Genomic DNA, 52,985 nt, shown 5'->3' with positions numbered 1-52,985 from the left:
CGGGTGGTTCGGCGTCTCGTAGAACTTGGTGTTGGAGCCGAGTGCCATTATTCGTCATCCTCCGCGGCGGCTTCCTCAGCCTGCTCTTCCTTGATCGCCTCGACGTTGACGCCGATGGTCCCCTCGGTACGACCGGTGGACTTCGTTCGCTGACCGCGGACCTTCTGGCCGCGCTTGTGGCGGACGCCGCGGTAGGAGTCGATCATCTTCATTCGGTTGATGTCCTGCCGACGGGTGAGCTGGAGGTCGTTCCCGGTCTCGTGGGTGGTCTCACCGGTGAAGTAGTCCTTCTGGTGGTTGGTCATCCACTCGGGGACCTCGTCGGCGTAGTTCTCGACGGCCTCGACGACGGAGTCGATGACGTCGTCGTCGAGCTTCCCGAACACCGCGCGACGGTCTACATCAGCCTGCTGGGCGATGATGCGGGCGGCGCGGTGGCCGATGCCGTTCAGTTCTGTCAGTGCTCGCTCGACGGACTTGGTACCGTCGAGGTCGGTCTGTCCGATACGGACGAAATAGCGGATGTCCTCCTCTTCTTCGGCATCCGCGTCCTCGCCCGCGTTGGGGTCTTCTGCACTCATATATGGGTAATCGGTTGGGTGAGCGTCGTGGCTGGGATTCGAACCCAGGAGGCTGTACGCCACAGAGTTAGCAACCCTGCGCCTTGGGCCAGGCTTGGCTACCACGACACGTGCTTCTGATACTCGCGCCCGCGGCACGCGGACTCGGGGGCGCGTCCCCCTACACGAGTCTGTCCCAAGCTATTCCGGGGTTGTATTTAAACGCAACGGAAGGCGCTCCCCCCGTGAGAACGGCGCATACGTGAGTATTCCCCACGGACGAGCGGCACAACTGCTTCGGCGCTGGCGGCCGTACGACCCGACGTGAAAACTATCGCGCGTGCCGACGGCGGCACCACAGTCGACCCGACCGACAGCGAAGCCGTTCGGAGCCACCTCGAACGGTTCGCGGGCCCGAACCGCGTCACCGAGCGCGACGACGGCACGCTCACCGCGGAGTTCGGCGCCTCGACGTACGTCTCGGTCAGCCCCGAGGGCCGCGTGGCGACGGGGATGCCGCTGCACGCCTTCGACGCACCGGCCGACCGCCTCGTCTTCGACCACGACGCGGGGGAACTGCACGTCGAGGGCAGGTCGGACGGGGGGCAAGTCACGTACACGTTCCGTCGGCCCTGACCGACGGCGGACGCCCGGTCCTGTCACAATCCTTATCGCACCTCCGGGGCCTACCCGGAGACATGAACGAAGACGACGTCCGTGAGCGTCTCCGGACCGTCCAGGACCCGGACCTCGGCGACGACATCGTGTCGCTGGGTCTCATCAACAGCATCGAGGTCACAGACGACGAGGTTCGTATCGACCTCGCGCTCGGCGCGCCCTACTCGCCGACGGAGACGAGCATGGCCAACGAGGTCCGGGAGGCGCTCTCGGACCTCGACCGCGAGGTGGACCTCTCGGCCAGCGTCGACCGCGGCGTGCCCGAGGCCGAGGACCCGCTCCCCGAGGTCAAGAACGTCATCGCTGTCGCCTCGGGCAAGGGCGGCGTCGGGAAGTCGACCGTCGCCGTCAATCTCGCGGCCGGCCTCTCGCGGCTCGGCGCCCGGGTCGGCCTGTTCGACGCTGACGTGTACGGGCCGAACGTCCCCCGGATGCTCAACGCCGACGAGTCGCCCCGCGCCACCGAGGACGAGGAGATAATCCCCGTCGAGAAGTACGGGATGAAACTGATGAGCATGGACTTCCTCGTCGGGAAGGACGACCCGGTCATCTTCCGTGGGCCGATGGTCGACAACGTCCTCACCCAACTGTGGGACGACGTGCTGTGGGGGAGCCTCGACTACATGGTCGTGGACCTGCCGCCGGGGACCGGCGACACGCAACTGACGATGCTCCAGCGCGTCCCCGTCTCCGGGGCCGTCATCGTCACCACGCCGCAGGAAGTCGCGCTCGACGACGCCCGCAAGGGCCTGCGGATGTTCGGCCGCCACGAGACGCCCGTGCTGGGTATCGTCGAGAACATGTCCACGTTCGTCTGCCCGGACTGTGGCGGCGACCACGACATCTTCGGCAGCGGCGGCGGCCGGAGGTTCGCCGACGAGAACGATATGCCGTTCCTCGGCGAGATCCCGCTGGACCCGGACGTCCGCGAGGGCGGCGACAGCGGTCAGCCGCTGGTCCTCGACGAGGACGACGAGACGGGCGAGGCGTTCCGCGACATCGCCGCCCGCACCGCGAACATGCAGGGTATCATCCACCGCAAGCGCCAGTCCGACTCGCGGGCCGCCGAGGCCGAGCAGTAGGGCGGTGCCGCCGCTGTCCGAGACGAGGCGGTAGAGAGAAAGACCGAGTTACGCTTCGACCGGGTTGTTGTACTTACGGGTGACGTAGCCGGCGATGCGGTTGCGCACGCCCTTGGACTCGATGTTCGTGACTTCCTCGACGACGTCCTTGTTGTGCTCGAAGTCGGCACCGAACGCGTCGGGGTATCGCTCCATCAGCAGTGTCCCGGTCTTCTTGACGTAGGCGGGTTTGATTGCCATGCGTGCATCTTGCTAGGTGGCGTTCAAAAAGGGTTCGACTTCCACGCCGGGACGCGAACCGTTATCACCCGATGCGGCGCCAGCGGTCCCGTTATAGCGGCTTCGATCGCGGTGTCGAGCGATTCGTGCCGGGCGGTGTCTCACCACTCGGCGTCGACGAGGTCCCGGACGCGCTCGAACGCCTCCCGTTCGCGCTCGCTGCCGGCCGTCTCGACCACCGACTCGAAGTACGCGAGCCGATCCAGTAGCGTCTCGCGGTCGTAGGTCGGTACGTCCAGCCGTGAGGCCGCGACGGTCGCTTCGACCACTGCGGCGTGGCCCCGGTTCGTCGTCGGGACGACGCGTCGTTCGACGCCGCTCTCGACTGGCCGGAGCGCCCACTCGACCCACTGTGTCCCGCCTTCCTCACCGTCGGCCAGTCGCTCGACGCCGACCCGGACCCACGCGTCGGCGCGCTCTAAAACCGGGTCGGCCTCCTCGCGGACGGAGAGCGCCGCCTCCGCGAAGTCGACCGGGTCGCGGGTGAACTGGACGTACCCCTCGCCGCGCTCCCGGAAGTTCCGCCACGTGCGGGTCCGGCCCCACGTCGTCGCCGTCACGGGACCGTCGCCGTCGGGTGCCGTGAGGCCCAACGCCGCGACGTTCCAGCGGTCGTTGGGTCCCAGCGTCGTCACGACGGACTCGGTGACGCCGGCGAGTTCGGCCGGCCAGTCCGTCTCGCCCATCAGACGACCAGCCCCCGTTCCAGCGCGACGAACAGCGCCCCGGCGACGAGGTCGGCTGTCGTCCCAGGGTTCACGTCGCGGGCGACGAACTCCGCGGCCAGTTCCGTCGCGTCCTCCTCGCCGTCCAGCACCGCCTGCGCTCGTCGCTGAACCTCCGCGGCCGTCTCGCGGTCGTTCCGCGTGACGACGAAGGTGTCGACCTCCGCGGCCAGTAAGCGGAGGAACGCACGCGAGGCGCGGTCGGCGACCGGCCCCTCGTCGTCCAGTATCCCCTCGGCGGCCTCGAAGACGCGTTCGAACCCGCTCGACCACTCGGCGGCGACGCCGTCGACGTCCGCGCTCTGGGCCATCACGTCCGACAGCGTCAGCCCCCGCTTCTCCAACGTCGGTATCGCCTCGCGTCCGCGGCGCACGTCCAGCGGTTCGAGTCCCTCTGGCGGGTCGTCGACGGCCACGTCGACGTGCTCGAACGCGCGGTAGAAGTCGGCGGCGTCGGCCACGGTGGTCTGAGCGACCACTCGCTCGACGCCGGCTGTCGTCAGGTCGTCCGCGCTCGCGGCCGCGACCAGCGGCGTCAACACCAAGAGCGCGCCGAACTGGGTGTTGCCGCCCGACTGGCCGGACATCCCTTCGACTGCTCGTTCGAAGGCGTGGCCCACACGTTCGCCGTCAGCCGCGAGTTCGAGGCCGGGGCGAGCGCCGACGGCGCCGGCCAGGAAGTGCTCGAACCGGAGGTCGTCGTACTCCCGTTCTCTGTCGACGTTGCCGGGTTTTGGCGTCCCGCTGACCTCCAGCAACAGCGCCAGTTCGGCGTTCTGGTCCGTCGAGCGGTCGCTCACCGTACCACCTCGCGACCGGTCAAGTCGTCGGCGGCGGCCCGGACTTCCCGCAGGACCGCAGGGTCGTCGCTCGCCCGCCCGACGCTGACCGCGTCGGCCCCGTACTCGAAGTACTCGGTCGCGCTCTCCCGGTCACGGACGCCGTTGTTCGCGATGACGAAGCAGTCCGTCGCTTCGACCACGTCGCCGACGACGGCCTCGGAGTCCATGGCGTCGACGTGGACGGCGTCCGCACCTGCCGCCGCTGCAGTTCGTGTGACCTCGGGCAGGTCGACGCCCGCCACCTCGGTCCGGACCTTGACCGAGACGGTCGCCCCCGCCTCGCTCGCGGCGGCGACCTGTTCGGCGAGGCGGTCGGCGTCTCGAAGGAGTGACTCACCGGCACCGGCGGCGCACATTTCCTCCTGTCGGCAGTGCGCGTTCACTTCGAGGAGAGCGCCGTGGTCCCGACAGACCCGGGCCGCGCGCGCTATCGGGTCGATCGACGCACTCCGGACGTTGAACGCGGGTCGAATCGGCGCGCCAGCCAGTGCGGCCAGTTGCGCGTCGACGAAAGCGACCGGGTCCTCCGGCAGGAACTCCGAGCGGTCGCGGTCCACCATCTCGCGGGCGGCCGCACGCGTGGGGCTGTCCAGCGCGACACCCCCGAGGAAGGCACACCCGACGTGGTCCTCGACGGCGCGGGCCCACGCGGCGTCCGCCTCGCCGCTGAGACTCGCCAGCGCGACCCGTGGCTCGAACATCAGGCCACCTCCGAGAGGGCGTCGGTCACCGCGCGGGCCACTCGGTCGGCGTCTCCGGGGCCGTCGAGCGTCGTGTCCGTGCGGACCACCGGCCTGTCGAGGTCGGTGCCGTCCTCGGTGTCGAGGACGAACGCGTCCGCGAAGGGGTAGCTCTCGGCGACGCCGGCGGTACTAGCCTCGCGGCCGACGCCCTCCATCAGGTCCGCTGCGGGCCCCGAGAACACCTCGTCCTCGACGAACGGCGAGACGGCGACGACCGGCGTCTCGGCGAGCGCGTCCCGAATGCCTTCGACGGCGAGCATCGGCCCGAGCGACGTGACGGGGTTCGAGGGACCGACGACCACCGGGTCCGAGAGGGCGGTCAGGACGGCGTCGGTGGCCGTGGCCGTCTCGCTGCCGCGAAACGCCACGTCGTCGACCGCTGGGTCGCCGTTCCGCCCGACCCACCACTCCTGAAAGTGCATCGGGCCCTGCGGCGTGTGGACGATGGTCGCCACCGGGTCGTCGCTCATCGGCAGGAGCGTCCGGTCGAGGCCGAACGCGTCGGCGAGCGTCCGCGTGACGTCCGTCAGCGAGTGCCCCGCGTCCAGCAGCGAAGTCCGCGTGACGTGGACCGCCCGGTCCCGGTCGCCGATGTGCATGAACTCGGCGACGCCGGAGAATCGCCGCCAGTGGGCGATATCGCGGCCCGCCGTCTGTGCGTCGTCGGAGAGGTACTGGGGACCGGTCGACAGGCCGGCGGCCTCGGCGAGGCGGTGGAGTTCGGCGTGTGTCTCGGCCGTGTCGTCGGCGATACCCCACCACGTCTCCCGGTCGAGTTCGCCCCCGTCGAGAAAGAGGACCGTATCGAGGTCGGGACAGACGAGGTGGCCCCCGAGTTCCACGTCGTCGCCGGTGTTGGCGACGACTGTCGTGGCCCCGGGGTCGAACACGTCGTCGGCGCCGGCGAGGAGTTTCGGCGTCCCCGTCCCGCCGGCAAGGAACGTCACCATACGCCGACGTAGGGGTGAGTGAACCTATAAACGTGGCCCTGCCCGGACAGCGGGCAGTTCGCCCCACACAGTCCCGTCAGTCGGCTGATAATCAGTCGTGAGAACCGAGGGGGGAGACTGAAGTTAGTGGCCTGAGAGGCAGTGGACAACAGCAGTCATGCGTAGGATTCACGCCCACAGGTTCGCCCCCGCAGCCCCCGACGAAAAGTACGTCTTCGGCGCGTGCGCACCCGGCTGGCACAGTGCTGCCAGCCACGACGCGGCCCTCTCGGACTGGATACAGTCTGTTCGCGACTGTCAAGTAGAGCGCGTCTGCTGTCTCCTCGCGGGGACACAGTTAGACGAATCCGGGTCGAACGTAGAGCGGTACGCCGACGCGTTCGGCGAGTCGAACGTCCTCCACGTCCCGGTCCCCGACCAGCAACTCATCGGGAAGGAAGCCCTCCACGAGGAGGTGTTGCCGTTTTTGGCGACGTCGGTAGATACCGAGGTTCGCACCGTCGTCCACTGTCTGGCCGGCATCGGACGGACGGGACAGGTACTGGCCGCGTGGCTCGTATACAACCGCGACTACGGCCCGAGGCGGGCCATCGAGACGGTCCAGCAGATGGGGCGTGACCCGATGGACGCCGTCGAGTACGGCGACGCCGACGAGGACGCCCTCCTCGAGTTACTGGGGTCGGTCGCACGACTCTGACCACCGTTCGGGCCGGTACAGTCACGAGATGTGGCAGTACCGTTTTGCCGACGGCTCACGAACCGACACGCGATGACCACCATCAAGGACAGCGTCCACGACCACATCGCGGTCGAGGGCGTCGCCGCCGACCTGCTGGAGACCCCGCCCGTCCAGCGCCTCCGCCGGGTCAAGCAGCTCGGGACCGTGACGCTGGTCTATCCGTCGGCCAACCACACCCGGTTCGAACACTCGCTCGGCGTCTATTACCTCGCCGACCGGGCGCTCTCGCATCTGGGTATCGAGGGCCAGCAGGCCGAGCGGGTCCGTGCCGCCGCCCTCCTGCACGACGTGGGTCACTCCCCGTTCAGCCACAACGTCGAGGCGGTCATCCACCGCAAGACGGGAAAGTACCACGACGACGTCCACGACCTGCTGGACCGCGGCGAGGTCGCTCGCGTGCTCACCGACCACGGCCTGAATACCGACCGGGTGGCCGATCTCGTCGCCGGTGACGGCGAACTCGGCCAACTGGTCTCGGGCGAACTCGACGTCGACCGGATGGACTACCTCGTCCGCGACGCCCACCACACCGGCGTCCCCTACGGCACTATCGACCACGAACGGCTGGTCCGGGAGTTGCGCTTCGTCGACGGCGAACTCGTCTTAGACGAGGGGAACGTCCAGACCGCTGAGTCGCTGTTGCTCGCTCGTGCGTTGATGAACCCGACCGTCTACGCCCACCACGTCGCCCGCATCGCCAAATCGATGCTCCGCCGCGGGGCCGAACGGCTACTGACCGCGACGAACGTGACGGCCTCGGACCTGCGCCGGTGGGACGACGCCGACTTGCTCGTCCGCCTGCGGCAGTGCGACGAGACGGCCGAATACGCCCGTCGGCTGAGCGAGCGAGATCTGTATAAGCGCTCCGTCTGGGCCGAACGGACCGCCGTCCCCGACGAATTAGTCGCGGCCGACCACCGTGATATCCGGACGTGGGAACACGCCATCGCCGACAGCGCGAACGTCGACCCCGACTCGGTGGTCCTCGACGTCCCCTCGGAACCGTCGATGACCGAGTCCACGAGTCGCGTCCTCGTCAACGGCGAGGTGCGCCGCCTCGGCGAGCAGTCGACGCTCGTCAACGCCATCCGCGCCGCCCAGCGTGACCAGTGGCGTCTGGGCGTCTACGCCCCCGAGGACGACAGCGACCGTGTGGGCGACGTCGCCATCCGCGAACTCGGCCTCGACTTAGACGGCGCGCGGGTCCGGGACGTCCGACCGGGTATCCACGCGACCCTCGACGAATTTAACTGAGCATCGAGTGGAGAGGAGTACATGAGTATCGAAGGGACGATTCTCCGCGGCCGGACGTTCGAACCTATCGAGGGGCGAGTCGTCGTCGAAGACGGCGAGATCGCCGCTATCGAGGCGGACAGCGTCGACAGCGACGCCATCGTCTGCCCGGCGTTCGTCAACGCCCACACCCACATCGGCGACTCCATCGCGAAGGAGGCCGGCGAGGGCCTCTCGCTTGAGGAACTCGTCGCGCCGCCCGACGGCCTGAAACACCGTCTCCTCCGGCAGGCCGACCGGTCCGAACTGGTCGAGGGGATGGTCCGGTCGCTGTCGTACATGCACCAGTCCGGGACCGGCGCGTTCGTCGAGTTCCGCGAGGGCGGCGTCGAGGGCGTGCGTGCCATCCGCGCGGCACTTGCCGATTCGCCGCTCCGGAGCGTCGTCCTCGGTCGCGAGACGGTCGAGGCGATGGAGATGGCCGACGGCTTCGGCGCCAGCGGCGCCAACGACGCCGAGTTCGGGCCGGAACGCCGGGCGACCCGCGAGGCCGGCAAACTGTTCGGCATCCACGCCGGCGAGGTGGACAGTTCGGACATCAACCCGGCGCTGGACTTAGACCCCGATTTCCTCGTCCACATGGTCCACGCGAAGCGTCTCCACCTCGAACGCGTCGCCGACAGTGAGATTCCGGTCGCCGTCTGTCCGCGGTCGAACCTCGTCACGGGTGTCGGGAAGCCACCGGTCGAGGAACTGGCCGAGCGGACGACGGTGGCGCTGGGGACGGACAACGTCTTTCTCAACAGTCCGTCGATGTTCCGCGAGATGGAGTTCACCGCGAAACTGTACGACCTCTCTGCGCGGGACGTCCTGCGGATGGCGACGGTCAACGGGGCCGAACTGGCCGGTCTCGATTGCGGCCTCATCGAGGAGGGGCGGCCGGCCAGCCTGCTCGTTCTGGACGGCGACTCGGACAACCTCACAGGGGCGCACAACCCCATCCGAGCGGTCGTCCGCCGCGCCGGAGCGTCCGACGTGGAACGGGTCGTTCTCCCCGAGTCGTAGCCACGTTTATCGGCCACGGACTGCAAGGGGAGCGTGATGTCCTCCACCACTGACCGCGCCCTCGGCACACTTTGGCGAGTGTTGCTCGCCGGTGTGGCCCTGCTCGTCGCTCTCAGCGTCGCCGCCGCGGTGCTCGCCGTCCTCCAGAATCTACTCGCGGCGCTCCTGTCCCTGCTGATGACCGCCCTCCTCGTCGTCGGCGTCGGCTACGCGGTCTACTGGGCCGGGTCGTCTCTCCTCGGCAGCGACGAATCGCCGGCGGAGGCGCCCGCCGAATACGGCCCCGCGGCCGACGCGGACGCCGTCGACCGACTGACCGAGAAGTACAGGGACGGCGCACTCACCGAGCGCGAGTTAGAGCGCGAACTCGAACAGGTGATGGACGAGGCGGCCGGCGACGGTGACGACGAGCGCGAGTCAGAACTGAACTGAGGCACGGTGTGTGGTACCAATTGGCGAATAACTAAACGCGCCGCCGTCGTACTGTGGGGTATGTACGACCGGATACTGGTGCCGACAGACGGGTCCGAGGGGATGTCCCGAGTCGTGGACCACGCCGTCGAACTCGCGCGGTTCCACGACGCCGAGGTACACGGACTGTACGTCGTCGACACGGGTAGCTACGCGACGTTGCCCGTCGAGACGACGTGGGACGGCGTCACCGAGATGCTCCGAGAGGAGGGCGAACTCGCGCTCGAATCCCTCGAAACGATGACCGGCGACCTCGAAGTCGTGACGGCCACCGAGGAGGGGGCACCGAGCAAGCAGATCGTCGAGTACGCCCGCGAGAACGGTTGTGACACCATCGTGATGGGAACCCACGGCCGAGGAGGGCTCGACCGGATCTTGCTCGGCAGCGTCGCCGAACGCGTCGTCAGGTCGTCGCCGGTCCCGGTGGTGACGGTTCCGGTCGGCGACACGGACGTCGGCCCGGGAGACGACGAACCGGAAGCGAGCGTCACGCAGTGAACTACCCCGCCCGCAGACTGCGGCCGCTACACCGGCCGGAGGTGTTCGCAGTCGCCGGCGGAGACGGTCTGGCGTCCGTCGTCGGTCTCGACCACCAGTCGTCCCGGGAACTCGACGTCGACGGCGTCGCCCTCCACGACGCCCGTCGGCGTCTCGACGCGGACACGTTTCCCGAGCGTCGTCGCGTATTCGCGCCACTCGTCCAGCACGGACTCGGGCGTCTGCCGGAGCGCGTCGAACGTCTCGACGAGGCGCTGGGTGAACAGGCGCCTGTCGACTGCCTCGCCGCGGACCGCCTGCAGACTCGTCGGGTTCGCCTCACTCGGTAGCGAGTCCGGGTCGACGTTGGCGTTGACGCCGATGCCGACGACCACCCACGAGATCCGGTCGGCCTCGCCCTCCATTTCGGTGAGGATACCGACCAGTTTCCGCTCCTCGCCGTCGACCAGCACGTCGTCATCGTCCGCTGACGACGTGCCCGCACTCGTGACACTCACGAGGACGTCGTTCGGCCACTTGATGGTCGCCTCGACGCCCGCCTCGCGTGCCGCGCGGGTCGCCGCGACGGCGGCGGCGAGCGTGTACACCGGCGCGTGGGCCATCGGCACGTCGGGCCGGAAGAGGATGGAAAGCCAGATACCGCCGCTCGGTGACACCCAGTCCCGGTCGAGGCGTCCCCGGCCGCCAGTCTGTTCGTCCGCGAGAACGACGACGTCCTCCGCGCCTCCGGCCGCGAGGTCACGGGCCCGGGCGTTCGTACTCGGAATGCTGTCGTGGTACTCGACGTCGAAGGGCGCGTCGAGGCCGTATTCGACGGCCTCACCACCGAATTCGGGCACCTCGGCAAGCGAGTAGCCCGCGTCGTCGCTCTCGATTTGGAATCCCGCCGCCCGAAGCGCCTCGACGTGTTTCCAGACCGCGGACCGCGAGATACCGAGGTCCTCGGCCAGCGCCGGTCCCGAGACCGGGCCGTCAGAGAGCGCGTCGAGAACCCGATGGCGTGTCTCGTTCATGCCAGTCGCTTCGACGGCGACCGGGAAAAAGGGCGCCACTCGACCGAGACGCCGTCGCTTCGGCGCTTATTCGGACCCGATGACGAACAGGAGGTCGCCCATGTCGACTGAGTCGCCCTCGCCGATGGCGACGTCGTTGATGACGCCGCCGCGTTCGGCGACGATGTCGTTTTCCATCTTCATCGCCTCCAACACACAGAGGACGTCGCCGGATTCGACCTCGTCGCCCTCGTCGACGGACACTTCGAGGATGGTCCCCTGCATCTCCGCGGTGACTTCTTGGCCCTCGGCGCTGGACCCGCCGCCCCCGCCGCCGTCGGACCCGCCGCTCTCGCCCGGTCGCTGTGGCCGGTCACCGCCGCCGACGTCGACGTCGCCGACGTTGATGGGCGGCGCGCCGCGCTCTTCTAAGTCCACCTCGAAGCGCTTGCCGTTGACCTCGACAGTGAACTCGCGTTCGACGACCTCCTCGTCCTCGTCGGCGCTCGTCTCCGTCTCCGTGCCCCAGCGCTCTTGGGCCTCCTCGATTCGGGACTTTTCGAGCGTCTCGTCGAGGTACTTCGTCGTGTGGGTGCCGCCGACGAACTCCTCGTCGGTGAGCATCAGCCGGTGGAACGGGATGACCGTCGGGAACCCTTCGATGTCGTACTCCGCGAGCGCGCGCTTGCCGCGTTCGATGACCTCGTCGCGGTCGGACGCGTAGACGATGAGCTTTGCGACCATCGAGTCGTAGTCGGTCACGAGGTCGTCGCCCTGGCGGAGCGCGTCGTCGAGTCGGACGCCGATCCCGCCGGGCGGGTCGTAGGTCTCCAGCGAGCCCTGATTCGCCGGTGCGAAGTCCTTGGCGGCGTTTTCGGCGTTGATCCGGAACTCCATCGCGTGGCCGTCGATCTCCACGTCGTCCTGTTCGAATCTCAGTTCCTCGTCTTGGGCGACCCGGATCTGCCATTTGACGATGTCGATACCGGTAATCTCCTCGGTGACACAGTGTTCGACCTGAATACGCGTGTTGACTTCGAGGAAGTAGAAGTTCGTCTCCGGCCCCAGCACTTCCCCGGGTTCGCGGTCGGTATCTTCCTCGACGAGGAACTCGACGGTCCCGGCGTTGTAGTAGTCCGCTGCGCGGACGCCCCGGCGCGCGGCCTCGCCGATCTTCTCGCGGAGTTCATCAGAGAGCGCGGGCGACGGGCCTTCCTCGATGACCTTCTGGTGGCGACGCTGGAGCGAGCAGTCACGCTCGCCGAGGTGGCGGACGTTGCCCTCGTGGTCTGCGATGATCTGGATCTCGATGTGACGGGGGTTCTCGAGGAACCGTTCGAGATAGACGGAGTCGTTCGAGAAGTACGCCTCACCCTCGCGTTTGGCGGATTCGAGTTGCTCCGCTATCTCGTCGGGATCGCGGACGATCTTCATCCCGCGGCCACCGCCGCCACCTTCGGCCTTGATGGCCACGGGGAAACCGTGCTCCTCACCGAACTCGACGACTTCCTCGGGGTCGTCGACGGGGTCCGTCGTCCCGGGGACGATGGGAACGTCCGCCGATTGCATGATCTTCCGGGCCTTCGTCTTCTCGCCCAGTTTCTCCATCGCGTCGCCGGCCGGTCCGATCCATTTGACGCCGTCCGTGTCCTCTACCTTCCGGGCGAAGTCGGCGTTCTCGGCGAGGAAGCCGTAGCCGGGGTGGATGGCGTCGGCGCCGGACTGCTTTGCGGCGTCGATAATCGCCTCTTGGTCCAGATACGAGTCGGCCGCTCGTGCCGGCCCCACGTTGTACGCCTCGTCGGCGTAGCGGACGTGCCCCGAGTGTTTGTCGGCCTCAGAGTAGACAGCAACCGTCCCAATGCCCAACTCCTCGCACGCGCGCATGACCCGGACCGCGATTTCACCGCGGTTGGCGACGAGTACTTTGTCGAACATATCCCACCATACCGAGAGTTGGCCCATAAAACTATGCGGAGCGGCGAATCGACCGACCGCTCTTTTTTTCCACGGTACACGAGCGGTCGGACATGGACGAACGGACCGCTCGCGGAGGTGTCCACATCCTCGCCGCCGGTTCGCTGCGAGCGGCCATCGTCTCGGCGGCGACGCCGATACCATCGGCGCGGTGACCGTCGCCGGCGCACGCTTCGGCATCGACGGGGTACCGGCGGCGTGGCTGGAGACGCTCGAAGGCCGGGAGAGCCTGCCGCTGCTGGCCACCGAACTGGCGGAGCTGGGCGGCCGAACCGTTACATCCGGTCTGTCCGCCCGGCCGCACTCCACGGGTCCGTCGGCGCCTCCTCGCGGACCCTGACGTGGCGCTTCTGTGTCCCTTCGACGCGCTCGGAGAACGACCACTCCTTGCCGTCCCACGATTCGCCGCCGGCCGCCGCAGCCGCCGCAGCCGCGGCGGCGGCCCGCTTACGGTCCGTGAGATGCGCGCCGACGGCGACGGCGATGGCCGCCGCCTCGTCCGTCGACGCGTCCGGGAGTTGGGCCGCTATCTCCGCCACCAGCGCGCCGTCGACGGTGTCTGCGGTATCGGTAGCCATGGTCACAGTGGGATGTTCCCGTGTTTGCGGTCCGGTTGGTCGCTTCGCTTGCCCCGCAGGAGGTCGAGGTCCTCGACGAGTCGCGGTCGGGTGTCTTTCGGTTCCAGCACGTCGTCGACGAAGCCGCGTTCGGCGGCGGTATAGGGGTTGGCGAAGGCGTCGCGGTACTCGTCGATGAGTTCCTGCCGGCGGGCCTCGACGTCCTCGGCGTCGGCGAGTTCGTCGTCGTAGAGGACGTTTACGGCGCCCTGCGGCCCCATCACCGCTATCTCGGCGGTGGGCCACGCGTAGTTGGCGTCTGCGCCGATGTGCTTCGAGGCCATCACGTCGTAGGCACCGCCGTAGGCCTTGCGCGTGATGACAGTCAGCAACGGCACCGTCGCCTCGCTGTAGGCGTACAGCAGTTTCGCGCCGTGGTTGATGATGGCGTTGCGCTCCTGGTCCTTGCCGGGCATGAACCCCGGCACGTCGACGAACGTCAGAATGGGGATGTTGAAGGCGTCACAGAAGCGGACGAACCGCGCACCCTTCCGCGAGGCGTCGATGTCCAGCGTCCCGGCGTTCACGCGCGGTTGGTTGCCCACGACGCCGACGCTGTGGCCGTCGAGTCGGGCGAACCCGGTGACGATGTTACGCGCGAACCCCTCGGCCACCTCGAAGAAGGAGTCCTCGTCCAACACGCCGTCTATCACGTCCACCATGTCGTACGGCTTCTGTGGCTCGTCGGGCACCGTCTCGACGAGACTCTCGTCCCGGCGCTCCGGGTCGTCCCACGGGTCGACGCGCGGCGGGTCCGCGACGTTGTTCTGCGGGAGATACGAGAGGAGATAGCGGATGTCGTCCATCGCCGCCTTCTCGTCCGCGGCCGTGAAGTGGGCGACACCGGACTCCGTGGCGTGGGTTTGTGCCCCACCCAGTTCGTCGAAGCCGACTTCCTCGCCGGTGACCGTCTCGATGACGTCCGGGCCGGTGATGAACATGTGGCTGGTCTCCTCGACCATGTAGACGAAGTCCGTGATGGCCGGCGAGTAGACGGCACCGCCGGCACAGGGGCCCATGATGGCCGAAATCTGCGGGACGACGCCGCTGGCTTTCTGGTTGCGGTGGAAGATGTCGGCATAGCCAGCCAGCGAGTCGATGCCCTCCTGAATGCGTGCCCCCGCCGAGTCGTTCAGCCCGATGATGGGCGCGCCGTTCTCGATGGCCTTGTCCATCACCTTACAGACCTTCTGGGCGAAGGCCTCGCCGAGCGATCCGCCGAAGACGGTGAAGTCGTGGGCGAAGACGTACACCCGTTCGCCGTTGACTTCGCCGTAGCCGACGACGACGCCGTCGCCCGGAACGTGCTTCTCGTCCATGTCGAAGTTCGTCGAGCGGTGTTCCCGCAGGGCGTCGATCTCCACGAAGGTGTCGTCGTCGAGGAAGTAGTCGATGCGCTCACGCGCGGTGAGTTTCCCCTTCTCGTGTTGGGCCTCGATGCGCTCTTCGCCACCGCCACGTTCGGCCTCCGCCTTCCGTTCGCGGAGGTCCTCGACGCGGTCGTCGTGGTTCACGCGACATCACGGCTCCCGGACCTGAGCATACCCGTCTCGTCGGGGGCATCCGAAAAAAGCGTTGCCCGCCCGAGACCGTCGGAGTTTTCCCGACCTGCTTCCAGACTCCCCTCGTGAAGAACATCACGGCAACCCAGCACAACCCGTTTGGCTTCCAGCCGCCGTGTGAGCCGTTCGTTCCGGGCTACGGTGATGCGAACGCGGACTTCCACGTCATCGGTGACCACCCCGGCGTCCACGGCGGCAGCGAATCGGGCATCCCCTTCACCGGGACCCCTGCCGCCGAGCGACTCCAGCGCGCGCTCGTTGCGGGCGGCCTCCTGCAGGAGGCCGGGACGCCGCCGACCGTCGACAAGACGTACCTCTCGTATCTGTTCCTCTGTGGCGACCGCGTCCCGACCGAAGCGGACTACGCGGACCACGAACCGATGTTCGATACCGAGGTCCGGGCCATTACCTCACACGTCCTCCTCCCGGTCGGCGAACGCGCGACGAAGCACGTCTTCGCGAACATGACCGCCGAACCGGCCGACGCCGTCGACATGGAGGAACTCCACGCGACGGAAGTTCGCGGCAGCGGGTGGCTCGTCTACCCAGTCAAAGACCCCGTCGAGTGGACCGACGAGGACGAGGACGAACTCGTCGCCGCACTCACGGCGCTACTGGCGACCGACTACAGACAGGAAGCGGAACTGGGTCGGTTCCTCCCGGGCGACGAGGTCTGGCGCGTCCGCTGATACCGTCGGTTGCCAGCCAGTGGCGACCGTCGCCCGGGGTGGCGACCGTCTTCACGAAGGTGCAGTCGACAACAGGACTCAGGGTCGGAGGTCGGCCGCGGTGAGCGGCGCCGATTGCTCGCGGTAGTCTTCGAATCGGGCCTCGGCCCACGAGTGGACGGTTGGATGGTCGGTGTCGACGGCCGCCTGCAACACCCCGCGCTCGTCCCGGACGAGGAGGTTCACCACGTCGTCGACGATAGTCACCGCGAGCGGTATCTCCCCGTCGTAGACGCCGATTGACGCCGTCTCCGTCTCGACGAGCGAGCGGAGGCGGGCCCGCAGCGTCTCGTCTCCGGTGAGCGCGTCCACGGCACTCTGTGACAGAATCGCCCGGAACTGCTGACTCCCTGCCCGGTCGGCCGCGACCGAGAGGCTCTGGTCGTTGAACGCGTGGGAGAACGCCGTCACATCGTCGGCGTCGCGCATCAGCGAGAGGAGGCGCTGTAACGGCGCGTTCGGCCGCGTCTGGGACGGCGTCGTAATCGTGGCGTCCGCGAGGTGTCGCAAGTCGAAGTCCATCGCGTCAGTCGGCAGATAGTCGACGATATCCCGCAGGTCGCGTTCCGTCTCCAGAATGTCCAGTAAGTCTCTGAACCCCTCGGCGACGAGGCGTCCGGTCGCCGTCGCGACGTAGCCGCCCTCGGTCCGTCGGACCCACTTCCGGTCCTCGAAGTCCCCGAGGATGCGCCCCAGCGTCGCCTGCGACGCACCGGTCTCGGCGGCGAGTTCCGAGCGTGTGTGCCAGTCGGCCGCGAGGAGCTCTAACACCGCGACCCGATTCGGTGAGAGCGCGAGAAACTCTATCTCCGAAAGCGTGGCGTCCATACCGGCGCTTGCTGGCCCGTACGGATACGGTTTTCGTGTCGTGCAATAATTTCACTCCGTGAAATACCGCCGCGGGTCGTCGGTCCCGACCCGTCGTGTAAGAGTTTCTAAACGAGACTATAACCCTACTACGTCTACTCGAAAGTACGATGATACAGCCGTCATATGCGATTCTCTTGCGTGTCTCGGTACCCGGTCAGTCCGTCGGCGAGGTGTTGCTATAACGATGGTGTCACGACGTGTCCTCGCGCTCGGTGTGGCCGCCAGCGTCCTCTTTGGGGGGACGTTCGTCGCGGCGAAGGCCGGCCTCGACCACTTCCCGCCGCTCCTGTTCGTCGCGCTCCGGTTCGACGTCGCCGCCGTGGCGTTGCTCGGCTACGTGGCGCTCACCCGGTCTCGGAGCGACCTGCTCCCCCAGAGCCGTGGTGACGCGCTGGGCATCCTCTCGACCGGACTGCTGGCGCTGGGCCTGACCAACGCGCTCCTGTTCGTCGGCCAGCAGGACGCCACCAGCGCCGTGGGCGCCATCGTCTTCAGCCTCAACCCCATCCTGACCCCCGTGTTCGCGGCCCTGTTGCTGGCCGACGAGCGCCTCTCGAAGCGCGGTGCGGTCGGCCTGCTCGTCGGCTTGCTCGGCGTCGCACTGGTCGTCAACCCCGACCCCGAGATGCTGTTCAGTGGCGGCGGCGGCAAACTCCTCCTGTTCGGCGGCGCGGTCAGCGGGGCGCTCGGGAGCGTCCTCGTCCGCTGGAGCGACAGCGACCTCTCTAGCACCGTCCGGACGGCGTGGGCCCTGCCCGTCGCCGCCGCCCTGTGTCACGGACTTAGCTGGCAGGCCGGCGAGTCCGTCGCCGCCGTTAGCTGGGTCCCCGCGGCGTTCGTCGCGCTCCTCTACGTCGGCGTCTTCGCCGGCGCCGTCGCCTACGTGGCCTACTTCGGCCTGCTCGACCGGTCGGGTGCGACCCACGCGAACCTCGTGTTCTACGTCGTTCCGGTCGTCTCGACGCTCGGTGGGTGGGCGCTATTGGGCGAGTCTATCTCGGAGCTAGCCGTCGTCGGCTTCCTCACCATCTTCGTCGGGTTCGCCGTACTGGGCAGCGAGTCCATCGCCATCCCGTCCATCGGTTCCCGACTGCCTACCGACGCCGTCGTCTCCACCGACGCCCTCGACGTCGGCGAGGACGCGACCGGGTTCGAATCCGACTGAACGCCCGGGCCAACCTTCATTATATAGGCCAGCAAACATGCTCGTATGGACTGCAGAGTTGTCGTCGAGGCAGCCGTCCCCGTCTACGACGTAGCCACAGCCGACGAAGCGGTCCGAATCGCTATCTCGAAGACCGGCGATATGCTCAATCCGGACCTCAACTACGTCGAGATCAACATGGGCGAACGGAGCTGTCCACACTGCGGGGAGGAGTTAGAGCCCGCGTTCCTCGCGGCCGACGAGAGCCTCGTCGCGCTCGAACTGGAGATGACCGTCTTCAACGTCGAGCGTGACGAACACGCCGCCCGCATCGCGCGAAAGGAGATCGGCCAGCGACTGGAGAACATCCCGCTCGACATCGTCGAGATAGAGGAGATACCGGACGAGGACGAACCGGCGGAAGCGGAGACAGACGACACGGAGGCGGACGACACCGCGACCGACGAAGAGATACTACCCGAGTTCGAGGAACTCATCGACGAATAGCCGTCGGCGACGTCTCGCAGTCCGTTTTCGGCCGTGGCAGCCGCTGAGTAGCGGCGCTTCTGAAGGAACGATGCGGGAGAGTTAGTCAGCGGCGGCAGAAACAGGCTCTTTCTCCTCGGCGGTCATCTCCGAGGTAATTCCGTCGGCGATAGCGAAGACAGCGGCCTTGTGGTCTGTCTTCGACTTGTGAATCGATGTCGGCTTGACGCCGAGTTCGGCGTACTCGTCGTGTTCGACCGTAGAACCGGTGTCTTGTTCGTAGTGGTTCTGTACTTGTGCAAGCAGGCCGTGAAGGTGAATGAGTTCCTGCTTCTTCATGGTCAACCCTTGCTAGAGGACGGAGGGTTATAGTACTACTCTGACGGTGGTTAACACACCGACCCGATGATAAAACGTTAGAATAGGCGGTCTTAGACGGCCGAATTCGCGTAGCGGGTCACGTCCGACCGGGGCCGGTGTCGGTGGGTTTGAAAGATTTTTGACGCCGGGCCGTCCACTGTGTCGTATGGACTACGACGATATGCTCGACCGGGCGATGTCGGAGACGCCCGACATAGAGGGGTCGTCAGAGCGGTTCGAGGTACCGGACCCCGAGGTCAGACAGGAGGGGAACGCCACCGTCGTGGAGAACTTCCAGTCGCTGTGTGACCGATTGGGTCGGGAGCCAGACCACGTCCTGCAGTTCCTCCAGACGGAGGTGGGGACAAGCGCGCACATCGACGAGAGTGGGCGGGCACGGCTCACCGGGTCGTTCGGCGCCGACCGTCTGGGGACGGCTATCGACGAGTACGTCGACGAGTTCGTCCGCTGTTCTGAGTGTGGGCTCCCCGATACGCGACTCGAACGTGAGGGAGACGCACTGCTCTTGCGCTGTGAGGCGTGTGGTGCGCGCTCGGCGACCAGCGGCTAGTTACTGAAGTCCTTTCAGCGTCTGTAAGTCGCGGTCGGTGCGTGTAAATTCTGCGAGGCGTCTGCTCGCGTGACAGTTCGGGCAGTGATACAGCGTGTCGTGTGTCGGTAACTCGCTCGGCGTCGACTCCCAGTCTTTCGTACACTCGGGACAGAGCAACCGGACGTACGCTTCCTCCATGTGTGATATTGACACACGCCGGAAGTGGAAAAAGGTTGGCGTCACCCCACTGGTCTGCCTCAGACAGTGTCGGCGTCAGGGGTCCAACGAAACCGTCTACGCCGGGACGTTCTCGGCTTCGAGGAGTTCCTTGTAGCGGTTGCGGATGGTGACCTCCGAGATGTTGGCCACGTCACCGACTTCGCTCTGGGTGACCTTCTCGTTGGTCAGGAGCGCAGCGGCGTAGACGGCGGCAGCCGCGAGGCCCACTGGCGACTTCCCGGAAAGGATGCCCGCCTTGCGAGCGCGTTCGATGAGTTCGCGGGCCTGCCGCTCCGTCTCGTCGCTCAGGCCGAGGTCCGAGACGAACCGGGGGAGGTACTGCTCGGGGTCCGCCGGCTTGACTTCGAGGTTCAGTTCGCGGACGATGTAGCGGTAGGTCCGGGTCAGTTCCATCTTATCGACCCGGGAGACGACCGCCATCTCGTCGAGCGAGCGGGGACTCCCAGCCATGCGCGCCGAGGCGTACAGCGCCGACGTCGCGACACCCTCGATGGAACGGCCGGGGAGCAGGTCCTCGTCCAGCGCTCGGCGGTAGATGACACTCGCCGTCTCGCGGACGTTCTGTGGGAGGCCAAGCGCCGAGGCCATTCGGTCGATCTCGCCCAGCGCCTGCTTGAGGTTGCGCTCTTTGGAGTCGCGGGTGCGGAACCGCTCGTTCCACGTGCGCAGACGTTGCATCTTCTGGCGCTGGCTGGACGAGAGCGACCGCCCGTAGGCGTCCTTGTTCTGCCAGCCGATGTTGGTCGACAGGCCCTTATCGTGCATCATGTTCGTCGTCGGCGCGCCGACGCGGGACTTCGAGTCACGCTCCGAGGAGTCGAACGCACGCCACTCGGGTCCCCGGTCGATACTGTCTTCTTCGACGACGAGCCCACAGTCCTGACAGACCGTCTCGCCGTGTTCGGTGTCTGTCGTGACGTTGCCGCCACACTCGGGACAGACGTCCTGCTGTTCTGTCGTCTCCTCGCCGATGTCTCGCTCCTGTACTTGTTCTTCTGTCGTGTTGCGTACTGTGGATTCACTCATGGTGGATGTTCCCCGACTGCCGGGTGCGTAATGCTAAAGAACCCTTGCCGGGTTTCTCTTACCAATAGTTAGTTCGACAAGTATAAAAACCTTTCGCCGAGTGTGCGCCCTAATCGCATGCAAGCGCCGTGGTAGAAGATATCACGGAAGACCACACCCTCATTTAAACCTGCCGCCTCCCCGGCGCTGTGGCGACGGTGACGCCGGGACCGGAGGTCGACCAGTCGTTCATTTCAGGCCCGGTCAGCGGATCATCGACGCCTGTTCGACCGATAGCTCCGCCACGACGTCGGGGAAACCGGACGTCAGGACGGTGAGCGGTATCAGGGCCGTGCGGATGCGTTGCCGAAGACGCAGTCAGACCGGTGATGTATAAAAGGGGTTTCCGAACTACGACCGGGTAGTCATCGAGGTTGCACTCCACATCCGTCTACGTGCGTCGTTTTGGTCACTCTGGGACCGCCAGTATCTCCTCGACGGTGTTCCGGTAGTTCCGCACGTGGTCCGTACGAGAGACACCGAATGCCGGGGGGTAATTCGGCGGCGCAGACGGCCTCAGACCGTGAAAAGATGGCCCTCGGTCGGCACGTCGAACAGGCCGATGCGGGCGCCCGCGTCCAGCCACGCGTGCCCGTAGGAGAACGACGCCAGCGCGTTGACGAGGTCGTCCTCCGTGCGGAAATGGCGCCCGTCTTCGAGGTACGACGACGCCATCTCTTCGCAGTCGAGCGCGGCGTCGTGCATCGGCGTCCCCTCGGGCGGCGCGATCTCGGCGGCGTCCAGTGCCTCGGCGAGCAGTCCCTCGTACCGGTCTGTCTTCTCGGTCAGGTCGGCGGCCATAGCCGGAGCGAGCGACGGCGAGCGTGTAAGCCTGTCGGCGTGGCTGTGTGCCGTCGACACGACAGCGCAAGGTAAATACGCCGCTGTGGAGTACCACGGGTAATGACAGACACCGAGGACCACCGCCGACTTATCGTCGCCGGGACCGGCATCGCCGGCCTGACAGCGGCTATCTACGCCGCCCGCAGCAACAACGACCCCCTCGTCCTCGAAGGGGACGAACCGGGCGGCCAGTTGACGCTCACGAGCGAAGTCGAGAACTATCCGGGCTTCCCCGAGGGCATCTCCGGCCCGGACCTCATCAACGAGATGAAAGCGCAGGCCGAGCAGTTCGGCTCCGACCTGAAACACGGCGTCGTCGAGTCGGTCGACGATTCAGAGCGCCCGTTCCGCGTCGAACTCACCAACGGCGACGTCTACACCTGTGACGCCTTCATCGCCGCCTCGGGTGCCAGCGCCCGCACGCTGGGTATCCCCGGCGAGGACGACCTGATGGGCTACGGCGTCTCGACGTGTGCGACCTGTGACGGCGCGTTCTTCCGCGGCGAGGACATGCTTGTCGTCGGCGGCGGCGACGCCGCCATGGAGGAAGCTCACTTCCTCACGAAGTTCGCCAACAAGGTGTACATCGCCCACCGCCGCGAGGAGTTCCGTGCGGAGGACTACTGGATAGACAAGGTCCAGAAGAAGGTCGAGTCGGGCGAGATCGAGATCATGCGCAACACCGAGGTGCTGGAGATGCACGGCTCACCCGAAGAGGGCGTCGACCACGTCACCCTCGCCCGGAACGAGTCGGGCCACCCCTCCGAGAAACTCGACGACGACGAGACGGAGGTGTCCGACTTCGACGTGGGCGCCGTGTTCATCGCCATCGGCCACACGCCGAACACCGACTACCTCGAAGACACGGGGGTCGAACTCGACGAGACGGGCTACATCCAGACGCAGGGCGGTAAGGGCGGCAACCAGACCGCCACCGACGTCTCCGGCCTGTTCGGGGCCGGCGACGTCGTCGACTACCACTACCAGCAGGCCGTCACCGCCGCCGGAATGGGGTGTAAGGCCGCCATCGACGCCGACGATTACCTCGAAGACCTGCCGGAAAACGAGGAAACCGAGGCCGCCGCCGAAGCAGCGGACGACTGATCGCACCGCTCACGTGCGGGTGTTTTTCGGCGAATCGCGTGTACACACGGCTCAGTCTGTCTGTATCGTATCAGCGAACGTCTACGGAAACATGAGGACCATCGAGACGACCATCGACGTCGACGCGACCCCCGCAGACGTCTGGGCGACGCTGACCGACTTCGAATCGTACCCCGAGTGGAACCCGTTCGTCACGGCTATCGAGGGGACGCCGACAGCGGGCGACCGTCTCGATATTCGCATCGAACCACCCGAGGGGCGCGGCAGGGGATTCAAACCTCGAGTCACGGCCGCCGACCCCGGCGAGCGACTGGCCTGGCTGGGCCGACTCGGCGTGCCCGGCCTCTTCGACGGCCGCCACGAGTTCCGACTCGAAGAACTCGACGACGGTCGTACTCGACTGCACCACAGTGAGTCCTTTTCGGGACTGCTGGTCGGTCTCCTCCTCGACGAGGCGAACATCCGCGCTGGCTTCGAGGCGATGAACGAAGCCCTCCGTGCGCGCGTCGAGGGGACTGCTCAGACCACGGCGACCGAAACACGGGACGGCGGCGTCGCGGCCTGATTCGGTCAGTGACGGCGTGGTAGTCGGCGGACACGAACCCGACAGACCCTTCCGTCGGGTGGGCGAACGGGTCCGTATGGATAGTGACACTGTCACGCTGACTATCGAAGGCGACGACGCGACCGACGAACTGACCGTTCCCAGCGGCCTGCTGGACATCCTCCGCGAGGAGGCCGACGAGACGGACCCGCAGGTCGTCGGTGACATCGCGATGTTCGGTCTCGCTCAGCGAATCCACGGCGCCGTCCACCACAGTCAGGGCGAACCGGACGAAGAGATTGCGGCGCTCGAAGAACTCACGCTCGACCTCTTCGAGGAGCGCTTCGGCGCGACGTTCGGCGAACTGACCGGCCACGACCACTGACTCGTTCTACTCGGTTCGACCGTCTACCGACCACGTCAACAGGACGCCGTCGTCGAGTCGTTCGACGCCGGTGAGGTCCAGTGCCGGGAAGTCCTCGACGAACCCGTCGCCGTCGGCGAGCGTCGGGGCGTCCCGTCCACCCAAGATTTTCGGCCCGACGAACACGGAGAGCTCGTCGACAAGCCCCTCCTCGAACAGGCCGAAGATGAGTTCGCCGCCGCCCTCGACCATCAGTTGGTCGACGCCCTCACCCTCTAGTTTGGCGAGTACCGTCGTGAGGTCGACCCGGTCCTCGCCGGCAGCGATGACGTAGGCGCCCGCGGCCTCCATCTCCTCGATGAAGTCCGTCGGCGCGGCCTCGCTGACGAGCAGATACGTCTCCGCCGAGCCGTCGAGGACCCTCGCGTCCGGCGGCGTCCGGATGCGCGAGTCGGCGACGACGCGGGCGGGGTTTGCCGGGTCGCCTCGCTCGGTCCGCGCCTCACGACGGTCCGGATCGTCGACCGTCAGCGAGGGGTCATCGGCCAACACCGTCCCGACGCCGACCATGACGGCGTCGCTGTCGGCCCGTAACTGGTCGACTCTATCGAAGTCGTCGGGCCCGGAGATAGGTATCTGCTCACGGCGCCGCGTAGAGAGCTTTCCGTCGGCACTCATCGCGGCGTTGACGACTACGTGCATACGACACGGCAGGCGAGTAGAGAGGAAACGGGTTTCGGTTCTGGTGAATCAGGTGGTGTTCGCGTCGGGTTTGCTGGCCAGTTTCTCGACGTCGAGTGACTTCTGGCCGCCGTCTGCGGTCCGCAGACGGAGGGTCGTCCCGTCGAGGACGAGTTCGTCGACGTCGATGGTGGTCTCGCTCGTCCATCCCTTCAGCCGAACCACCCCCGCCTCGTCGATCTCTATGAACGTCCGCGGGCGTTCGGAGGCCCCCATCGTCCACGTCTCGCCGCCCAGCGAGACCTCCTGACCCCCGGATTTGGCCCAATGAAACACGCAGACGTGCTGTTTCCGGGGGTCCTCGCCGCGGTCGTGGTCCACTCGTTCCCACTCCTCGTAGTCGACGCCGAAGTGTGCCGCCCACAGTTCCAGATACTCGAAGTCGAACCGCTTTTTCCCGCCATCGTCGCGACCGCTCCGCCAGATAACGTGTGCGTCTGATGGTTTCGACCCGAAGAGACTGCCCACGTTACGCTCCCCCCGCGCAATCGGTATCATGGCTGGGAATTAGAGCCATCAACCGAGCCGATAATGGCGTAATATAGCTCCCTAGACCATACAAACGCCACATACGAGACATACAAACTGCGATAGACATTATCAACAATAAAAATATCGGCCGAATTGGTCGCTCGGTGACAGGACCCCCTTCGCGTCGGCCCACAAACCCTTTTCAACGCCCCCGCCGAACCCTCCTTCGATGTCTCTCGAAGACCATGTCGAGGAACTCGCCTCCGACCTCGACGTCGACAAAGAGGAGGTCAGACGCGACCTGGAGAACCTCGTCGAGTACTCCGTACCGATGGACGAGGCCAAGCAGAGCCTCCGCCGGAAGTACGGTGACGGCGGCGGGAGCGACGGCACCCCATCGAGTAAGGCCATCAGCGAGGTCTCGACCGACGACTCGAACGTGACGGTCACCGCCGTGGTACTCACGTCCGGTCGGCGGTCCATCCAGTACAACGGCGAACAGCACGTCATCCGTGAGGGCGAACTCGCGGACGAATCCGGCACCATCTCCTACACCGCGTGGGACGGCTTCGACGCCGACCTCGAACCCGGCCAGACGGTGCAGTTCGGCAACGCTGGCGTCCGCGAGTGGGACGGGAAGCCCGAACTCAACCTCGGCGACAGCACCCAGACGAGCGTCGTCGACGAGACGCTCGATATCGACGCCGAGATCGGCGGCGAGTCGAGTCTCACGGACCTCGAACCCGGCGACCGCGGCATCACCGTCGAAGTGCAGGTCGTAGAGTGCGAGGAGAAAGTCATCGACGGCCGCGACGGCGAGACGACTATCCTCAGCGGTGTCCTCGGCGACGAGTCGGGACGCCTCCCCTTCACCGACTGGGAACCACACGACGCCATCGAGGCAGGCGCTTCGGTCCGCATCGAAGAGACGTTCGTCCGGGAGTTCCGCGGCGCGCCGTCGGTCAACGTCTCCGAGTTCTCTACCGTGACGCCGCTCTCGGAGTCGGTAGCGGTCGCTGAGGACGCCCCGCGGATGTCCATTCGCGAGGCCGTCGAGAGCGGCGGGCAGTTCGACGTCGAACTCGCCGGCAACGTCATCGAGATACGCGACGGGTCCGGCCTCATCGAGCGCTGTCCGGAGTGTGGCCGCGTCATCCAGAACGGCCAGTGTCGCTCCCACGGCGCCGTCGAGGGCGAGGACGACCTGCGGACGAAGGCCATCTTAGACGACGGCACCGCCACCGTTACCGTCATCTTAGACGACGAACTGACCGCCAGAATCTACGGCGGCGACCTAGAGGACGCTCGCGAACACGCCCGCGACGCGATGGACAAGGAAGTCGTCGCGGACCGCATCGCAGACCGCGTCGTCGGCCTCGAATACGTCGTCCGCGGCTCGCTCTCGGTCGACGAGTACGGCGCCAACCTCAACGCCAGCGAGTTCAGCGAGTCCGAGGACGACCCGTCGGAGCGTGCGAACACCCTCCTCCGGGAGGTGGAGGCATGAGCGAGTCCGAGGACGGTGGACCGGGCCGCCGCGAGGTCGCCCACCGCCTGTTCGCCGCGGAGTTCGACGATGCGGACTTCTCGTACTCCGAGTCCGACGAGGAGCGCGCTCCGAACTACGTGGTCACGCCGACCGGCACACGGATCAACCGCCTGTTCGTCGTCGGCGTCCTCACGGAGGTAGAGCAGGTCAACGAGGAAGTCCTGCGCGCCCGCATCGTCGACCCGACGGGGCCGTTCGTGGTCTACGCCGGTCAGTACCAACCGGACGCGCTGGCGTTCCTCGAATCGGCGACCCCGCCGATGTTCGTCGCCGTCACCGGGAAGGCCCGCACCTTCGAACCGGAGGACGGCGACCGCGTGTTCACCTCTATCCGGCCCGAGTCCATCAGCGAGGTGGACGCCGACACGCGGGACCGCTGGGTCGTACAGGCCGCCGAGCAGACCATCGACCGCGTGGCACGGATGGCCAGTGCGAAACAATCGGGGCTGTCCGGCGACGAACTCCACGCGTCGCTCGTCGAGTCCGGCGTCGACGAGAGTATCGCTGCTGGCATCACCCTCGCGCTGGACCACTACGGGACGACCGGCGACTACCTGCAGGCGGTTCGTGACCTCTCGCTGGACGCGGCCCGCGTCGTCGCCGACGAACTCGACGAGGCCGGGTCGCTGTCGCTCTCGCCCGGCGACGGGACCGACGACCCGATTCCGGTACTCGCGGAGACGGACCTCGAAACTGCCGCGGCCGCGCCCGAGACGAGCGAGGACTCCGCCGGCGGGGACGCTGCCCCGGCGACGAGCGAGGCCGATGGCGAGACGACGGATGCCGACACCGAACCGGTGAGTACGGGTTCCGAGACGAGTCCAGCGTCCGACGCTGCAAGCGAGCCCGTAGAGACGACCGCGTCGGGCGCTGCCGAGACAGCGGACGTGAGCGCAGACGACGACGACGAACTCGGCGACTTCGACACCGACGTGGAGCGTCGCGACACGGCCGACGCGAGCGCAGATGAGGCCGAGACCGTCGAACCGACCGAGACGGCCGGCGACGCGGCCGCCACCGAGACCGGAGCCGCCGACCTCGGTGCCGACGAGGACGAGGTCGGCGACTTCGACACCGAGTTCGAACTGGACGAGGACGAGCGCGAGGAGATCGAACAGGAGTACGGGACCGACTTCCAGAGCGGGACGGAGGTCGACGAGGCCGGGGCGGCCGGCATCGACACGCCCGACCCCGAGGAACTGGCCGAGGCCGCCGAGTCTGGGGCACCGGCCGGGGCCGCCGACGCGGAGAGCGCTCCGGACGCTGCCGGTGCACCCGCCGGCGACGAGTCCGTCGAACCCGACGCCGAGGCGGCCACCAGCGACGCGCCCGTCGAGACGCCCGAGACGGCCACCGAGGCAGGAGCCGACGAGACGACGCCTGCCGAGTCGGGCGCTGAAGACGCGCCGGACGCCGACGACGTCGACCTCGAAGACGCCGTCATGGACGTGATGACGGAGTTGAACGACGGGGGCGGCGCCGACCGCGAGACCGTCCGCTCGACCGTCGTCGAACGGTACGGCGCCGACCCCGACGCCGTCGCGGACGCCATTCAGGACGCGCTGATGGGCGGGCGCTGTTACGAACCCGAGGACGGGAAGCTCACCCCCATCTGAGTCCGTATCCGAGCCGCGCCGTTTTTCTTCCGCCGTCGCCAACCCGACAGCGATGCGCGTCGAACCGCTCCCGAACGCACCGGCCGCGACCGTCGAGACCGACGGGGAGCGACTGCTGGCCGTCGCCGACTACCACGCCGGCATCGAGGCCGGTCTGCGCTACGACGGCGTCGAACTGCAGTCCGCCGCCGACCGACGCCGGGAGCGGTTGCTGTCACTCCTCGACCGGTCGGGGGCGGACCGACTGGTCGTCCTCGGCGACCTCGGCCACGCCATCGGGTCGCCCTTCGACGACGAACGCGAGGAACTCGCGGCGCTGTTCGACGCCGTCGACGTGCCGGTGACGCTGGTGAAGGGGAACCACGACGGCGACCTCGAAGGCATCCTCGACGACCTCGCCCCCGGCGTCGAGGTGACGCCGGGCCACGGCACCCGCATCGGTGACGTGGGGTTCGTCCACGGGCATACGTGGCCCGCGCCGGACGTCCTGAACGCCGCGGTGGTCTGCATGGGTCACGAACACCCGGTCGTCCGGTTGGAGGACGAGGTGGGCGGCGCTCGCAAGGAACGGGCGTGGCTCCGCGGGTCGCTCGTCGCCGACCCGTTCGCCGACCACGACGGCGTCGCCGTCGAGACGAGCGCGGACCTCGTCGTCTTCCCGGCGTTCAACGACCGCTCGGGCGGAACGTGGGTCAACGTCGAGGGACAGGACTTCCTCGCGCCGTTCCTCCCTGCGGGGATGGCCGACACGGAAGCGTTCCTGCTCGACGGAACCCGACTCGGGCGGTACCGCCGCGTCTGAGGCTACTCGCTCAGCGCCGTCTCCGTCCGCTCGACGAGTTCCCTGTTGCCGAGGAACGTCGGCGTCCGGTCGTGGAGGCCCTCGGGGTCGACGTCGAGTAAGGACTGCTCGCCGTCCGTCGACCCGCCACCGGCCGCTTCGACGAGGTACGCGAGCGGCGCGGCTTCGAAGTGCACGCGGAGTTTCCCGCCGGGATAGGTCTCTGTCGCCGGATAGCCAAAGAGGCCGCCGTACTCGAGCACCTGCGCGAGGTCCGCGACGGTCGCACCGCCGTACCGGGGTTTCAGCTCTCTCGACAGTTGCTGTGCGAACTCGTTCATCGGGTCGCTGCGTTCGTTGTACTTGCCGGCGAGGCCGACGACAGTCGGTTCGTCGGGCAGCGAGAAGGTCCCCCAGCGCTCGCTGTGGCCGTCACGGAGGAGGTACTCCTGAACTACGTCGCGGTCCTCCCGGGCGACGGTCATCGTGGTGTAGGGCCCGTACAACACCATCATCGAGGCGACCATCGCACGGCCGCTTGCGGGCACCGCTCCATCGTAGATGCCGACGATGGTGCCGACGGAGTTGTTCGACGCGAGGTTCGCAGAGCCATCGAGCGGATCGATGGCGACGGTGTACCCCTCGCCGCAGTCGACGACGTCCTCGCGCTCCTCGCTGGCGTACCCGCCCACGCCCTCGACGTACGAGAGGGCGTCGAAAAAGAGGTCGTCGGCCCAGACGTCGCCGCCGACCTGTTGCTCGCCGCTCGGGTTCTGCGCCCCGGAGCGGTCCGCGTAGTTCGCCAGATTGCTGCTGACGTAGTGCGCGGTGTCCTTGACCGCTCGCTCGATGTCGTCCAGCGTGTTCATCGGCCGGCCCTCCGTAACTCGCCGCTGTCGTTCATCTCACCGGGACCTCGGAGGGCCACCGACATAAGGCTACACGTGGGCTTTCGGTAGCAAGTCCTCGAACCGCTGGTCGGCGAGCCACTCACAGAGGTGACAGAGGTTCGAGAGGGCGGCCTCGAACAGTTCCTCGCCGACCTCGGCGGAGGCGTCGGTCTGGTCACCGAGTACGCCGTTCTCGGTGTTGTCGATGGCGTCGTAGAACGTTCGCGCCCCGTGGACGCGCCCGGTCGACTCGTCGAACTCCCGCAGACCGCCGTCCCGCGCGTCCTCGATGCGGTCTTCGTGGACCAACTCGGGGGCGAGGTACTGGACGAGCGACGTCTCCTTCGGACCGCCGTGGGGGCCGGGCGTCTCGAATGCCGCCTCGATGAGGTCGGTGATGCTCTCGTCCCACATCCACTCGATGGCGTACATCGTCCCGTCGTCTCGTAGGCGGCGACCGACCTCACGCAGATGCTCGACGTTGCCCCCGTGGGCGTTGACGAAGACGACGCGGTCGATGCCGTGGTACGAGAGGTTTCGGGTGATACTCTCGACGTAGTCGCGGAACGCGGGCGCGTCGGCCCACATCGTCCCGTGGAACTGCCGATGGTGCGGGCTGACGCCGACGGAGATGGTCGGCGTACAGAGGTATCCAGTGTCCTCGGCGGCGGCCCGGGCGAACGACTCGGCGATGAGGTGGTCCGTCGCCTCGGGGAGGTGCGGCCCGTGCTGTTCGGTCGACCCCAGCGGAACCAGCGCCAGCGACTCAGACTCGAAGTACGATTCGAGATCCGGCCACGCCTCGTCGGCGAGATACATACGCGGTAGTCCGGGTCCCGATGCCTTCAACCTGTGCGACAGCCAGTGACACAACGTGTTTAACCCGATGTAGTCGCTAGACGGCCTCGATGACCGACGGGGTGACACAGGGCCACGACGCGTTCACGGCGCTGGGCGACGCGGTTCGGGCCGCCCTCTCCGAGCGCGGGTTCACGACGCCGACGGAGCCACAGCGGAAGGCCATCCCGGCGCTCGCCCGCGGCGACGACGCCCTCGTGGTCGCCCCCACCGGCACCGGGAAGACGGAGACGGCGATGCTCCCGGTGCTGGACGCCCTCGTGCAGGCCGACGACCGGTTCGGCATCGGCGCGCTCTACATCACGCCGCTCCGGGCGCTCAACCGGGACATGCGCGAGCGACTGGAGTGGTGGGGCGAGACGCTCGGTCTGGACGTCGACGTTCGCCACGGCGACACCACCGACTACCAGCGACAGAAACAGGCGAACGACCCGCCGGACGTGCTGGTGACGACGCCCGAGACGCTGCAGGCGATGCTGACCGGGTCGAAACTCCGCGTGGCGCTGGAGGACGTCGACCACGTCGTCGTCGACGAGGTGCACGAACTCGCGGCCGCCAAACGCGGCGCCCAGTTGACTATCGGCATGGAGCGCCTGCGAGAGGTCGCGGGCCGGTTCCAGCGAATCGGCCTCTCGGCGACGGTCGGTGACCCCGAGGAGGTCGGGCGCTTTCTCACCGGTGGCGGCCCCTGTTCTGTCGTCGAGGTGGACATCGGCAGTCGCCTCGACGTCGAGGTGGTCCGCCCGCAGGTGACCGACCGGGACAAGCGCCTCTCCAGCGAACTCGTCACCGACGCCGAGACGGCCAGCCACGTCCGCTACATCGACGACCTGATCGCCGAGAAAGAGTCGGTCCTGCTGTTCGTGAACACGCGCCAGACGGCGGAGGCACTCGGCTCGCGGTTCAAGGAACTGGGGACGAACCTCGGGGTCCACCACGGGTCGCTCTCGAAGGAGGCCCGTATCGACGTCGAGGACCGGTTCAAGGCCGGCGACCTCGACGCCCTGCTGTGTACTTCCTCGATGGAACTGGGTATCGACGTGGGCCACGTCGACCACGTCGTCCAGTACGGGAGTCCGCGGCAGGTGTCCCGATTGGTCCAGCGCGTCGGCCGTGCCGGCCACCGCCGCGACGAAGTGTCGACGGGTACCGTCGTCACGACCCACGCCGACGACACGCTGGAGGCGCTGGCCATCGCCAGGCAGGCGCAGGACGGCGACGTGGAACCCGCACAGATTCACGACGGGAGCCTCGACACCGTCGCCAACCAGATAGCCGGCCTCGTGATGGACACCGGGGAGATTCGGGCGATGGCGGCCTACCACGTCCTCGCGCGGGCGTACCCGTTCCGTGACCTCGGGGAAGCCGAGTTCAAGGAGGTGGTTCGGGAACTGGCCGCGAACAACGTCGTCTGGTTGGACGAGGAGCGCGACACCCTAGAGAAGCGCCGCGGCACGTGGCAGTACTTCTATCAGAACCTCTCGATGATTCCCGACGAGGCCACCTACGAGGTGGAGGACGTGGCCTCCGGCAAACAGGTCGGGACCTTAGACGAACGCTTCGTCGTCAACTTCGCCACCCCCGGCGAGGTGTTCGTCCAGCGCGGCGAGATGTGGCGCATCACGAACATCGACGAGGAGGAGGAAGTGGTGACCGTCTCGCCCATCGAGGACCCCGCCGGCGAGGTGCCGTCGTGGACCGGGTCCGAGATTCCGGTGCCGGAGGCCGTCGCGCAGGAAGTCGGGGAGTTGCGCCGCGTGGCAGGGAGTCAGTTGCAGGACGGCGCGCCGGTCGACTCGGTCGCCTCCCACGTCGCCGCCCGGTACGACGGTGACCGCGAGACGGTCGCCGACGGCCTCTCACAACTGGCGGGACACGAGGGGCCGATTCCCGACGACGAGACCGTCCTCGTGGAGTTTCACGGCCGGGAAGTAGTCGTCAATTCGTGTTACGGACACACCGTCAACGAGACGCTGGGTCGCGTCCTCTCGGCGCTGCTGGGACAGCGGGCCGGGTCCTCCGTCGCGATGGAGGTCGACCCCTACCGCATCGAACTGGAGGTGCCGCGGCGAATCACCGCCGGCGACGTCATCGAGGTATTGGAGGAGACGGCCCCCGACCACATCCCCGCCTTGGTGGAGTTGAGCCTGAAGAACGCCGACGCGCTGAAGTTCAAACTCGCACAGGTCGCGACCAAGTTCGGGTCGCTAAAGCGCTGGCGCGGCCGCGGGTCGACGGACTTCGGACGGGACCGCCTGTTGGCCGCGCTGGAGGACACGCCGATGTACGAGGAAGCCCTGCGGGAGGTTCGGCACGAGGACCTCGCTATCGAGGCGACGGCGACGCTCCTCGAACGCCTCCAGTCCGGCGAGGTGGCGCTGGAGACGGTGGCCGAGCGGACCCCCGTCGGCCTCGGCGGTCGTTCGTCGGGCCGTGAACTGCTCTCGCCGGAGAACGCCGACGCGAGCGTCATCCAGACGGTCAGAGAGCGCATCCAGAGCGACCGAGTCATCCTGCTCTGTCTGCACTGTCAGGACTGGGACCGGAAACAGCAGGTCGGCCGGGTTCGTGACAAACCGGAGTGTCCCAAATGCGGGTCCACCCGCGTCGCCGCGCTGAACCCGTGGGCCGACGAAGTCGTCTCGGCGGTGCGGGCCGACGAGAAGGACGAGGACCAAGAGAAGATGACCGAGCGCGCCTACCGCGCCGGATCGCTCGTCCAGACCCACGGCAAACAGGCTGTCGTCGCCCTCGCCGCGCGGGGGGTCGGCCCGCACAACGCCGCGCGCATCATCAACCGCCTGCGGGAGGACGAAGACGAGTTCTATCGGGACATCCTCCGACAGGAACGGGAGTACGCAAGAACACAGTCGTTCTGGGGCTAAGCAGTCAACTCAGGTCCCGAATCGCCTGCGTCAGCGACGGTTCGATGGCCGCCGGGTCTGCATCCTGAACCGTAAAAGAGGTGTGCCGTTCGTCGATGTCCATGGCTTCCGAGAGCAGACCGCCGCGTCGGTCGACCTCCATGTGGACGGTCAGACCGTTCCCGTCGTACACCGGGATTATCTCGACTTCGTCAACCTCGCCGGAGAACTCGCCGCGCTGGGGGCGGAACTCGAACTCCTGGACGAAACTCGCCGACGTCGAGAAGATACCGCCGGGACGGGCCTCGCAGGAGGAGGACTTCATCGAGAACCCGACGTTCTCTAGCGCGTCGAAGACGGCCTGCAGACGCTCGGTCGGTCGGACCTCGATTCGGTCCTCGTCCTCGGGGTCGACGGCCATCGAGATGTCGAGTCCCGTCTCGATTTCGACGGAGACGGACCCGACGGTCACCGGCGTCCGGCGGGGGACGTCGATAGTCGTCTCGAAGCGCCGTTCCTCGCCGGACCCGATGGTGAACGGCTCTGTCAGTTGCCACTTGTCGACGATGGCGTCGGCGTACCCCTCCTCGGTGCGGTACTCCGTCTCCAGCGCGAAGTAGATGGCGTCGATGTCCTGGTCGGTCGAGCCACCCTCGACGTGGACTTCGGCGTCAACGGCGTCGCCGGCGCGGACGGTGCTGGAGGGCAAGACAGTGTCGACACGGGCGGAACCAATTCCGATGCGGGAGAGCACGTCTTTCATGCCATCAGTGGGTGGCGTCGCCGTCGGTTATAAACTTCGTGTCTGTCAGGGAGTGTCACCGTCGTCCTCACCGTCGGGTTCGATACCCGCGCGTTCGTGGAGCGGTCCGGGTTCACCCCGGGCCTGTCTCGCGGCCCGGGCCGCGACGCGGCGCGCCAACAGGACCGCGGCGACGGCGGGCACCGCCAAGAGCGTAGCGACGAGTCCGGTTCGCTGGGTGACGAGCGAGGACCCGCCGGTGACCGCGTCGTAGGCCACCGCGAGGACGACGGCGACGACGCCGACGACGACGAGGTAGAGGCCGCGTGCGAGCGCCGCACTTGGCGAGGGGAACCGGCCGAGGTACGCCGCCGGGAGGAGCCACCCCGCGAGGAGAAGCACGGCGAGGGCAGACAGGGGGAGGTCACCGACCGCGATGACGGCGGCGTAGGCGACCAGCGGCGCGATGGCGATGCCGAGTGCCAGTCCGGTCAGGACGACGGCCCACCCCGGTGCGCCGTCGCGGTCGCCCTCGGAGGCCGCCGCCATCCGCTCGTCGAGTCGGGCCAGTTGGGCCTCGGAGAGCAGTCGCTCCCCGCAGGCCGGACACTCGAGTGTGAGGGAGTCGAGGGTCGCCCCGCAGGCGGGACAAGCCGGCCCGTCGGCGTCCGGTCCGTCGGCCATACGACCCGCTTACGACGCCGGGGGCTTGAGTGGTCCGGAGACAAGGGCGGTCCGTCTTCGAGTGAGCGTCGGGTCTGGCAACGATACGGCCACCCTATCGACGCAAAGGTCGCCTTTCCAGTCGGCCGGGCGACCGCCAGCGCCGGTAACGCGGTCTTGTACTCGTTTCCTCGTCTCGTTGGACTCGTTAACAAAGGACGATGCGTGAGGACGGCCCGCCATGGGACAGTACCCACCAGACTCCTCGCGGCGAGACGTGATGAAGGCGCTCGGTGCCGGTGCCGTGCTGTCGGGGCTCGGCGGGACGGCGACCGCACAGGCGGACGACGGCCAACAGGGCGGCGGCGGCGAGCAGGAGACGGACGGGCGGGGGACGGTCCACGAAGTGCAGACGCTCATACAGGGACCGCCGACGAACCCGAACCGACCGGCCGACTTCTTCTACCAACCGACCGGTCTGCACGTGCAACCCGGCGACGTGGTGAAGTTCGTGTTCACGACGCCCGACCACAACGTCGTCGCCTACCATCCCGCGTTCGGGATGCGACGGCGGGTCCCGACCGGCGTGACGGCGTACTCCTCGCCACTGCTCGGGTGGCGGCCCGAATCCATCGCGGACGACCAGATAGAGCCCCCCGCCGAGACCGGCGGCGGTGAGGGGGAAACCGGAGGGGGCGGCGAAGGAGGCGGCGGTGCCGGCGCCGACCAAGGTGAGAGAGAGGCGGACGGTCCCCCGGAGCCAGTCCCGGACACGTGGCTGCAGGCCTTCGAGACGCCGGGCGTATACGACATGCTCTGTTCGCCACACGAGGGATTCGGCATGGCGTTGCGCGTGGTCGTCGGCGACGTCACCGAGGCACCCTTCGAGACGTCGACTCCCGAGAATCTGGCCGAGCCACGGACCGGGCCGGTCGGCCTCGCCCGCGTGACGCTCACGGACCCGGCACTACAGCCAACGGCTATCGTCGAACAGGGGGCCGTCGACTGGCAGGACCTCGAAGCCAATCAGGCCCAGTCCGGCGAGTCAGAGGGGTGAAGACGGCCCGGAGAGGCCATGATAAACGACTAAACCCGGGCCGCCCGTCGGCCCGCCTATGCGATTGGAGGAGTACTGGGGCATCGGCCCGAAGACGTCCGAACTACTGAGCGAGGAACTGGGCGTCGAACGGGCCGTCGAAGCCATCGAGTCGGCGGACACGCGCGCGCTCACGGCGGCGGGCCTCTCGCGAGGCCGGGCCACGCGTATCCTCCGGCGGGCGACGGGGGCCGAGTCGATGGACCTCCTGGCGACCCGTGACACCCGCGACGTGTACAAGGAACTGCTGGACCTCGCCGAGGAGTACGCGGTCACGCCCGGCGCGGCCGACAAGATTCGGGTCCTGACCCCACTGCCGACCCGAGAGGCGATGGCGGAACGGCTGGACGACGTATTGGCGGCCAGAGACACGTGGGCAACCCTCTCGGAGGACGACCATCGGGCCGTCCTCGACGCGTTCGAACGCTACGAGGCCGGCGGGGAGCGCGCGGCCGTCGAGACGGCGCTCGCGCTCAAGGACACGGGCGTCTCAGAGGGCGTGTTCGACGCCGTCGCGGAACTGGACGGCGACGCGCTGACCGACGCCCGGGCCGCACTCGCCGGCCTCGCGGGCGAGGGCGACCGGGTCGGCGAGGGTGCAGACGAGCAACTCGACCGCTTACGGACCCAACTCGGCCAGATAGCGGACCTCGCCGCGGCGACGCCCGAAGTGGTCGAGGCGGTACAGGCGGACGCCCGCCGACCCGACGAGTTTCAGGACGCGCTGGTCCGGCACGTCACCGACGAGACGGGCGTCGACGGCACGCGCGTCCGGGACGCGATGCCGCGCGAGGCGACGGACGCGCAGGACTTCGTGGACGCCGCGCTCCGCGAACTGCGCTCGTCGCTCCGGAGCGCCGTCGAAGAGCGCGAACAGACCGTCGCGGCGAGCCTCGAAGACGACCTCACGGCCGCGCGCGAGGACGTCGACGCCGCCGTCGCCGTCGTGGGCGACGTGGCGCTGTCGGTGTCGCTCGCCCGGTTCGCCATCGCCTACGACCTCACCCGGCCGACGTTCGTCGACCGCGAGACCATCGCCGTCCGCAACGCCCGAAACCTCGCGCTGGCCGACACGGACGACGTCCAGCCGGTCACCTACGCTATCGGCGACCACACGCTGGACATCCACTCCGCGAACGACCCGCCCAGCGGCGACCGTGTGGCCGTCCTCACGGGAGCGAACTCCGGCGGGAAGACCACCCTGCTGGAGACGCTGTGTCAGGTCCAGCTGCTCGCCCAGATGGGCCTCCCGGTGCCCGCCGAGGCGGCCGAGGTCGGACTGGTCGACACCGTCGTCTTCCACCGCCGGCACGCCTCGTTCAACGCGGGCGTCCTCGAATCCACGCTCCGGTCGGTCGTCCCGCCGCTGACCGGCGGGGACCGGGCGCTGATGCTCGTCGACGAGTTCGAGGCCATCACCGAACCGGGTTCGGCGGCGAACCTGTTGCACGGTCTGGTCACGTTGACCGTCGACCGCGACGCACTCGGCGTGTTCGTTACGCACCTCGCGGCCGACCTCGAACCGCTGCCCGCAGCGGCCCGCACGGACGGCATCTTCGCCGAGGGACTGAGTCAGGACCTCGACCTGCTGGTGGACTACCAACCGCGTTTCGGCACCGTCGGGAAGTCCACGCCGGAGTTCATCGTCTCCAGACTCGTCGCCAACGCGAACGACCCCGTCGAGCGGAGCGGGTTCGAGACGCTTGCCCGCGCCGTCGGCGAGGAGGCCGTCCAGCGTACCCTCTCGGACGCGCTCTGGACCGAGAGCGAGTAGACGCCCGGAGTGCCGACAGGCGAGGGTTCAGGTAGGGAGAGGCCCAACGTGGACCTGATGCTACGACGACTCCTCTCACTCAGTTACGCGTGGATGGTCGGGCAAGGACTGCTCGCGGTATTTCTCCCGCGGCAGGCGATCAAACTGAACGCGAAATTCCTCCTCAGCGGTTACGAGAACCCCGGCGATCTCGAACCCAAAGACTGGTACGTCCGAGCGACGCGAATCGCCGGCGTCGGGATGCTCGTCACCGGCCTCACGGGCCTGCTCGCGGGCGAACTCGACGCCGACGAGGACGTCGAACCGGTCGAAATCGAGGGCGAGGACGGTCACCAAGTCGCCGAGTCGGACGAGTCGGTCTGATACCGGCCCTCGTCCAGTAGCGTCCCGCCGTAGGGTTCGCACTCGAAGTCGTGCTTCTCGGCGACGAGTTCCAGTTTCTCCTCCCGCTGGGCTATCGTGTCCGTCTCGAAGCCCGCGTCCTCGACGGTGCCGACGAGTGCGGCTAGTGAGTGTCCGTCGTGCTCTCGAAATACGGCCAAAACCCCGCGGTGTTACCGACGGCGGGTGCGTCGGTGCTTCTCGTCGCTATCCTTCGTCTCTCGTCGCTGTCGCGCGATCGCGAGTAGGTAGGTCGGTCGCATGAATTTCGCTCCCCGCCGGGGGTCGAACCCGGTCCCGGGCGTCCGGGGTCCGCCAGCGGACTCGGGGGCACTGAGAGGTGGAGCGACGCGTCAGGCCTCCTCGACGACGAGGTCGTTCACCGACGTGATTCCGAACCCGTCGGGGAGTCGCTCCGCCACGTCCGCCTCCGGGTCGGCGTCGGCGGGGAGGGCGATAGTGATGGAGACGTCGGCGTCTACGCGGATGTCGGTAAACGTCGGGCGGACGCTTGTCACGCGGTCGACGGTGACGGCGGTGACGCCGTCGACGCCCTCGATGACCGCGGCGACGCCGCTCTCTAGGTCTTCAGTCCCGCCACGGGGGACCCGGAGCGAGACGTCAGCCGATGCGTCGACGGGGACGGTCGCATGGAGCGACATACGCCGACGGCCGGAGTCGAACCGGCCCCGAGACGGGGGCTCACCGGTCGAGCACGTCGGGGCGAGCGACGGTCGCGTCGCTCGACGGAGATGTATCTCTAGTGTGGTGCATCTCTGCCGACGGCCGACGGCGGTCGATGGCCGACGCCACCGAATGACTGTCCCTTCGTGGGTATCAGACCCGCCGTCGTGACACTCGAACCGTTCGAGGCCACGGCCGACGCCGTCGTCGGTGTCGGGAGTCGAAATCGAGGCCCCACCGCAGTGGGCGTCCGCGCGACCGGACGGCCGTCCCACGGTGGCGCTGTACCCCTATGCTGCGGGGCAAAGCGGACGGGCGTTCACCCGACCACTCCGACCCCCAGCAAGAGATACCGGATACGCGGCATCGATGCCGCGTCCGATAGCCCACCCTCCGCCGGACGACCGGCGGGGGGCGGGCAGAGACGTTGGGGTAGGAGTGGTACGGGTCATGTGAACACCACGTCGGTCTGAGTGACGTATCTACACCATCACGAGGTGATATATTAAATCTATTGCACGCTCGTGATAGAGTAGCACGGTTTCGTTCCCTCGACGGAACTGTATCGGATGGGCGTCGTGGGTGAATTTCGCTGTCATCTAGCCGCCGAGACAGAGAGATACGATGTCATCCCGTCGTCGGCACTGTCGAACACTATCGCGTTCGTTCCTATCCGCTGAGAACAGCCCTCCGCTTTTAGGCTCGTCCGTCGCCGACTCGTCAGGTAAGGACGGTCGGTTGCTGACGGCTCGGACGCCGCTCGTCCAAAGAGACACCCATGACTGGTTCGATGACGCGGCGACAGTTCGCGCAGGTGACCGCCGGGACGGTCGCACTGGGCGCTACGACGGCAGTATCGGCACAACAGGGACCCGACTACGGCGGGTGGTTCGACGGCGTCGCGAACTTCGACGGCACGGTCGACGAGACGGGACAGGACACTGTCGAGATAACCGTCGGCGCCCAGGGCAACGGCGGTGCGTTCGCGTTCAGCCCGGCGGCGGTCCGCGTCTCGCCCGGTACCGAAGTCGTCTGGACGTGGACGGGCGAGGGCGGCGGCCACAACGTCGTCTCCGACGGCGACGGCCCCCTCGACTCCGGTGGTCTGGTCTCCGAACAGGGCACGACGTACTCACATACGTTCGAGAGCGAGGGCATCTACAAGTACGTCTGCGAGCCGCACAAGGGCCTCGGCATGAAAGGTGCCGTCGTCGTCGGGGCGGCCTCGGGCGGCAGTAGCGGGGGCGGCAGCACCGCGACGGCGACCGCGAGCGGCGACAGCGAGAGCAGCGGCGGGAACGCGACGAGCGGTGACGGCGGTCGCACGGGGTCCGCCAGCGGCCCCGTCACTGCACTCGCGGCCGTCATCGCCATGGCGTTCTTCTCGCCGCTGGCTTTCGCTGCGCTCATGCGGCGCAAGGCGAAACAGACAGACCGTCGGCGGTGACCTGTCGGGCCGAACCCGTACCGCTTTCTCCCCGGCGGTCCGACGTTCGGGTGATGCCGTTCGACCTCCGAGAACACACGGCGGACGTCGCCGTCGAAGCCACCGGCGAGACGATAGACGAGACGTTCGCCGCCGTCGCCGACGGCCTCGCCGCCGCGATGTGTGAGTCCGTCCCCGAGGAGGGGAGTCGGTTCGACCTGACCGTCACCGCCGAGTCGCGGGAGGCACTGCTGTTTGACTATCTCGATCAGTTGATCTACGAACGGGACGTACGGAACGTCCTCCCCGTCGACAACGAGGCGACCGTCAGCGGCGGCGGCGAGGAGTGGCGCGTCGATGCGAGCGCCCGCGGCGTCCCGCTCTCGGCCGTCACTGCTCGCGAGGTCAAGGCGGTCACGTACTCCGAGATGGCGCTGGAAGCGACCGACGACGGCTGGCGGGCGTACGTCGTCTTCGACGTCTAGTCCAGTCGCTCGCCGCAGTTCGGACAGAACGACACCTCGGCGTCCGCGGCTATCGTTTCCCCACAGGCCTCACAGACGTCCGGCGACGAGTCCTCGCGGTCGAACGAGAACACCGCCGTGTCGTCCTCCCACCCGTCGTCCGTGTCGTCCTCGTCGTGTCCCATCCCGTCGACGGTGGCCACCTCCGTCGGCGTGCCACTGTTCTCGGGAACGGGGTCGTCGGGCGTGAAGACTCGGGTGTGCGAGCGGTCGTCGTCGGACGCGTCGCCGGTCGTGTCGGGTTCGTCCTCCGCGGACACCTCGTCGACTGTATCTGCCTCGCCGTCGTCCGATCCCGAGCCGACGGCCACAGCACCGTTCTCGCCGGCGTCGCCGCGACTCACCGGCGGCATTATCGGGAACCGCTGTCCCGGGCGTCGGGTCGGGTTCGAAAGCGGTGCCTGTATCCGGACGACGGTTCCAGCGACGAGTTGGACCGCGAGATAGGCCGTCGCGAGGAGTGCCGGTACCGACACGAGGACCGCCAGCGCATCGGCCGGCCCGACGCCGGCGAGCGTGAGGCCAGTCTCGACCACCGAGGACAGTCCCGACCGGGTCACAAGCCCACCCGCTGTCTCGCTCCGTTCGGCGAGGACCGTCGCCGTGACGAGCCATCCCCCGGCGAGCGCAGCCCCACCCACGGCGAGAGACGCCGTGAACAGTCGCGGAACCGACAGCGTGTAGACGCGATAGCCGTAGGCGACGGTGCGGACGAGCAAGTGGACGCTCGCGACGAGGGCTATCGCCGTCACCGCCGGGGACCGTCCGGCCGTGACGGTGGCCACCAGACACCCGCCCATGACCAGTCCCGGCAGTGCGAGCAGGAGGGCCGGGTGGTCCAGTCGATATCGCTTTTCGAGGTTCCCGTGTTCGTTGCGGAACCGTCGACCCGCGAGTACCGACACGGCGATGGCGGGCACGACCACCCACAGCACCAGTGCCAGCACCGACAGCCCAGTCACGGTGACGTCGCCGACAGTCGTCACTACGCTGCTCGCCAGCCCCGGTGTGGCGCTCCCGACCGCGATACCGGTCGCGAGAACCCACGCGCCGTAACACAGGGCACCCAGCAGCGCGCCGGTGAGCACCCACACCTCACTCCGTAGCAACGAGATCGACCGTCGAAACTCCGCGACGAGAACGCGGTCAGCCATTACTGGGGTATCTCCGAGGGGCGGCTTAGTTCGTGTGGTCCGGTCAGGGCGCGCGAATCGTGAGCGTGGCGACGCCCGACAGTTCGAGTTCGTCACCGGGCGCGACCGACTCGCGGTCGCCCTTCTGCAGGGCGTGGCCGTTCAGGCTGGTCGGGTTGTCGCCGAGGTCGACGAGATAGAAGGCATCGGACTCACGGACGAACCGGACGTGTTCGCGGTGGACGCGAACCGCCTCGTCCTCGGGTCGGCCGGCGTCGGTCAGTGCCGCGCGGACCTCACGACCGACCGTGTCGCCGTCTTCGACGGGGATCTCCCGACCGCGAACCTCGAGGACGAGCGAGTCGGGCACCGGGTCCGACCCGCTCTCCTCGTCGGACTGCGCTTCGAGCGCTTCCACGGCGTCCTCGGCTTCCGTGTCGGTCTCGGCCGGAGCGGCAGTCTCGGCGTCGTCGCCGTGGGAGTCCGTCTCAGTCTCGTCGTCCTCGCCCGCGTCGCCCTCCCCGCGGTGGGCGTCGAGGTTCTCGCCGCACTCGACACAGAAACTGTCCGTCTCGCCGACGTCGGTGCCGCAACTGGGGCACTCGGTGAGCGGGGCGGCCGGTTCGACCTCTCGAACGTCGGCCCCGCACTCGACACAGAAGTTCGCGTCGGCGTCGAGTTCGGCCCCACAGTCCGGACAGTCGATGGCCGACAGACCGTCGTCCGCCGCCTCGGTGGCGTCGGTATCGCCCTCGTCGTCGGTCGCCGTATCCGCCGTCCCGGCCGGGGCTTCCGACTCGGTGTCGGCCCCAGTCGGCAGGTCGTCTGTCTCGCTCGCACCGGCGTCCGTCGCGTTCGCGCCGCCGTCCGCGCCTGCCGCCGGTTCGGCGTCGCTCGCTGCTTCGGTCTGTTCGGCGGTCGAGGCTTCGGCGTCGGTCGGCCCTGTCTCCTGTGCCGGTTCGTCGTCCGTCGGCGACGCCTCGGCGGCCTGCGAGAGGAGGTCGCCGCCGTCGGCAGACGACGCTTCGGTCTCGCTCTCGTCGTCGGTGTGTTGCCACTCGCCACACTCCGTGTTCGTACACCACCCGCCCGCGACTGTCGGGTCGAACTCCTCCCCACAGATCGGGCACTCCACTGTCTGTCCGGTGCTCGCGTCTGACATACTCGTTCGTGAGCGGTTTTTACGGGGAGAAAGAAAACAGTTGCCCCCTCACTCTTCCGATATGATGACCGTCTCACGGTCCGAGACGTCCACGTCGGGGTCGACCGCTCGTATCGGTAAGCCGCCGCTACTGGGCGTCTCGGGGAGTGCGTCGTCCTCGAACAGCAGTACCGAGACGTTGTCCTTCCCGCCGCGGTCGTTGGCCAGCGAGACGTACTCGGCGGCGGCGGCGTCGAGCGACTCGGCGTCGAGCAACACGTCCCGGATCTCGTCGTCGGTGACGACGGCCTCGCGGACTCGCTCTGCGGCGTCCTCGGACTTGTCGGCGTCGACGTACTGTTCGTAGAGGTCCGGGGCGTCGGTCTGGGCGTCGATGAGGCCGTCGCTGGTCGCCAGTACCGTGTCCTCGGCGAACAGACGAACGGTCCGGGTGTCCACGTCGACCATGGCTCGGTCGGGGTCCTCGTGGCCCGACCCGCCGAGCGCGCGGGTTATCTCGTTGCCGTTGGGGTGGACGTGGGCTTCTACCGAGTCAATCTCGCCGGCGTCTTCCCACTCCTGTACGACGGCGTGGTCCTTCGTGAGACGGGCTATCTCCTCGCGAGCGTGGTTGACGAGGTAGGCGCGACTGTCGCCGACCCACCCGAGGTGGAGTTTCCCGTCGGCGTAGACGCCGGCGACGACGGTGGTGTACGACTGGGTGCCGGATTCGCTGGCATAGCGGAGTATCTCTCGGTGCGCCTCGACGATGGCGTCCGCTATCGCCGCCTGAACGTCTTCCGGCCCGAGCGCGTCCGGCAGGACCGCGGGGGCTACGTCCACGTCGAAGGCGTCGGGATGACTCCGCGCCGTACGGATTGCGATGGGGGCGAGACGCTCGGCGACGACTGTCGTCGCGATGTACGAGGCCGCGTCCCCCGCGTCGTGGCCGCCCGCGCCGTCCGCGAGGACGAACACGCCCGCAGAACGGTTCGCAGGGCGGTCGACCTGCTCGGCGTCCGTGTCGCTGCTATCGACTGGTGGCCGGGTCTGTCCCCGGTAGCCGTCCCGATGGCCCTCCTCGAAGACGGTCATCGAGATGCTGTCCTCGTTGATTCCCTGTCCGCGCTTCCGGTCGCCGATGTCGTAGTTGGTTGCGTATCGCATGGTTACTCCGAGTTGAACTCGAACGTGACGCCGTAGGTCGGGTGGACGAGCGAGACGAGGTCGCCGTCCCGGAGCCGAATCGACTCCGGCGGCACGTCGCCGTGGCGGTCGGTCGGGTCCTCACCCTCGCTGCGGAGGCGTTCGCGACCCGCCTCACACAGGACGCGTTGCCAGCCGGCACCCTTCTGGACGAACGTGCCGTTGAGGCTTCGGTCGACGAGGTACCAGTCGTCGCCTTCCGTGTCGAACTGGACTTGCACAGAGGAGATGTACTCTCCCTGCGGGTCGTCGATGGTGATAGAGGCCGGCGGGCCGCTTGCGCCGGCGCGGCCGATAGTGTCGCCGGGTTCGACGGTGAACCGCTGGTCGGCCTGGATGTACCGCACCGAGGCCGTCGCCGGCGGGGTCGGGTCCCTCGCTTCCAGTACGTCGCGCAGGACTGTGGCGTTCCGATAGCGCTGGCGGTAGTCCGACTGGGTGGCCCGTTCGACGATTGCCGCGAGGGCGTCCTCGCAATCGGCGCCGAAGTCCTGCGGGTTGACGCCGTCTTTCTTCGGTACACTGCCTTTCAGCAGGAAGAGCAGAATCTTCCCGATGGAGTAGACGTCGGACCACGGTCCTTGACGGACGTCGGTCCGACTGGCCTCGGCGACCTCTCTGGGTTTGAACGGCCCGAGAATCGTCGTCCCGGTGTTGCCCGTCGACGGGTCGCCCGTCGCGTCGAACCCCGTCGCCGTGTTGAAGTCGATGAGCGTCGGCGTGATGTCGGGCGTGAGCATCACGTTCTCCGGTTTCAGGTCCCGGTAGACGATTTCGTTCTCGTGGATGAACCCCATCGCGTCCGCGAGGTCGATGCCGATCTGTCGCACCTGTTCGGCGTCGATAGGGCCGTGTTGCTCGATGACCTCGTCGAGTTCGATACCGCCCTCGACGAGTTCGACGACGAGGAACGGCGTCCCGCGGTCCTCGACTGCCTCGTACAGCGCCATCACGTTCTCGTGGCCGCCCGCGGCGGCGATGCGTTCGAGCGTCTCGGCCTCCTTCTGGAAGTACTCCTCGATGACGCCCCGGTCGTTCTGTGACTCGCTGTAGTTGGGGTGTTTCAGGACGACGCTGTCCCCGGTCTGGGTGTCGAGTGCCCGGTAGGCCTTTGCAAACCCGCCCTTGCCGAGGAACTCCGCGAGTTCGTAGCGGCCAGCGATGACGTCGCCGGGTTCGGGTTCCCACGCCATGGTCACGCCTCGCCGCATCCCGCTGTATCGCCGTCAGCCGCTGGGTCCGCCGTCACTTCTGGAGGCCCTCGTCGGTGACGATCTTCGTCGCCTTGCTCTGTTCCTCTCGACCCCCTTCCATCACGATTTCCGTCTGGCGTTCGGCCGCCTCGACGGCCTCCGTGTCGGCGCCGTGGACCTGCGTCATCCGCTCTATCTGGGTCTGGGCCTCGGCGACGTTGCCCTTGCCGAGTTCCGTCTTGATGACCGTCTGGCGGTGGTCGACGTCGACCCCCTCGTTGTGCTCGCCGAGTTTCTCGGCGTCGTCGGTGTACTCGACGGTTATCGCGCCGGTGGCCGTCTCGCCGTCGGCGGTCAGGGTCACGTCCGCGAGCGTGACTTCCTGTCCGATGTCACGGGCGGGCGCGTGCACCTTGAGGACGACGCGCTGTGTCTCTCGGTCCAGCAGGTCCGGGAGTTTGACGACCGTCGTGTTAGCCTCCCACTCCGGCGTGACCTCCTGTGTCTGAGGGAGCGCACGGTACACCTCGCTCACCTCGACGCCGTCGGCCACGTCCAGTTCCAGTCGGGCGTCCGGCGCGACGACGGTGCCGGCCTCCTCGACGGCGTCGCCGAAGAAGTCCTCGATGTCCCCGGCCGCTTCGAGGTGGGTCCACTCGCCGCGCGCGACGCTGCCGAGCGTCCGGATGGTCTCTTCGCGGTAGTCGCTCCCGATACCCGCCGACTTGATTCGGATGCCCTCGCTGTCTATCTCCCGGGCGAGCGTCTCGAACTCCGGCGTGTCGTGGGTGTTGTCCTTCCCGTCCGAGAGCAGGAGGACGCGCCGGGCGGTGTTGCCGTCGTCGGGGAGTTGCCGCAAGGAATCAGCCGCGGCGGCGAGACCCCGATACATATCTGTCCCGCCGCCCGCGGCGATGTCTGCCACCGTCTCCATCGCGTCCTCGCGGGCGACGTCGCCCCACCGCGTCGCGTCGAGGACGACGTGGACGTCGCTGTCGAACGCGACTATCGAGACGTAGTCGTCGTCTTCGAGCAGCCCGAACACCCACTCGGCACCCGAGCGGGCCCGTGCTATCTCGTCGCCGGCCATCGACCCGCTGGCGTCGATACACAGCGCGATCTGTCGCGTCGGCCGCTCGTCCTGCTGTCCCGGCTCGACCTCGATCTCGGCGGTGAGTTTCGCCCCGGACCCCGGGACGTACGGCCGGTTAACGTCGGTCACGACGTTCGCAGTCATACTGTTATGAGGGACTTACGAGCTAATTATAAGTTTTCCCCACGGTGTACGCGGAGAGCGGCCACAGTCTGTCGGTTCCCGCCCGGTTCGATAATCATTAATAGGAACGGGGTACTCGATTAATACATGACCGTCGTCAGTGTCTCCATGCCGGAGTCGCTACTGGAGCGCATCGACCAGTTCGCCGACGAACACGGCTACACGGGCCGCAGCGAGATTATCCGCGAAGCCAGTCGGAACCTGCTGGGCGAGTTCGAGGACAAGCGACTGGAGGGCCGCGAACTGATGGGCATCGTCACCGTCCTCTTCGACTACGACACGACCACCGTCGAGGAGAAGATGATGCACCTGCGCCACGAACACGAGGGCCTCGTCGCCTCGAACTTCCACAGTCACGTCGGCGAACACCGCTGTATGGAGCTGTTCGTTCTAGAGGGCGACTTAGAAGAGATATCGACGTTCGTCGGGAAGATTCGCGCGACGAAGGACACGCTGAACATCGATTACTCCGTGGTCCCCGTCGACGAGTTCGGAGCGCTCTCGGACATCGAGTAGTCAGGCCTCGGGGTCGACGTTCGTCCCGACCCACAGCAACGTCCCGACCAGTGCGAGCCCCGCGAACGGGACGAGCCACTGAAACACCGTGAGCACTGTGGCGCTGGCCTGTAGCCCGACCACCAGCAGTATCGTCGGCCCGCAACAGGCGAACCCGGAGAGCAGTCCCGGGAGCCCCGCGGCCGCACCCGCACCGGGACCGATTTTGCAGGCTTTCGGACCGCGGTAGGCGACCACAGAGACGGCAAGGTTCACGCCGACGAGGACCGCCAGCGCCGTCCCCAGCGCGACGTTCAGTGGCGAGACGAGCAGTTCTACCGGACCGGCCACGACGAGCGCGACCGGTTCCCACTGGAAGGGGCTGACCATCCGCGTCGCCCGGGCGAGCGGGTCCGCGACGACGGATAGCTCGACTCCCCACGGCCCGAAGCCGAGGTGTCGCAAGCCGGCGAGGTAGACGAGGAGGTACGACACGCTCGCCACACCGAACGTCGCACGGCCGTCGCGGCGGGAGAACGCCCCACGAATCGCCACGCCGGTTTGCCGGAGGAGTCGTTCGACGTGGGCCACCGCCGACTGTGACCCCGCGGCGACGTCAGCGGACATAGTCCACCCCGGGGTAGAATCCTGCCCACGCGAACCACATCCCGTCGAAGGCGAGTGACCGTTCCAGCGGGAGCGAGTCGGCCGGGTACGTCTCGCCGCCGACTCGGTACCCGTCTTCGACGGCGTTCACCGACACGCTCTCGGGGTTCGCGTAGACGTATCCCGTCGAGAGTGCGTCGTCGGCGACGGCGACGTACTGGGTGCCCCCGATGTCGCCGGTGCGAACTCGGTCGGTCAGGAGCGTCTCTTTGTCGAAGGTGAGTGCGCCCTCCGTGGTCCGTGTGCCGAGGACCACACGCTTCGGGTCGACCCGGTCGTCGGACTCCAGCGGTGCGAACAGCGTCTGGGCGCTGGCGTAGTACCCGCGCTTCGGGTTGTACGAACCGTACGGGTCGGTCCCGTAGCGGCGCTGGAACCCGGTGTCCTCGGTGAGCACGACGGTATCGGGATGTTCGGTCTGCCACGCCTCCCACGTCGTCCAGACCACACGGAACTCCCTGAGTGTCGCCCCCTGCATCTCGCCGCGAACCGCCGTCGCGAGCACCTGCGGCCACCAGCTATCGGTCCCACGGTCGTACATCGTCAGGTTCGAGTTCACGAGTCGACCGGAGACGCCGAACTCGACGGGCCCGCGGTCGAACCCCTGTGCGGTGCCGGTCAGCGGACAGTACGTCACTGCCACCGGGTCACCGGCGATGGTGTCGTTTACGACCTCGTGGTAGACGAGGATGCGCTGGGGGTACGCCTTCGCTTTACCGTCGCGGACGACACCGAACACCGGGTCACCCGGGTCGAGTGGGGCCGCACTCGCCGGCCCGAACTTCGGGTCGTCGATAGCCGGGATGCCGTCTTTCGGGACGCCGCCACTGACGATGTTGTCCGAGACGTGTTCGATGTCGTGGCCGAGGTACAGCGACCGGTCGGCCGTCGGCGGTCGTCGGGCCGCCGACGTGGACTGCCCCGTCTCACCCCCGGTTCGGTTCGGCTGGTCGGCGCCACCGCCCGACCCGCCGCTGCCGCTACACCCGGCGAGGCCGACGACGCCGAGCGCACCGGTCGCTCGGAGCCAATCACGGCGCGTCATGGTCATGCGTGACGTACGGTCGCGGTCGTCAAAGCCTCGCGGTGAGCCCGCAGTAACCCGGTCGCCGACGCCTCACCCGAGAACGTCGGCGACCAGTTCCGAGACCGCGTCGAGTTCGTCCTCGTTGACGCCGTGGCCCATCCCCTCGTAGATGCGCTCGTCGACGTCGCCGTTCAGCCGTTCGAACGCCTCGGTCGTCTCGTGGACCCGCTCCAGCGGGATGTGCGGGTCGACGTCGCTACACCCGACGAGCACGGGCGTCCGTTCGATGTCGCCCTCGTATTCCGTCGGGTCGACGGACTCCCCGATGAGACCGCCACTCAGCGCCGCGAGACCGCCGTACCGTCGTGGGTTCCGGGCGACGAACTCGCTCGCGAGACACGCGCCCTGCGAGAACCCGAGCAAGACGACTTTCTCCCGTGGAACGTCGCCCTCCGTCGCCGTCTCGACGGCGTCGCCGACGGCCTGCAAGCCGGAACTCCGGCCCGGTTCGTTGTCCTCGACGGGGGCGAGAAAGGAGTTCGGATACCACGTGTTGCCGGCGGCTTGCGGCGCGAGGAGGGCGAGGCCGTCCCGATGGACCTCCTGTCCCATCTGGACGATGCTCCGGGCCGTCGCCCCGCGCCCGTGGACGAGCACCATCGCCGCGTCGGCCGCTTCGAGCGGCGTGCCGGCGGCGACGAGTTGCTGGCCCTGATGTGGCCCGTTCATCGTCGCCCCTCCAGGACTCCCGCCGCGTCTATCGTCTGCCACCCGCCGTCGTGTACAGCGCTCGCTACCATACCCCCGTTACCGCGTCTGCCCCCTTGAGTAGCCGGTAACACCGACACAACCGGTTCACGATCGGAGACGCAGCGTGATGTCGTCGCCGTCGGTGACCGACACCCCGTCTCCGTCGGCCGTCACCTCGTAACCCGCAGTCGAGAGTCGGTCGGTCGCCGCCTCGACGGTCCGTGAGTTCGGGAACACGAGTTCGAACCACGCGAGTCCCCGACCGCTTGCCGGGTCTGTCCGGCCGTTCCAGACGTTCGCGCCGACGTGGTGGTGGTAGTCACCGGCGGCGAGAAACAGCGCGCCGTCGTAGGTCGTCCGGACGTTCATCCCCAGCGCATCGACGTAGAACGCACGGGCCGCTTCGAGCGATGTGACTTCGAGGTGGACGTGGCCGACGTCGGTTCCCTCGGGCACTCCTTTCGCGCCGGTCGCAACCGCTCGGACACCGTCACGGTCCAGCGTTTTCGTCGCCATCTCGACGCCGCCGTCGGCCGTCTCCCCCCACTCCTCTCGCGGTCTGTCCCGGTAGATTTCGACCCCGTTTCCCTCCGGGTCCCGACAGTACAGCGCCTCGCTCACGAGGTGGTCCGACGCCCCGGACAGTTGCCACTCGGTGTCGATGCGTTCCAGCGCGTCACCCAGCGCTGCCCGCGACGGAACCCGAAACGCCGTATGGAACAGGCCCGCCGCCGACCGAGAGCGTTCCGGGGCCCCGCTATCCTCGTGTAGTTCCAGCAACGGCATCTCGCCGTCGCCGAGGACCGTCCGCGCCGCCTGTCGCTCGTGGACAAACAGTCCGACCACCGTCTCGTAGAACTCGACCGTCTCGGTCGCATCACCCACGGTGAGAGCGACCCGCCCGATATCTGTCTCGGCCGGTAGCGCGTCAGTCTTGTCCGCCATAGCTACTGTTCGCCGGAGAGACAGATATCGGTTGTGCCGCCGTTCGGTCCCGTGGGAACGCTTTATATCACCCGGCACGACGATTCGGTATCCAATGGAACGGACGCCAGCCGATGTCGACACACTCCTCGCCGAGATGGACCGTGCGGAGAAACTATCGCTGGTTCGCGGGACCGACGACCCTGAAGGGACCGCGACTGGCTTTCTCCCCGGCGTCGAACGGCTCGGAATCCCACCGTTCAGACTGGTCGACGGTCCCCTCGGAATCCGGGCCGAGGGCGAACGCGCGACGGCGTTCCCCGCCTCCCTCGCGACGGCGGCGACGTTCGATCCCGACCTCGCACGGACGCAGGGTGCCGCGATGGCCCGCGAGGCGCGCGCCCACGACCAAGACGCGCTGTTGGCCCCGGGTGTGAACATCATCCGCGTCCCGCAGTGTGGCCGCAACTTCGAGTACCTCTCCGAGGACCCCGTTCACGCGAGCGACATCGGCCGAGCGCTCGTCTCCGGCATCCAGTCCGAGGACGTCGTCGCGACGGTGAAACACTTCGTCGCCAACAATCAGGAGACCCACCGGACGACGGTCAGTGCCGACGTCGACGAACGGACGCTTCGCGAACTGTACCTCCCGCCGTTCCGGGCCGCCGTCGAGGGCGGCGTCGGGTCGGTGATGACCGCGTACAACCGCGTGAACGGCACGCATATGAGCGACCACGAACGGCTCGTCGGCGACGTGCTCAAAGACGAATGGGGGTTCGGCGGCTACGTCGTCTCCGACTGGTATGGGCTGGAGACTACTGTCGGCGCGGCGAACGCCGGACTGGACGTGGAGATGCCGGGCGTCCCGGAAGCGGGCGACGACGCACTCGACGACTTCGAGTGGCCCGACGGCATCCCCGACGCGACCCACGCGGGCCTGTTCGGCGACCCGCTTGCGACCGCTCTCGACGACGGCGACGTCTCGCCCGAACGACTGGACGACATGGTTACGCGCGTCCTCGGGCAGATGGCTCGAATCGGCCTGTTCGACGACGAGGACCGTCCCGGCGAACTGGATAGCCAGCGCCACCGCGACCTCGCCGAGCGGTTGGCCGTCCGAGGGACCGTCCTGCTCGACAACGACGACGTCCTCCCCCTCGCCGACGACGCCGACGTCGCAGTCGTCGGCCCTCACGTCCACGAACCGAAACTGGGTGGCGGCGGGTCCTCGGAGACGACCCCGTTTCACTCGGTCAGTCCCGCCGACGGAATCGAATCGCGGGCCGACGGGACAGTGACGGTCGCACCCGGCGTCCCCGAAATCGAGGACGTATCGCTGTTCGACCTGCTACCGTTCGTCGAGAGTGGCCACGACAGCGACGGCGGGTCCACACCCCCCGTTGACCCGTCGCTCGATGCCGCCGTCGACGCCGCCGCCGACGCCGACGTACCGATCGTCGTCGTCCGAGACGCGACGACGGAGGCCCGCGACCGTGATTCCCTCTCGCTTCCCGGTCGACAGGACGAACTCGTCGAGGCCGTCGCCGCGGCTAACGACCGGACCGTCGTCGTCGTCCGCTCGGGCGGCCCGGTCGAGATGCCGTGGCGCGACGACGTAGCGGCAGTCCTCGAACAGTGGTACCCCGGACAGGCCGACGGGTCGGCGCTCGCTACAGTCCTCTACGGTGACCGCGACCCCGGTGGTCGACTCCCCGTCACGTTCGCGCCCGAAGAGGCGTACCCGACGAGCGACGAGCGACGGTTCCCCGGCGTCGACGGCGTGGCCCACTACGACGAGGGCCTGTTCGTCGGCTACAGACACTTCGACGCGACCGACCACGACCCGACCTACCCGTTCGGCCACGGCCACTCCTATGCGACGTTCGAATACCGCGACGCTGTGGCCATCGACGAGTCGACCGTCGAGGTCACCGTCGAGAACGTCGCAGACCGACCGGGCCGCGAGGTGGTCCAGGCGTACGTCCGCCCACCGGACACCGACGACATCGACCGTCCGGTTCGGGAACTGGCCGCCTTCGACGCAGTCGCGCTCGATGCCGGTGAGTCGCGCACCGTCTCGCTGTCGCTCGACCATCTCGCCTTCTCGCGGTACGACCCGGCCGGGGGATGGACCGTCGACGACGGCCGCTACACCGTTGACGTTGCGCGTTCCGCCGCCGACGTTCGGGCCTCGGTCCGCATCGACCGTTAAAAACCGATCGGGGGCCCCGGCAGTTATCTCTGTGACAGTAGCGTGCCGAGTATCGTCGACCTCGACCGCCCACGGGACGCTCTGACGACGCTACCGGTGCGCACTATCAGCGCTCCTCGACTCCACCCAGGAGTGGCTACGGCCTGACGGAGACGTTCCCCGACGCCCCCTTGCGGGTCGGTTCATCCCAGCGCTGTCGTGGCTGCCGCTATCGAGCGAAGACGGGCACACGCGTCGATCCCACGGTCGAGAGTGCGCGATGCGCCCCGCATGTCGACTGCAACAAGTGTTCGACTACCGCCGTTACAGACGACGGTTACGTCGGCGGTCAGCGTCTCGTCGTCCGCGAGCGTCTCCAGGGCGTGAACGCCGGTCCCGAACGCGTCACGTCCATCATCCGTTATACGACGCCCGGGTTCGCTGGCATACCGTGTGCCGACGGCGCAGCCTCGAACGCGTTCCGCCGCCGACAGCGCTGCCGCTCTCTATACATGCAAAAAGCCCCGCAGAGAGATATCTCTCTGCGAGGCTCGATGAAAGTATGAATGGTGGCGGCGAACCAGATTTCCCAGAGGCTCGCGCACTCCA

Annotated in this window: 58 protein-coding genes and 1 tRNA gene (1 of these 59 running past the window's edge); 25 read left to right on the top strand and 34 right to left on the bottom strand. The window is 67.5% G+C overall.

From position 1 onward, the window contains the following. From NDI85_RS00295 to NDI85_RS00285, 3 genes are all read right to left on the bottom strand, one after another. Positions 1–48, bottom strand: the 5' portion of a protein-coding gene (locus NDI85_RS00295) for a 30S ribosomal protein S4 (protein ID WP_188995553.1). Its footprint begins 465 nt before the window's first position; 48 of the gene's 513 nt are visible here — the first part of the coding sequence; the start codon lies at positions 46–48; its stop codon lies off the left edge, out of view. Beyond that, positions 48–581, bottom strand: a complete 534-nt coding sequence (locus NDI85_RS00290; protein ID WP_188995555.1) for a 30S ribosomal protein S13 — start codon at positions 579–581, stop codon at positions 48–50. Before NDI85_RS00290 ends, NDI85_RS00295 begins: the two co-directional genes overlap by 1 nt. A gap of 23 nt (positions 582–604) precedes the next feature. Then, positions 605–689 (bottom strand) — tRNA-Ser (locus NDI85_RS00285). Between the two features lie 195 nt (positions 690–884). Between NDI85_RS00285 and NDI85_RS00280 the strand changes: the two genes are divergently transcribed. Both NDI85_RS00280 and NDI85_RS00275 read left to right on the top strand, forming a co-directional pair. After that, positions 885–1,196 (top strand): hypothetical protein, encoded by a 312-nt coding sequence (locus tag NDI85_RS00280; RefSeq protein ID WP_310914610.1) that lies wholly within the window; start codon positions 885–887, stop codon positions 1,194–1,196. Positions 1,197–1,258: 62 nt separating this feature from the next. Then, on the top strand, positions 1,259–2,320 hold the full coding sequence (locus NDI85_RS00275) for an Mrp/NBP35 family ATP-binding protein (RefSeq protein ID WP_310914609.1): 1,062 nt from the start codon (positions 1,259–1,261) through the stop codon (positions 2,318–2,320). Positions 2,321–2,368: 48 nt separating this feature from the next. On the opposite strand, the gene NDI85_RS00270 is transcribed toward NDI85_RS00275, so the two are convergent. The 5 genes from NDI85_RS00270 to cofD all read right to left on the bottom strand — a co-directional run bounded on the left by NDI85_RS00270 (position 2,369) and on the right by cofD (position 5,859). Further along, positions 2,369–2,560, bottom strand: coding sequence for a 30S ribosomal protein S17e (locus tag NDI85_RS00270; protein WP_166970859.1), 192 nt, complete (start codon positions 2,558–2,560; stop codon positions 2,369–2,371). A 140-nt stretch (positions 2,561–2,700) separates the two neighbouring features. After that, positions 2,701–3,285: a DUF447 domain-containing protein gene (locus tag NDI85_RS00265; RefSeq protein WP_188995561.1), complete on the bottom strand. Its 585-nt coding sequence runs from the start codon at positions 3,283–3,285 to the stop codon at positions 2,701–2,703. Further along, positions 3,285–4,124: a triphosphoribosyl-dephospho-CoA synthase gene (locus NDI85_RS00260; protein WP_310914608.1), complete on the bottom strand. Its 840-nt coding sequence runs from the start codon at positions 4,122–4,124 to the stop codon at positions 3,285–3,287. The genes NDI85_RS00265 and NDI85_RS00260 overlap by 1 nt, the downstream gene beginning before the upstream one ends. Continuing rightward, positions 4,121–4,867, bottom strand: coding sequence for a tRNA-dihydrouridine synthase (locus NDI85_RS00255; protein WP_310914607.1), 747 nt, complete (start codon positions 4,865–4,867; stop codon positions 4,121–4,123). Before NDI85_RS00255 ends, NDI85_RS00260 begins: the two co-directional genes overlap by 4 nt. After that, entirely contained in the window at positions 4,867–5,859 is a 993-nt protein-coding gene (gene cofD / locus NDI85_RS00250; protein ID WP_310914606.1) for a 2-phospho-L-lactate transferase, read from the bottom strand. The genes NDI85_RS00255 and cofD overlap by 1 nt, the downstream gene beginning before the upstream one ends. A 157-nt stretch (positions 5,860–6,016) precedes the next feature. Here cofD and NDI85_RS00245 point away from each other — a divergent pair, with 157 nt between their 5' ends. The 5 genes from NDI85_RS00245 to NDI85_RS00225 all read left to right on the top strand — a co-directional run bounded on the left by NDI85_RS00245 (position 6,017) and on the right by NDI85_RS00225 (position 9,865). Further along, a complete protein-coding gene (locus tag NDI85_RS00245; protein WP_188995570.1) occupies positions 6,017–6,556 on the top strand; it encodes a dual specificity protein phosphatase family protein in 540 nt (179 codons plus the stop codon). Positions 6,557–6,628: 72 nt separating this feature from the next. Further along, on the top strand, positions 6,629–7,852 hold the full coding sequence (locus NDI85_RS00240; protein ID WP_166970871.1) for an HD domain-containing protein: 1,224 nt from the start codon (positions 6,629–6,631) through the stop codon (positions 7,850–7,852). Positions 7,853–7,873: 21 nt separating this feature from the next. Next, positions 7,874–8,896, top strand: coding sequence for an amidohydrolase family protein (locus NDI85_RS00235; protein WP_188995572.1), 1,023 nt, complete (start codon positions 7,874–7,876; stop codon positions 8,894–8,896). Positions 8,897–8,932: 36 nt separating this feature from the next. Then, positions 8,933–9,328, top strand: a complete 396-nt coding sequence (locus NDI85_RS00230) for an SHOCT domain-containing protein (RefSeq protein ID WP_188995574.1) — start codon at positions 8,933–8,935, stop codon at positions 9,326–9,328. Between the two features lie 60 nt (positions 9,329–9,388). Then, positions 9,389–9,865, top strand: a complete 477-nt coding sequence (locus NDI85_RS00225) for a universal stress protein (RefSeq protein ID WP_188995576.1) — start codon at positions 9,389–9,391, stop codon at positions 9,863–9,865. A gap of 26 nt (positions 9,866–9,891) precedes the next feature. Here the strand turns inward: NDI85_RS00225 and NDI85_RS00220 are convergent, their stop codons facing one another. The 4 genes from NDI85_RS00220 to NDI85_RS00205 form a co-directional block, all read right to left on the bottom strand. After that, positions 9,892–10,878, bottom strand: coding sequence for a biotin--[acetyl-CoA-carboxylase] ligase (locus NDI85_RS00220; protein WP_310914605.1), 987 nt, complete (start codon positions 10,876–10,878; stop codon positions 9,892–9,894). 66 nt (positions 10,879–10,944) lie between these two features. Continuing rightward, positions 10,945–12,795: an acetyl-CoA carboxylase biotin carboxylase subunit gene (locus tag NDI85_RS00215; RefSeq protein WP_310914604.1), complete on the bottom strand. Its 1,851-nt coding sequence runs from the start codon at positions 12,793–12,795 to the stop codon at positions 10,945–10,947. Between the two features lie 314 nt (positions 12,796–13,109). Beyond that, the gene (locus NDI85_RS00210; RefSeq protein ID WP_310914603.1) at positions 13,110–13,412 is read right to left on the bottom strand and encodes an acc operon protein; all 303 of its coding nucleotides are present in this window, start codon (positions 13,410–13,412) and stop codon (positions 13,110–13,112) included. 2 nt (positions 13,413–13,414) lie between these two features. Continuing rightward, entirely contained in the window at positions 13,415–14,965 is a 1,551-nt protein-coding gene (locus NDI85_RS00205; protein WP_310914602.1) for an acyl-CoA carboxylase subunit beta, read from the bottom strand. A gap of 113 nt (positions 14,966–15,078) precedes the next feature. On the opposite strand from NDI85_RS00205, the gene NDI85_RS00200 reads away from it, so the two are divergent. After that, positions 15,079–15,702, top strand: coding sequence for a uracil-DNA glycosylase family protein (locus tag NDI85_RS00200; RefSeq protein ID WP_188995581.1), 624 nt, complete (start codon positions 15,079–15,081; stop codon positions 15,700–15,702). A gap of 78 nt (positions 15,703–15,780) precedes the next feature. On the opposite strand, the gene NDI85_RS00195 is transcribed toward NDI85_RS00200, so the two are convergent. Then, complete coding sequence (locus NDI85_RS00195; protein WP_188995582.1) at positions 15,781–16,569, bottom strand: winged helix-turn-helix domain-containing protein; 789 nt, start codon at positions 16,567–16,569, stop codon at positions 15,781–15,783. A 226-nt stretch (positions 16,570–16,795) separates the two neighbouring features. Here NDI85_RS00195 and NDI85_RS00190 point away from each other — a divergent pair, with 226 nt between their 5' ends. Both NDI85_RS00190 and NDI85_RS00185 read left to right on the top strand, forming a co-directional pair. Next, positions 16,796–17,776, top strand: a complete 981-nt coding sequence (locus NDI85_RS00190; RefSeq protein WP_310914601.1) for a DMT family transporter — start codon at positions 16,796–16,798, stop codon at positions 17,774–17,776. 45 nt (positions 17,777–17,821) lie between these two features. Next, entirely contained in the window at positions 17,822–18,262 is a 441-nt protein-coding gene (locus tag NDI85_RS00185; RefSeq protein WP_166970892.1) for a DUF555 domain-containing protein, read from the top strand. An 81-nt stretch (positions 18,263–18,343) separates the two neighbouring features. Here NDI85_RS00185 and NDI85_RS00180 read toward each other — a convergent pair whose 3' ends face one another. Then, entirely contained in the window at positions 18,344–18,580 is a 237-nt protein-coding gene (locus NDI85_RS00180; RefSeq protein WP_166970894.1) for a UPF0058 family protein, read from the bottom strand. Between the two features lie 187 nt (positions 18,581–18,767). Here NDI85_RS00180 and NDI85_RS00175 point away from each other — a divergent pair, with 187 nt between their 5' ends. Beyond that, complete coding sequence (locus NDI85_RS00175; protein ID WP_188995585.1) at positions 18,768–19,172, top strand: translation initiation factor IF-2 subunit beta; 405 nt, start codon at positions 18,768–18,770, stop codon at positions 19,170–19,172. Here NDI85_RS00175 and NDI85_RS00170 read toward each other — a convergent pair whose 3' ends face one another. The 3 genes from NDI85_RS00170 to NDI85_RS00160 all read right to left on the bottom strand — a co-directional run bounded on the left by NDI85_RS00170 (position 19,173) and on the right by NDI85_RS00160 (position 21,260). Continuing rightward, the gene (locus NDI85_RS00170) at positions 19,173–19,352 is read right to left on the bottom strand and encodes a hypothetical protein (protein WP_188995586.1); all 180 of its coding nucleotides are present in this window, start codon (positions 19,350–19,352) and stop codon (positions 19,173–19,175) included. It abuts the gene before it with no gap. Between the two features lie 96 nt (positions 19,353–19,448). Then, positions 19,449–20,420 (bottom strand): transcription initiation factor IIB family protein, encoded by a 972-nt coding sequence (locus tag NDI85_RS00165; RefSeq protein WP_188995588.1) that lies wholly within the window; start codon positions 20,418–20,420, stop codon positions 19,449–19,451. A 555-nt stretch (positions 20,421–20,975) separates the two neighbouring features. Further along, on the bottom strand, positions 20,976–21,260 hold the full coding sequence (locus tag NDI85_RS00160) for a DUF357 domain-containing protein (RefSeq protein WP_188995590.1): 285 nt from the start codon (positions 21,258–21,260) through the stop codon (positions 20,976–20,978). Between the two features lie 102 nt (positions 21,261–21,362). On the opposite strand from NDI85_RS00160, the gene NDI85_RS00155 reads away from it, so the two are divergent. From NDI85_RS00155 to NDI85_RS00145, 3 genes are all read left to right on the top strand, one after another. Further along, positions 21,363–22,406, top strand: a complete 1,044-nt coding sequence (locus NDI85_RS00155; protein WP_310914599.1) for an FAD-dependent oxidoreductase — start codon at positions 21,363–21,365, stop codon at positions 22,404–22,406. Positions 22,407–22,497: 91 nt separating this feature from the next. Beyond that, positions 22,498–22,971, top strand: a complete 474-nt coding sequence (locus NDI85_RS00150; RefSeq protein ID WP_188995594.1) for an SRPBCC domain-containing protein — start codon at positions 22,498–22,500, stop codon at positions 22,969–22,971. A gap of 76 nt (positions 22,972–23,047) precedes the next feature. Then, positions 23,048–23,335, top strand: coding sequence for a hypothetical protein (locus NDI85_RS00145; protein WP_188995596.1), 288 nt, complete (start codon positions 23,048–23,050; stop codon positions 23,333–23,335). A gap of 6 nt (positions 23,336–23,341) precedes the next feature. On the opposite strand, the gene NDI85_RS00140 is transcribed toward NDI85_RS00145, so the two are convergent. Continuing rightward, the gene (locus NDI85_RS00140) at positions 23,342–24,016 is read right to left on the bottom strand and encodes a 2,5-diamino-6-(ribosylamino)-4(3H)-pyrimidinone 5'-phosphate reductase (RefSeq protein WP_166970917.1); all 675 of its coding nucleotides are present in this window, start codon (positions 24,014–24,016) and stop codon (positions 23,342–23,344) included. A 48-nt stretch (positions 24,017–24,064) separates the two neighbouring features. Beyond that, complete coding sequence (locus NDI85_RS00135) at positions 24,065–24,523, bottom strand: hypothetical protein (protein ID WP_310914598.1); 459 nt, start codon at positions 24,521–24,523, stop codon at positions 24,065–24,067. Positions 24,524–24,755: 232 nt separating this feature from the next. Between NDI85_RS00135 and NDI85_RS00130 the strand changes: the two genes are divergently transcribed. Genes NDI85_RS00130 through NDI85_RS00120 form a run of 3 tightly spaced genes read left to right on the top strand, consistent with a single transcriptional unit; the run spans position 24,756 to position 28,493 of the window. Continuing rightward, positions 24,756–26,033, top strand: coding sequence for a Single-stranded DNA binding protein (locus NDI85_RS00130; RefSeq protein WP_310914597.1), 1,278 nt, complete (start codon positions 24,756–24,758; stop codon positions 26,031–26,033). Then, positions 26,030–27,691, top strand: a complete 1,662-nt coding sequence (locus NDI85_RS00125) for a hypothetical protein (RefSeq protein ID WP_310914596.1) — start codon at positions 26,030–26,032, stop codon at positions 27,689–27,691. Before NDI85_RS00130 ends, NDI85_RS00125 begins: the two co-directional genes overlap by 4 nt. A gap of 52 nt (positions 27,692–27,743) precedes the next feature. Next, positions 27,744–28,493 carry a metallophosphoesterase gene (locus tag NDI85_RS00120; protein ID WP_310914595.1) on the top strand — a complete coding sequence of 250 codons (750 nt, stop codon included), beginning with the start codon at positions 27,744–27,746 and terminating at the stop codon, positions 28,491–28,493. Positions 28,494–28,495: 2 nt separating this feature from the next. Here NDI85_RS00120 and NDI85_RS00115 read toward each other — a convergent pair whose 3' ends face one another. Together NDI85_RS00115 and NDI85_RS00110 are read right to left on the bottom strand one after the other, a co-directional pair. Beyond that, positions 28,496–29,341 (bottom strand): class 1 fructose-bisphosphatase, encoded by an 846-nt coding sequence (locus NDI85_RS00115; RefSeq protein ID WP_310914594.1) that lies wholly within the window; start codon positions 29,339–29,341, stop codon positions 28,496–28,498. 69 nt (positions 29,342–29,410) lie between these two features. Further along, a complete protein-coding gene (locus tag NDI85_RS00110) occupies positions 29,411–30,181 on the bottom strand; it encodes a creatininase family protein (protein WP_188995608.1) in 771 nt (256 codons plus the stop codon). 89 nt (positions 30,182–30,270) lie between these two features. Between NDI85_RS00110 and NDI85_RS00105 the strand changes: the two genes are divergently transcribed. Continuing rightward, positions 30,271–33,105, top strand: coding sequence for a DEAD/DEAH box helicase (locus tag NDI85_RS00105; RefSeq protein ID WP_310914593.1), 2,835 nt, complete (start codon positions 30,271–30,273; stop codon positions 33,103–33,105). Positions 33,106–33,109: 4 nt separating this feature from the next. Here the strand turns inward: NDI85_RS00105 and NDI85_RS00100 are convergent, their stop codons facing one another. Together NDI85_RS00100 and NDI85_RS00095 are read right to left on the bottom strand one after the other, a co-directional pair. Next, entirely contained in the window at positions 33,110–33,847 is a 738-nt protein-coding gene (locus NDI85_RS00100) for a sporulation protein (RefSeq protein WP_310914592.1), read from the bottom strand. 45 nt (positions 33,848–33,892) lie between these two features. Next, a complete protein-coding gene (locus NDI85_RS00095) occupies positions 33,893–34,510 on the bottom strand; it encodes a zinc ribbon domain-containing protein (RefSeq protein ID WP_310914591.1) in 618 nt (205 codons plus the stop codon). 220 nt (positions 34,511–34,730) lie between these two features. On the opposite strand from NDI85_RS00095, the gene NDI85_RS00090 reads away from it, so the two are divergent. Genes NDI85_RS00090 through NDI85_RS00080 form a run of 3 tightly spaced genes read left to right on the top strand, consistent with a single transcriptional unit; the run spans position 34,731 to position 37,722 of the window. Next, positions 34,731–35,546: a hypothetical protein gene (locus tag NDI85_RS00090; RefSeq protein WP_188995616.1), complete on the top strand. Its 816-nt coding sequence runs from the start codon at positions 34,731–34,733 to the stop codon at positions 35,544–35,546. A gap of 58 nt (positions 35,547–35,604) precedes the next feature. Beyond that, positions 35,605–37,359, top strand: a complete 1,755-nt coding sequence (locus NDI85_RS00085) for a MutS-related protein (RefSeq protein ID WP_310914590.1) — start codon at positions 35,605–35,607, stop codon at positions 37,357–37,359. Positions 37,360–37,416: 57 nt separating this feature from the next. Continuing rightward, complete coding sequence (locus NDI85_RS00080) at positions 37,417–37,722, top strand: hypothetical protein (RefSeq protein ID WP_310914589.1); 306 nt, start codon at positions 37,417–37,419, stop codon at positions 37,720–37,722. Here the strand turns inward: NDI85_RS00080 and NDI85_RS00075 are convergent. Next, positions 37,689–37,901: a hypothetical protein gene (locus tag NDI85_RS00075; RefSeq protein ID WP_188995620.1), complete on the bottom strand. Its 213-nt coding sequence runs from the start codon at positions 37,899–37,901 to the stop codon at positions 37,689–37,691. The two genes, NDI85_RS00080 and NDI85_RS00075, sit on opposite strands and share 34 nt — an antisense overlap. Before the next feature lie 192 nt (positions 37,902–38,093). Further along, positions 38,094–38,402, bottom strand: coding sequence for a hypothetical protein (locus NDI85_RS00070; RefSeq protein ID WP_188995622.1), 309 nt, complete (start codon positions 38,400–38,402; stop codon positions 38,094–38,096). 812 nt (positions 38,403–39,214) lie between these two features. On the opposite strand from NDI85_RS00070, the gene NDI85_RS00065 reads away from it, so the two are divergent. Together NDI85_RS00065 and NDI85_RS00060 are read left to right on the top strand one after the other, a co-directional pair. Continuing rightward, the gene (locus NDI85_RS00065; RefSeq protein ID WP_229783078.1) at positions 39,215–39,871 is read left to right on the top strand and encodes a halocyanin domain-containing protein; all 657 of its coding nucleotides are present in this window, start codon (positions 39,215–39,217) and stop codon (positions 39,869–39,871) included. 53 nt (positions 39,872–39,924) lie between these two features. Beyond that, positions 39,925–40,335 carry an archease gene (locus NDI85_RS00060; RefSeq protein WP_310914588.1) on the top strand — a complete coding sequence of 137 codons (411 nt, stop codon included), beginning with the start codon at positions 39,925–39,927 and terminating at the stop codon, positions 40,333–40,335. On the opposite strand, the gene NDI85_RS00055 is transcribed toward NDI85_RS00060, so the two are convergent. The 5 genes from NDI85_RS00055 to NDI85_RS00035 form a co-directional block, all read right to left on the bottom strand. Beyond that, complete coding sequence (locus tag NDI85_RS00055) at positions 40,332–41,528, bottom strand: zinc ribbon domain-containing protein (protein WP_310914587.1); 1,197 nt, start codon at positions 41,526–41,528, stop codon at positions 40,332–40,334. The two genes, NDI85_RS00060 and NDI85_RS00055, sit on opposite strands and share 4 nt — an antisense overlap. Positions 41,529–41,571: 43 nt before the next feature. After that, positions 41,572–42,642 carry a double zinc ribbon domain-containing protein gene (locus NDI85_RS00050; protein WP_310914586.1) on the bottom strand — a complete coding sequence of 357 codons (1,071 nt, stop codon included), beginning with the start codon at positions 42,640–42,642 and terminating at the stop codon, positions 41,572–41,574. 75 nt (positions 42,643–42,717) lie between these two features. Further along, positions 42,718–43,815 carry a protein phosphatase 2C domain-containing protein gene (locus NDI85_RS00045; protein ID WP_310914585.1) on the bottom strand — a complete coding sequence of 366 codons (1,098 nt, stop codon included), beginning with the start codon at positions 43,813–43,815 and terminating at the stop codon, positions 42,718–42,720. A 2-nt stretch (positions 43,816–43,817) separates the two neighbouring features. Next, positions 43,818–45,047, bottom strand: a complete 1,230-nt coding sequence (locus NDI85_RS00040; RefSeq protein ID WP_310914584.1) for an FHA domain-containing serine/threonine-protein kinase — start codon at positions 45,045–45,047, stop codon at positions 43,818–43,820. 52 nt (positions 45,048–45,099) lie between these two features. Next, positions 45,100–46,284, bottom strand: a complete 1,185-nt coding sequence (locus NDI85_RS00035) for a VWA domain-containing protein (protein WP_310914583.1) — start codon at positions 46,282–46,284, stop codon at positions 45,100–45,102. A gap of 126 nt (positions 46,285–46,410) precedes the next feature. On the opposite strand from NDI85_RS00035, the gene NDI85_RS00030 reads away from it, so the two are divergent. Then, a complete protein-coding gene (locus tag NDI85_RS00030) occupies positions 46,411–46,839 on the top strand; it encodes a CopG family ribbon-helix-helix protein (protein WP_188995636.1) in 429 nt (142 codons plus the stop codon). Here the strand turns inward: NDI85_RS00030 and NDI85_RS00025 are convergent, their stop codons facing one another. The 4 genes from NDI85_RS00025 to NDI85_RS00010 all read right to left on the bottom strand — a co-directional run bounded on the left by NDI85_RS00025 (position 46,840) and on the right by NDI85_RS00010 (position 50,206). Next, positions 46,840–47,445, bottom strand: coding sequence for a hypothetical protein (locus NDI85_RS00025; protein ID WP_310914582.1), 606 nt, complete (start codon positions 47,443–47,445; stop codon positions 46,840–46,842). It lies immediately after the preceding gene. Further along, positions 47,435–48,535, bottom strand: coding sequence for a DUF3179 domain-containing protein (locus tag NDI85_RS00020; RefSeq protein WP_310914581.1), 1,101 nt, complete (start codon positions 48,533–48,535; stop codon positions 47,435–47,437). Before NDI85_RS00020 ends, NDI85_RS00025 begins: the two co-directional genes overlap by 11 nt. A 66-nt stretch (positions 48,536–48,601) precedes the next feature. After that, a complete protein-coding gene (locus tag NDI85_RS00015; protein ID WP_188995639.1) occupies positions 48,602–49,240 on the bottom strand; it encodes an alpha/beta hydrolase in 639 nt (212 codons plus the stop codon). Positions 49,241–49,366: 126 nt separating this feature from the next. Next, positions 49,367–50,206, bottom strand: a complete 840-nt coding sequence (locus tag NDI85_RS00010) for a VOC family protein (protein WP_310914580.1) — start codon at positions 50,204–50,206, stop codon at positions 49,367–49,369. Between the two features lie 94 nt (positions 50,207–50,300). Between NDI85_RS00010 and NDI85_RS00005 the strand changes: the two genes are divergently transcribed. After that, positions 50,301–52,397: a glycoside hydrolase family 3 protein gene (locus NDI85_RS00005; protein ID WP_188995641.1), complete on the top strand. Its 2,097-nt coding sequence runs from the start codon at positions 50,301–50,303 to the stop codon at positions 52,395–52,397. Positions 52,398–52,985 lie beyond the last annotated feature (588 nt).

The organism is Haloarcula sp. S1AR25-4, from assembly GCF_031624555.1.
Lineage (GTDB): Archaea > Halobacteriota > Halobacteria > Halobacteriales > Haloarculaceae > Haloarcula > Haloarcula pellucida.
Note: the sequence above shows the minus strand (reverse complement) of the source record. Positions and strands in the feature narration are given on the sequence as shown.

What these genes read in the sequence shown, in the direction of transcription:
- NDI85_RS00190 (WP_310914601.1), top strand. Translation starts at nt 16,796, where the DNA reads ATGGTGTCACGACGTGTCCTCGCGCTCGGTGTGGCCGCCAGCGTCCTC.
- NDI85_RS00155 (WP_310914599.1), top strand. Translation starts at nt 21,363, where the DNA reads ATGACAGACACCGAGGACCACCGCCGACTTATCGTCGCCGGGACCGGC.
- NDI85_RS00175 (WP_188995585.1), top strand. Translation starts at nt 18,768, where the DNA reads ATGGACTACGACGATATGCTCGACCGGGCGATGTCGGAGACGCCCGAC.
- NDI85_RS00080 (WP_310914589.1), top strand. Translation starts at nt 37,417, where the DNA reads ATGCTACGACGACTCCTCTCACTCAGTTACGCGTGGATGGTCGGGCAA.
- NDI85_RS00005 (WP_188995641.1), top strand. Translation starts at nt 50,301, where the DNA reads ATGGAACGGACGCCAGCCGATGTCGACACACTCCTCGCCGAGATGGAC.
- NDI85_RS00240 (WP_166970871.1), top strand. Translation starts at nt 6,629, where the DNA reads ATGACCACCATCAAGGACAGCGTCCACGACCACATCGCGGTCGAGGGC.
- NDI85_RS00070 (WP_188995622.1), bottom strand. Translation starts at nt 38,402, where the DNA reads ATGTCGCTCCATGCGACCGTCCCCGTCGACGCATCGGCTGACGTCTCG.
- NDI85_RS00245 (WP_188995570.1), top strand. Translation starts at nt 6,017, where the DNA reads ATGCGTAGGATTCACGCCCACAGGTTCGCCCCCGCAGCCCCCGACGAA.
- NDI85_RS00195 (WP_188995582.1), bottom strand. Translation starts at nt 16,569, where the DNA reads ATGGACGCCACGCTTTCGGAGATAGAGTTTCTCGCGCTCTCACCGAAT.
- NDI85_RS00060 (WP_310914588.1), top strand. Translation starts at nt 39,925, where the DNA reads ATGCCGTTCGACCTCCGAGAACACACGGCGGACGTCGCCGTCGAAGCC.
- NDI85_RS00215 (WP_310914604.1), bottom strand. Translation starts at nt 12,795, where the DNA reads ATGTTCGACAAAGTACTCGTCGCCAACCGCGGTGAAATCGCGGTCCGG.
- NDI85_RS00145 (WP_188995596.1), top strand. Translation starts at nt 23,048, where the DNA reads ATGGATAGTGACACTGTCACGCTGACTATCGAAGGCGACGACGCGACC.
- NDI85_RS00275 (WP_310914609.1), top strand. Translation starts at nt 1,259, where the DNA reads ATGAACGAAGACGACGTCCGTGAGCGTCTCCGGACCGTCCAGGACCCG.
- NDI85_RS00265 (WP_188995561.1), bottom strand. Translation starts at nt 3,285, where the DNA reads ATGGGCGAGACGGACTGGCCGGCCGAACTCGCCGGCGTCACCGAGTCC.
- NDI85_RS00210 (WP_310914603.1), bottom strand. Translation starts at nt 13,412, where the DNA reads ATGGCTACCGATACCGCAGACACCGTCGACGGCGCGCTGGTGGCGGAG.
- NDI85_RS00290 (WP_188995555.1), bottom strand. Translation starts at nt 581, where the DNA reads ATGAGTGCAGAAGACCCCAACGCGGGCGAGGACGCGGATGCCGAAGAA.
- cofD (WP_310914606.1), bottom strand. Translation starts at nt 5,859, where the DNA reads ATGGTGACGTTCCTTGCCGGCGGGACGGGGACGCCGAAACTCCTCGCC.
- NDI85_RS00025 (WP_310914582.1), bottom strand. Translation starts at nt 47,445, where the DNA reads ATGTCCGCTGACGTCGCCGCGGGGTCACAGTCGGCGGTGGCCCACGTC.
- NDI85_RS00160 (WP_188995590.1), bottom strand. Translation starts at nt 21,260, where the DNA reads ATGGCCGCCGACCTGACCGAGAAGACAGACCGGTACGAGGGACTGCTC.
- NDI85_RS00185 (WP_166970892.1), top strand. Translation starts at nt 17,822, where the DNA reads ATGGACTGCAGAGTTGTCGTCGAGGCAGCCGTCCCCGTCTACGACGTA.
- NDI85_RS00115 (WP_310914594.1), bottom strand. Translation starts at nt 29,341, where the DNA reads ATGAACACGCTGGACGACATCGAGCGAGCGGTCAAGGACACCGCGCAC.
- NDI85_RS00170 (WP_188995586.1), bottom strand. Translation starts at nt 19,352, where the DNA reads ATGGAGGAAGCGTACGTCCGGTTGCTCTGTCCCGAGTGTACGAAAGAC.
- NDI85_RS00100 (WP_310914592.1), bottom strand. Translation starts at nt 33,847, where the DNA reads ATGAAAGACGTGCTCTCCCGCATCGGAATTGGTTCCGCCCGTGTCGAC.
- NDI85_RS00055 (WP_310914587.1), bottom strand. Translation starts at nt 41,528, where the DNA reads ATGGCTGACCGCGTTCTCGTCGCGGAGTTTCGACGGTCGATCTCGTTG.
- NDI85_RS00045 (WP_310914585.1), bottom strand. Translation starts at nt 43,815, where the DNA reads ATGCGATACGCAACCAACTACGACATCGGCGACCGGAAGCGCGGACAG.
- NDI85_RS00040 (WP_310914584.1), bottom strand. Translation starts at nt 45,047, where the DNA reads ATGGCGTGGGAACCCGAACCCGGCGACGTCATCGCTGGCCGCTACGAA.
- NDI85_RS00095 (WP_310914591.1), bottom strand. Translation starts at nt 34,510, where the DNA reads ATGGCCGACGGACCGGACGCCGACGGGCCGGCTTGTCCCGCCTGCGGG.
- NDI85_RS00235 (WP_188995572.1), top strand. Translation starts at nt 7,874, where the DNA reads ATGAGTATCGAAGGGACGATTCTCCGCGGCCGGACGTTCGAACCTATC.
- NDI85_RS00220 (WP_310914605.1), bottom strand. Translation starts at nt 10,878, where the DNA reads ATGAACGAGACACGCCATCGGGTTCTCGACGCGCTCTCTGACGGCCCG.
- NDI85_RS00015 (WP_188995639.1), bottom strand. Translation starts at nt 49,240, where the DNA reads ATGAACGGGCCACATCAGGGCCAGCAACTCGTCGCCGCCGGCACGCCG.
- NDI85_RS00110 (WP_188995608.1), bottom strand. Translation starts at nt 30,181, where the DNA reads ATGTATCTCGCCGACGAGGCGTGGCCGGATCTCGAATCGTACTTCGAG.
- NDI85_RS00090 (WP_188995616.1), top strand. Translation starts at nt 34,731, where the DNA reads ATGGGACAGTACCCACCAGACTCCTCGCGGCGAGACGTGATGAAGGCG.
- NDI85_RS00165 (WP_188995588.1), bottom strand. Translation starts at nt 20,420, where the DNA reads ATGAGTGAATCCACAGTACGCAACACGACAGAAGAACAAGTACAGGAG.
- NDI85_RS00125 (WP_310914596.1), top strand. Translation starts at nt 26,030, where the DNA reads ATGAGCGAGTCCGAGGACGGTGGACCGGGCCGCCGCGAGGTCGCCCAC.
- NDI85_RS00030 (WP_188995636.1), top strand. Translation starts at nt 46,411, where the DNA reads ATGACCGTCGTCAGTGTCTCCATGCCGGAGTCGCTACTGGAGCGCATC.
- NDI85_RS00130 (WP_310914597.1), top strand. Translation starts at nt 24,756, where the DNA reads ATGTCTCTCGAAGACCATGTCGAGGAACTCGCCTCCGACCTCGACGTC.
- NDI85_RS00010 (WP_310914580.1), bottom strand. Translation starts at nt 50,206, where the DNA reads ATGGCGGACAAGACTGACGCGCTACCGGCCGAGACAGATATCGGGCGG.
- NDI85_RS00035 (WP_310914583.1), bottom strand. Translation starts at nt 46,284, where the DNA reads ATGACTGCGAACGTCGTGACCGACGTTAACCGGCCGTACGTCCCGGGG.
- NDI85_RS00065 (WP_229783078.1), top strand. Translation starts at nt 39,215, where the DNA reads ATGACGCGGCGACAGTTCGCGCAGGTGACCGCCGGGACGGTCGCACTG.
- NDI85_RS00020 (WP_310914581.1), bottom strand. Translation starts at nt 48,535, where the DNA reads ATGACCATGACGCGCCGTGATTGGCTCCGAGCGACCGGTGCGCTCGGC.
- NDI85_RS00180 (WP_166970894.1), bottom strand. Translation starts at nt 18,580, where the DNA reads ATGAAGAAGCAGGAACTCATTCACCTTCACGGCCTGCTTGCACAAGTA.
- NDI85_RS00225 (WP_188995576.1), top strand. Translation starts at nt 9,389, where the DNA reads ATGTACGACCGGATACTGGTGCCGACAGACGGGTCCGAGGGGATGTCC.
- NDI85_RS00085 (WP_310914590.1), top strand. Translation starts at nt 35,605, where the DNA reads ATGCGATTGGAGGAGTACTGGGGCATCGGCCCGAAGACGTCCGAACTA.
- NDI85_RS00105 (WP_310914593.1), top strand. Translation starts at nt 30,271, where the DNA reads ATGACCGACGGGGTGACACAGGGCCACGACGCGTTCACGGCGCTGGGC.
- NDI85_RS00140 (WP_166970917.1), bottom strand. Translation starts at nt 24,016, where the DNA reads ATGCACGTAGTCGTCAACGCCGCGATGAGTGCCGACGGAAAGCTCTCT.
- NDI85_RS00150 (WP_188995594.1), top strand. Translation starts at nt 22,498, where the DNA reads ATGAGGACCATCGAGACGACCATCGACGTCGACGCGACCCCCGCAGAC.
- NDI85_RS00255 (WP_310914607.1), bottom strand. Translation starts at nt 4,867, where the DNA reads ATGTTCGAGCCACGGGTCGCGCTGGCGAGTCTCAGCGGCGAGGCGGAC.
- NDI85_RS00120 (WP_310914595.1), top strand. Translation starts at nt 27,744, where the DNA reads ATGCGCGTCGAACCGCTCCCGAACGCACCGGCCGCGACCGTCGAGACC.
- NDI85_RS00230 (WP_188995574.1), top strand. Translation starts at nt 8,933, where the DNA reads ATGTCCTCCACCACTGACCGCGCCCTCGGCACACTTTGGCGAGTGTTG.
- NDI85_RS00270 (WP_166970859.1), bottom strand. Translation starts at nt 2,560, where the DNA reads ATGGCAATCAAACCCGCCTACGTCAAGAAGACCGGGACACTGCTGATG.